Raw genomic sequence first — 55552 nt, forward strand, 5'->3', positions numbered from 1 at the left:
CACAACGCCCGGCTCAACTCGTTCGACCTGGTCACCCCCGACGGCCAGCCGGTGCGCTGGGCGCTGAACCTGCTGCACGGCGCCGGCCTGCCCGACCGGGTGTACGGGCCCACGCTCACTCTCAAGGTGCTCGAGCGCTGCGCCGCCGAGGGCCTGCCCGTCTACCTGTACGGCTCCACCGAAGACACGCTGAGCCGGCTGGTGCCAGCGCTGGAGCGGTCGTTTCCCGGTCTGAAGATCGCGGGTGTCGAGGCGTCGAAGTTCCGCCAGGTCGAGCCCGGCGAAGACGTGCGGATCGCCGACCGCATCCGGGCCTCCGGGGCACGGCTCGTGCTGGTCGGGCTGGGCTGCCCGCGCCAGGAGGTGTTCGCGTACGCCATGCGGCCCCTGCTGGACATGCCGCTGATGGCGGTGGGCGCCGCGTTCGACTACCACGCCGGGCTGCTGCGCCAGCCGCCGCCGTGGATGCAGCGGGTCGGGCTGGAGTGGCTGTGGCGGCTCGGCCTGGAGCCCAAGCGGCTGTGGCGCCGGTACGTGGTGCTGAACCCGGCCTATCTGGCGCGCCTGGGCGCCCAGAAGGCCAAACTCTGGGACGCCACCCCGCCGGCCCCCGCCCCCCAGGACGAACGCCCCCCGACGTTCTCTGTCTGACCCACTCTTCCCTGCGGGAATGCGCTTTCCTATGCTGGGCGCATGATGCGGATCGACGACGGGCTGACCCCCACGGCCCTGCTACCCAAGATCGAGCGGCTGTGGGACGCCTCGGCGCAAAAGATCGACTCGATCGAGAAGACCTGCCCGCCGGGCTCGCCGTCACCGGTCTTCACCGTGGAGGGGCAGTACACAGCTCGGGGCTGGACCGAGTGGACCCAGGGCTTCCAGTACGGCTCAGCCGTGCTGCAGTTCGACGCTACCGACGAGCGGCGCTTCCTCGACCTGGCTCGCGACCTCACCATCCGGCTCATGGCGAGCCACGTCAGCCACATCGGCGTGCACGACCACGGGTTCAACAACGTCAGCACGTACGGGAACCTGTGGCGGCTCGCCCTGGAAGGGCGCAACGACGACGGTCACCTGGACTTCTACGAGCTGGCCCTGAAGATCACGGGAGCCGTGCAGGCGGCCCGCTGGCGCGACACGGCGGACGGCAGCGGCTACATCTACTCCTTCAACGGGCCGCAGTCGCTCTTCGTCGACACCATCCGCTCGTGCCGGGCCCTCGCCGTCTCGCATCAGCTCGGCCACGTACTCATGGGCGAGCGCGACGAGCGGATCTCGCTGCTAGACCGGATCGTGGAGCACGCCGCGAACACCGCGAAGTGGAACATCTTCTACGGCGAGGGGCGCGACAGCTACGACATCCGCGGCCGCACGGCCCACGAGTCGATCTTCAACGTCAACGACGGCAGCTACCGGTGCCCGAGCACCCAGCAGGGGTACTCGCCCTTCAGCACCTGGACGCGCGGCCTCGCCTGGGCGATGGTCGGCTTCCCCGAGCAGCTGGAGTTCCTCGCCAGCCGCCCCGAGGAGACCAAGCCCGAGGTCGTGGCCATGATGCTCAAGGCGGCCACCGCCACCTGTGACTTCTACATCGAGCACACTCCGACCGACGGCGTGCCCTACTGGGACACCGGCGCGCCAGGGCTCGCCAAGCTCGGCGACTACCTGGACCGTCCGGCCGACCCGTACAACGAGCACGAGCCGGTCGACTCGTCTGCGGCGGCGATCGCCGCTCAGGGCCTGTTGCGCCTCGGCTGGTACCTGAGCGCCAACGGCCAGCAGGAGCAGGGCCAGCGGTACTGGCAGGCGGGTCTGACCGTATGCGACACGATCTTCGACGAGCCGTACCTCAGCACCGATCCCCGCCACCAGGGCCTGATCCTGCACTCGGTCTACCACCGTCCGAACGGCTGGGACCACGTGCCGGCCGGGCAGAAGGTGCCGAACGGCGAGTCGAGCATGTGGGGCGACTACCACGCCCGCGAGCTCGCCCTCTACGTCCAGCGCGTCGCCCGCGACGAGCCCTACTACACGTTCTTCGGGGGAACCCGATGAGCCGCGCCGCGATCGTCACCGGTGGTTCCCGGGGCATCGGCCGGGGCATCGTGCTGGCGCTGGCCGGGGCCGGGTACGACGTCGTGGTCAACTACGCCAGTAACGCGGACGCCGCGCGCGAGGTCGGCAAGCAGGTCGAGGCCGCGGGCCAGCGAGCCCACCTGGTACAGGCCGACATCTCCAGCGCGGCCGACCGGAAACGGCTGGTCGACGAGACGGTCGGCGCGTTCGGCCGGATCGACCTGCTCGTCAACAACGCCGGCGTGGCGCCGAACGTGCGCGCCGACCTGCTGGACGCGGGCGAGGAGTCGTTCGACCGGCTCATCAACATCAACCTCAAGGGCCCGTACTTCCTGACCCAGCTCGTCGCGCGCCGCATGATCGAGCAGGCCGAAACCGTCACGAACCCGAAGATCGTCACGATCTCCTCGATCAGCGCGTACACCGCCAGCCTCAACCGGGGCGACTACTGCGTGGCCAAGGCCGGCCTTGCGATGGCCACGCAGCTGTTCGCGGCGCGGCTGGCCGAGCACGGCATCAACGTGTACGAGATCCGTCCCGGGATCATCGAGACCGACATGACCGGCGCGGTCAAGGAGAAGTACGACAACCTGATCTTCAACGAGGGGATCACGCCGATCCGCCGCTGGGGCCAGCCCGAAGACGTGGGCAAGGCCGTCGTCGCGGTCGCGACCGACCTGCTGCCGTTCAGCACCGGCCAGGTCATCGACGTGGACGGCGGCTTCCACCTCCGGATCCTCTAACCCCCCGAGCGTGATCAGGGCGTCCCTCAAGCTGCTAGAACGACTTGAGGGACGCCCTGATCACGAGAGGGCGGGGATCACGAGAGGGCGGGGAAGCGGCGAGGGCCGGGGCCGTCGTCTGACAGCTCGTCGTCGGGGTTGCTCAGGCGGCACGCAATCAGGGACAGGCAGCCGCAGCCGATGCAGCCCGTCAGGTCGTCGCGCAGGCGCTCCAGAAACGCGATCCGGTCGTTCAGCTTGGTCTGCCAGCGCGACGACAGCCGCGCCCAGTCGGCCTTGGTCGGGGTACGCGACTCCGGCAGGCCGTCGAGCGCGTCCCGAATTTCGTCGAGTGAGACACCGACCTGCTGCGCGATCCGGATGAATGACACGCGGCGCAGCTCGGCACGATCGTATCGGCGCTGATTGCCGCCCGTCCGGCCGGCGCGGATGAGGCCGAGCCGCTCGTAGTAGCGCAAAGCGGACGGCGCCACACCGGACCGGTGGGCCAGCTCGCCGATGCTCAGTGTCTGCTGCACAACAGCGACTTTACTTAAAGCCGACTTCAACTTGCACGCTTGTGGGCATGACCGTGACGACCGCGACAGACCGGCTCGACGAGCTGCTGCGCCGCATCACCGGCGACGAGAAACACGCGCCCAGCGCCCACTCCACTCTCGACGTCATCTGGGTGCTCTACGACAGGGTGCTGCGGGTGGGGCCCGATCGCGTCGACGACCCCGACCGCGACCGCTTCCTGCTCTCCAAGGGCCACGGACCGGCCGCCTTCTACGCGGTACTCGCGGCCAAGGGTTTCATTCCCGAGGAGTGGCTGGACGACGTCGCCGGACCCACGAGCCGGCTTGGGCACCACCCGGACCGCCTGCTGGTGCCCGGCGTCGAGATCGGCTCCGGGTCGCTCGGCCACGGCCTAGGGCTCGGTGTGGGCACCGCGCTCGGGCTGCGGGCTCAGGGCCTCACGAACCCGAGGGTGTACGTCCTGGTGGGCGACGCCGAGCTCGATGAGGGCTCCAACCACGAGGCGATCGCGTACGCGGGCGCGACCGGGCTCGACACGATCACCGCGATCGTGATCGACAACCAGTCGACCACTCATGGCTGGCCGGGCGGGATCGCCAGCAGGTTCCACGGGTGGAGTTCCACCACTGTCGACGGTCGCGACCACGACGCCATCGAGCGGGCGGTCAGGAGCCACGAACCCGGACGTCCTCACGTCGTGGTCGCCGTCGTCCAGCCCAAAAACTGAACCCAAGGAGTGACCATGCGCGACACCTTCGTCGACACCGCCACCGCCCTGCTGGACGACGACCCGCGCACGGCGGTCGTACTGGCCGACATCTCCGCCTCTGCCTTCCAGCCAGCGGCGCACCGGCATCCTGACCGGGTGCTCAACGTGGGCATCCGCGAGCAACTCATGGTCGGGGTGGCGGGTGGGCTCGCGTTGACCGGGTTGCGGCCGATCGTGCACTCGTACGCGACGTTCGTGGTGGACCGGGCTTACGAGCAGATCAAGCTCGACATCGGGCACCAGGGCGTGGGCGCGATCCTCGTGAGCGTGGGCGCCTCGTACGACGGCTCCACCGCCGGCCGCACGCACATGTCACCGGGCGATGTCGCTCTCTTCGACACGGTTGACGGGTGGACCGTCCACGTACCCGGTCACGCTGGTGAGGTGGCGCCGCTGCTGCTCGCGGCGGCCGCGCACGACGAGCCCGTGTACATCCGGCTGTCCACCCAGCACAACGCGGCGCCCCGCCCCGGCACCGGCCTGCAGACGATCAAGCAGGGACAGCGCGCGGCCGTGATCGCGGTCGGTCCGATGCTCGACCCGGTACTGGCCGCGACCGAGGGGCTCGACGTCACGGTGGCCTACACGAACACACCGCGCCCGTTCGACGTGCGGGGACTGCGGGCGCTGGGCCACCACAACGTGGTGATGGTCGAGCCGTACCTGGCCGGGACGTCGAGCGCGGTACTGGCCGAGGCGCTACGAGACGTGCCGAGCCGCGTGCTCAACCTGGGTGTGTGCCGCACCGACCTGCACCGCTACGGCAGCCCGAAGGACCACGCGCGGTGGCATGGGCTGGACGCGGAAGGCTTGCGCCGGTCGATCAGCGAGTTTGTGAATTAGAGCGCCGGGCGCGCTCGCGACCCAGGATCCAGAGGGCCTCGACGCCGTCTTTCCACGTGATCTTCTTGCCCTCTTCGCGGTTACGCGCCCGGTAGCTGATCGGCACCTCGTAGGGGCGGATGCGCTTGCGCAGCAGCTTGCCGGTGACCTCCGCCTCCATGCCGAAGCCTCGGGAGCGCACGTCGAGCGAGCGGTACAGCGCCACCGGCATCAGCTTGAAGCAGGTCTCCAGGTCGCCAATGTACGAATTGAAGAGCACATTGGCGGCCGTGGTGACCGCCTTGTTGCCCATCACGTACCAGAAGCTGTAGGCGCTGTGGCTGCCGAACGTGCGATTGCCGTAGACGACCGTGGCGCGGCCGTCGAGCACCGGGGCGAGCAGCTTGGGAATGTCCTGCGGGTCGTACTCCAGGTCGGCGTCGAGGATGACCATGTATTCACCCTCGGCGCTGTTGACCGCGGTCTTGATGGCCGCGCCCTTGCCGGCGTTGCGACGATGCGTGATCACTCGGACCCGCGCGTCGTCGACGCCTGCGAGCGCATCCGCGGTGCCGTCCCGACTGCCGTCGTCGACGACCACCATCTCGATCTCGCACGGGTAGTCGACCGCGAGGGCCTGCTTCAGGGCGTCCGCGATGCGTTCTTCCTCGTTGTAGACCGGCATGAGGATCGAAAGCTTCACGGGGATCTCCACGGTGGCTGACGGCTGGACCGGACTCAGCCTAGCTTGACCGGCTGAGCGAGGCGCGCCTGCACGGCACTTTCGGTTCGCTCAGAGGACGCGTTTGGTTTACTTCCCGCCATGCCCGCAGCCTGGACCCCGTTCGTGCTGGCGCCACCGTTGGCGTTCGCAGCGCTCGTTTACGCGGTCCGCCCGCGCGCCGACATCGTGGCGCCGCGACGCCTGGCCGCCGTCTGGGCAGCGCTCGCTGTGGGGACATATGCCGTGGTCAGCGTGGAGGTCCTGGGAGCGCTGCACGCCCTGACCGCACCCGCCGTGGCGGCCGCCTGGACCCTGGGACTGGCCGCCGCGCTGGGGCTGGCGTGGCGGCGGCGCCGGCCCGTGACGGTGGAGCGCCCGTCGTGGTCGAGGCCCGAATGGCTTCTCGCCGGCGGCATCGGCGGCCTGGTGCTCGTCGAACTGGTGATCGCACTGCTCGCCGAGCCCAACAACTTCGACTCGCAGACGTACCACCTGCCCAAGGTCGAGCACTGGGCGGCGCAGGGCGACCTGGACTTCTGGCCGACCTCGATCCACCGGCAGGTCGACATCCCGCCGGGAGCGGAGTACCTCCTGCTGCACCTGCGGCTGCTGACCGGAGGTGACGCACTCCACAATCTCGTGCAGTGGACGGCCGCGGTGGGTTGCCTCGTCGTGGCCTCCCGGATCGTCGCTCAGCTTGGCGGCTCGCGGCGGGCCCAGCTCATCGCCGCGTTCGTCGCGGGTACCACGCCGATGGTGGCGCTGCAGGCGACAAGTACCCAGACGGACCTGGTCGTGGCCGCGTGGTGCGGCTGCGTCGCGACGCTCGCGCTCGACGGCGTGTCGCGCCGGACCACGCCCGGCGCGGTGCTCGCGCTCGGCGCGGCCACCGGCCTGACCGCGCTCACCAAGACCAGTGGCCTGATCGGCGCCGGCCCGATGCTGGTGGTCTGGGGAGTCGCTCAGCTGCGCCTCTTCGGCGGGAGAGGCGCGTGGAAGGCGGTCGCCGCCGGGCTCGGCGTGATCGCGGTCGCGGCGGCCATCTTCGCGCCTTTCATGCTGCGCGTGTACTCGGAGTTCGGTCACCCCTTGGGTCCGCCCCGGCTGCGGGACTCGATCCCGATGCAGCGCCACGATCCCGGCTCGATACTGGTCAACGGGCTACGAATCGGGCACACGGCCCTGGATACCCCGCTGTCGCCGCTGCGCACCGCCAGCGCCGACGCCATCATCGGGTTCGCCGACCTGATCGGGGTCGACCCGCAGGATCGGGCCACCACGTTCGGGCGCACCGAGTTCCCCGTCCGCGCCTGGTACCCCGACGAGGACCGGGTCGCGTTTCCGATCGCGGGGACGCTCGTGCTGATCGGTGGCGTGGTCGCGCTCGCCCGGCCGCGCCGCGGTGCCGTGCGCGCGTACGCGGTCGCCTGCGCCGCCACCGTGGTCCTGCACTCCGCCATGATCAAGTGGCAGCCATGGGGGAACCGGCTGCTCATGTACGCCCTCATGCTCGGGATACCGCTCGCGGGTCTGTGGCTCGACGCGGTGCTCGCCCGGGCCGGCAGGCGCACGGCCAGAGCCGCCGTCGCCGCCGTGCTCGCCGCCTCGGCGCTGGCCGGGCTGCTCGCCGTCTCGTACGGCTTCCCGCGCCGCCTGGTCGGCACCGGCTCGCTGCTCACCACCGACTCCTGGGACACCCGGTTCCTGCGCCGGCCCGCGTGGGCGGACGAGTTCCGCTGGGCGGCCGGCCGGGTCGAGGCGGCCGGCGCCCAGCGGGTGGGCCTCGTGCAGCAGAACGACAACTGGGAGTACCCGTGGTGGCTGCTCCTGCGCGGCCACGACGACCCCGATCGGGAGATCGTGGCTCTCCAGTCCGTGCTCCCGAAGCAGCCACCGGCAGACCCGCGCTCGGTCGACGTGATCGTCTGCACGGGCGACCGCCGCGCCTGCGAGCGGCTCGTACCGGACGGCTGGCGGCTGGAGTGGCGCGGCTACGTCGGGTACGCCGAGCCCGTCACTTCTTCCGGGGGATGACGACAAGCCGGGCGACCGTGCGGTCACCGTCTTTCGCGCCGGCGACGCCAACCTCGGTGCCGACCTTCACCGCGCTCGGCTGGACCGTGTCGCGGCGCTCGCGTACCCGCAGGTCGTCGCCGAACGCCCACTCGACGGTGTACCCGTCGCTCGACTTCACGGTCACCGAGTCGTCGTCGATCGCGGTCACCTCGCCACGCTGTACGACCACGGTCTTCGGGCCGTCCTTGGTCTCCACGACGATCTCGCCGTGCAGCGTGTTCTTCCGGAGGAGCTTTCGCAGGTGCGGGCGCTCCCCGCGTGGCTTGTCCGACGCAGTCGCACTCGGCGAGGGGTCAGCCGCCTCGAACCCGATCGCGGACAGCGCCACCTGCTCCACCTCGAGCGGCGCGGGCTTCGCTCCACCACACCCCGCCAGTCCCAGGGCCAGCACACCAGCCACCGCGACGAGAACCAGACGCTTCATCGGTCTCCCTTTCCGTACCGTTGGGAGCCCCCAGACTCGGCGAGCGGCACGAGCGCACCGTCAAGCCGATGTACGGGTTTCGTAAGAGGGCAGCGTGACCGTGAATCGGGCCCCACCTTCGGGCGCGTGCCCAGCCTCGATCGTGCCGCCCAGCCGGCGTACCAGTCCCGCCGCCAGCGCCAACCCGAGGCCGCTGCCCACCTTCCGTACCCCTTCGTAGCGTTGCCGCAGCGCGCCGCGCTCGAACGCGATCGCCAGATCCTCGTCGGTGAAGCCGGGACCGCCGTCGCGCACCTCCACCACCCCCGGCGCCCGCGCGGCCACCACGAGCGGGGCACCCGCGGGCAGTACGCGCAGGGCGTTCTCCAGCAGCCCGTCCACGACCTGCCGGATCCGCCCCGGATCGGTGTGCACCGGAACATCCCCGTCGAGAAGCTCCACCCTCAGATCGATGCCGGCGGCTTCGCATCGGGGGCGCCACGACTCGGCGGCGTCCCGTACCAGGGCTGCCAGGTCGACGGGGACCGGATGCAGGGGGAAGTCGGCCGCCTCCAGCCGGGCCAACGCCAGGAGGTCGCCGACGAGCCGGTCCAGGTGCCGCGCCTCGGCCAGCATGGTCTGCCCCGTCCGCTGTGCCCCATCGGCGCCCACCACACCGTCGGCCAGCGCCTCGGCGTACCCGCTGATCGCGGTCAGCGGCGTGCGCAGCTCGTGCGAGACGGACAGCAGGAACTCCCGCTGCCGCCCCTCGCTGGTGGCCAGCGCGGCGGCGAGATCGTTGAGCGCGTACGCCAGATCGGCCGCCTCCTGCGGGGGCTCGACCGGTACCCGGACACCCCGGTCGCCCGCGCGCAGCCGGGCCGCCGCGGCGGCGGCGTTGCGGATCGGGCGCGCCAGCCGGCGGGCGAGGAGCGCGCCGGCGACAGCCCCCGCCATGAGGCCGGCGAGCAGTGGCAGCCACAGGCCGCGCAGTACCCGGAACCAGATCCCCTTGGCCGCCGGCTGAGCCAGCACCACGCCGTTTCCGCCCGGCAGCGCTCGACCGACCACAATGGACCTCTCACCGGCGACGACCCGCCGTCCGTTGAAGTTCCGGCCGGCGGCCACGCGGTCGACCACCTGTGACGGCAGGCCGGGCCGGTCGGCCACTCCGGCACGGATCAGGTACGCGTCGATGCCCTGGTTGCGCAGTTGGCGGATGACCCGTTCCTCGTCGGCGGTGCGGCCCCGGTCGAGCCGCGGGCGGAGCACCTCGGCGGTGAGCCGTGCCTGCGCCACCAGCGCTTGGCGGGCGTCGCGGTCCACCGAGCGCACCGTGACGGGTACCGAGATCAGCACGGTCACCAACACGGACACGACCGCCACCGCGCAGCCGGAGAGGATCGCGCGAGCGGTGAGCGTGCCTGTCCTACGCATCGGCCGCGTACCCGACGCCCCGGTGCGTGCGGAGTACGGCCGCACCGTCGCCGAGCTTGGCCCGCACCTGCGCCACGTGTACGTCGACCGTGCGGGTACCGGCCTGCGCGCCGTATCCCCATACGCTCGCCAGCAACTCCTCGCGCGTGAACACCCGACCGGGTCGCCCCATCAAGCGCGCCAGCAGGTCGAACTCGGTCGACGTCAGCCGCACCGGCGCACCGTCCACTGTGACCGTTCGACGGCCGGGGTCGAGCGTGACCGGACCGACGGTGTGCGGCCGCTCCTCGGGAGTACCGGCTGTACGGCGCAGCACGGCGCGGATGCGGGCAACCAGTTCTCGCGGGCTGAACGGCTTGGTGACGTAGTCGTCGGCGCCCAGTTCGAGGCCGACGATCCGGTCCACCTCGTCGTCGCGGGCGGTCAGGAAGATGACGGGTGTCCAGTCGCCACCTTCGCGCAACCGCCGGCAGATCTCCGTGCCGTCGATTCCCGGCAGGGCGATGTCGAGTACGCACGCGACGGGCCGGAGCCGCCGCGCGGCCGCGAGACCGGCCTCACCGTCCCGCTCCACGTGCACGCCGAAGCCCTCGCGGACCAGGTACATGCGGACCAGATCGGCGATCGACCGCTCGTCCTCGACCACGAGGACCAGGCCCTTCGCGGGGTTCACGGGCACCATGATGCCCGCATGACGGCGCTTCCGATGTTCGGATCAGGTTTGGGTTTTCGCGTCGGGGAGCGTCCTTGCGGCAGGACGCTCCCCGACCGCGTCAGGCGGCAGCCGGCACGGGCGGCGCCATCGGCGCCTGGACTCGCGGTGCCTCGTGAACGCGCTGCGCCATCGACCGGGGACGGAAGGCGTGGCTGAGCAGTGCGTCCAGGTGCCAGACCTGCTTCGGGTGACCAGTCTTGATCCAGAACCGCTCGCGTACGCCGTCGACGGCGGTGGCGGCGAGCTCGACCGCGGAGAGGCGCGGGTCCGGGTTCCAGGTGACGTTGCTGAGGTGTCGCAGTTCGGTGTTCAGGTGCAGCCGCAAGCGGTGCAGCATGCGAGTTTCCTGCGTTACCACCAGGCGGCGGTAGGTCAACAGCAGCAGGAACTCGCCGTGCATCGGACGGTCAGGCCGTAGGCAACGGCTGACGAGTACGGTCGCGTCGTCGGCTTCCACACAGCGGCGAAAAACCGGCATGTGACGGCTCACGGTCGGGATGGCGACCCCGGCCTCGGCGGCTGCAGGCAAGAACGTTCGTGAGAAGACGTCCATGCCGCGTTTAACGACGTGCTAACGGGATATGTCGCGGGTTACCGCAGAAGTTCCACGATCGTCGCGTTTGCCATGCCGCCGCCCTCGCACATCGTCTGCAAGCCGTAACGGATGTCGTTGTCACGCATGTGTTGCAGCATCGTCGTCATGATGCGGGCGCCGGAGCCGCCGAGCGGATGCCCCAACGCGATCGCGCCGCCGCGAGGGTTGAGGCGATCGGGATCCGCCTCGGTTTCGGCCAGCCACGCCAGCGGTACAGGTGCGAATGCCTCATTCACCTCGTACACGCCGATTTCCTCGATGCCCAGCCCCGCGCGGCGCAATGCCTTTGCCGTGGCCGGAATCGGTGCCGTCAGCATGATGACCGGGTCGTCGGCCGCGACGACCGCGGTGTGAATGCGGGCCAGTGGCCGCAGGCCGCGCCCGCGCGCCCACTCCGACGTGGTGACCGCGAGGGCGGCGGCGCCGTCGGAGATCTGCGACGCGGAGCCGGCCGTCACCACGCCGTCCGGCTTGAACGGCGTCGCCAGCTCGCCCAGCTTCGCCAACGAGGTGTCGCGACGCACGCCCTCATCGGCGTCGACCCCGCCGATCGGCGCGATCTCCTCCTTGAACGCGCCCGCGTCCTGCGCGGCCGCCGCCTTCTCGTGGCTGGCGAGCGAGTACTCGTCGAGCCGAGCCCGCGAAAAGCCCCACCGCTCCGCGATCATCTCCGCGCCGACGCCCTGGCTGAACCCCTGATCGCCGTACCGCTCCCGGATCCCCTCACCGAACGGCCACGCCCCGGCCGCGCTCGACCCCATTGGCACCCGTGTCATCGACTCCACGCCACCGGCCACGACCAGATCAGCCTGGCCAGCGAGCACGGTAGCGGCCGCGAAGTGCAGGGCCTGCTGGCTGGAGCCGCACTGGCGATCGAGCGTGGTGCCCGGCACCGACTCGGGCCAGCCCGCGCCGAGCACGGCGTTGCGCCCGACGTTCCACGACTGCTCGCCCACCTGCGAGACGCAGCCCCACACGACGTCGTCCACGTCGGCCGGGTCGAGCCCACTGCGCTCGGCGAGCGCGCGCAGCACATGTGCCGACAGGTCGACGGGATGGATGCCGGCCAGGCCGCCCTTGCGCCGGCCGACCGGGGTGCGCACGGCGCCGACGATGACCGCGTCTCTCATATTCACCGACACTACTCTGGAGTAGGTGGATGCCTGTAGCTGGCGCGTGCCCCCCAAAATCCCGATCGTGAAGCTCACCGCCGCGGTCGGTGTGCTGGCCGTCGGGCTGCTCTTCGATGACGGCGACGTGGTGCGACTGGTGCTGGCCGCGGTGGTCGCCGCCGGGCTCGCCGGCTGGGCGGCGCGCGACCTGATCGCGAAGGTGCGGGTCGCCGCCGACCCTGAGGGCGTAACGGTGGTCACGGGTCTCGCCGGCCGTCGCCGGCTGGCCTGGTCGCAGATCGAGGGGGTACGCGTCGACACCCGGCCGCGTCTCGGAATGCGCTCGGAGACCCTGGAGATCGACGCCGGCGACCAGATCCTCGTGTTCTCCGAGTCCGACCTGGGCACCCCACCGTCCGAGGTGGCAGCGACGCTGTCCCGCCTCTTAGAGGAGGGCGGCTGTGCGGACCAGAGCGGCCACCGCTAGCAGGACCACTACCGCGGCGCAGCCGCCGACCTGTACAGCCGTGCGGGCGGTGCGCGGGGCGTAGGCGAGGATCACGGCCACGATGCCGCCGAAGACCATGCCGCCGAGGTGGCCGGCGATCGAGATGCCGGGCACGGTGAAGGTGAAGACCAGGTTGATCACCAGGATGGGGATCACGGCGGACGTGTCGCGGCCCAGCTTTCGCATGATCACGAACAGCGCCGCGAACAGCCCGAAGATCGCGCCCGAGGCGCCCGCCGTCTCCTGGTTGGGCGCGGAGAAGATGTAGACCGCGACGTTGCCGCCCAGCCCGGCGATCAGGTACAGCGCGGCGAAGCGCACCGGCCCGAGCACCGCCTCCAGCGGGCGCCCCAGGATCCACAGCGCCCACATGTTCATCAACAGGTGCGCGATGCCGTACTGGATGAACATCGCCGTGAACAGGCGGTACACCTCGCCGGCAGCGATACCGTGCCACGTCGGGTCGAACGCGGTGTACGGGGCGTATCCGATGACCGAGCCCCACCGGGTCAGCGCGTTGCTGCTACCCATGAGACCACCGATGCCGCCCCCGACCAGTGCCTGGATACCACCGATGGCGGTGGAGATCAGCATCACGATCACGTTGATGCCGAGGAGCGCCTTGGTGACGTACCCCTCGCGGCCGGCGGCACCGCCACCGAAGGCGGTGCGCGCCGACCGCTGGGTCCGGCGTCCCTCCGCTACGCACTCCGGGCACTGATGGCCGACGGAGGCTGCGCGCATGCAGTCCGGGCAGATGGGTCGGTCACATCGCACACACCGGACATACGTCTCCCGGGACGGGTGGCGGTAGCAGACCGGCACAGTCACGGGAGTATCACTCATGGAGCAAAGGTACCTGTCAGGCGCCGGTGCGCTGGATCTCCACGCGCTCGATGATGACGTCCTGGATGGGCCGGTCACCGGGCGCGGTGCGGGTGTTGGCGATGGAGTCGACGACCTTGGCGGATGCCTCGTCGGCCACCTGGCCGAAGATCGTGTGCCGCCGGTTCAGGTGCGGGGTCGGGCCCACCGTGATGAAGAACTGCGAGCCGTTGGTGCCGGGCCCGGCGTTCGCCATCGCGAGCAGGTACGGCCGGTCGAAGCTGAGCTCCGGGTGGAACTCGTCTTCGAACGTGAACCCGGGTCCACCGCGACCGGTGCCGGTCGGGTCGCCCATCTGGACCATGAAGCCACTGATCACCCGGTGCGAGAGCGTGCCGTCGTAGTACGGCCCACTGCCCGGCTGGCCGGTGCGCGGGTCGGTGTACGGCTTGGTGCCCTCGGCCAGTTCCACGAAGTTGCGGACGGTCTTCGGCGCGTGGTTCGGGAAAAGCTCCAGCCGGATGTCACCGTGATTGGTGTGCAGAGTGGCGTATAGAGCGTCAGCCACGGGTACTCCTCGGTCGTTGGTCAGTATCTGGCGATCCTCCCATGTGCCCAGTTCCGACACTTCGGAGGTATCCGAAGGTGCAGGATGGCGGAGGAGCCACACCGAAGGAGGGGACGCGGTGTTCAGCTTGGGACTACGGCGCAGGACACACGGTCAGATCGCACGGGCCGAGCTGGGTGAAAGCTTTGATCACTTCCGGCAGGCTGCCACGCACGCCGCCACCGGGATGGGCGAGACCCTCGGGCCGCTGGCGGCCGCCGCGGCGGCGAACGCCCGGCAAGCCGGTGACGCGGCCCGCCGTGCGAAGGCGAAGAATCTCACAGCGATAAACAAGAAAAAGGAGTCGCGAATGTCGCGTAAGCGTTGGCCGATGCTCGCCGGGCTGCTCGCAGCCGGTGCCGCTGTCGGCGCGGTGGGCGCACTGGTGAAGCGCCGTCGCCGGCAGCACGAGTGGGAGGAGTACGACCCCACTCAGGCGCTCGAGTCGCCGGCTGACGCGCCGGACGACGTGCTGTACTCGGCGACCGACGCCACGACGTCGCCGACACCCGCCGACACCGCGGTGGAGACGTCGCGCAACAGCCGCCCGTAGGTAGGGGCGGGCGCCGCTGCGGCTGGTCTAGAGCCAGCCGCGGCGGCGGAAGAAGCGGTACAGGACGAGGGAGATGCCGAGCATCACGGCCAGTACGACCGGGTACCCGTACGTCCAGTTCAGCTCCGGCATGTGCGTGAAGTTCATGCCGTAAATACCCGCGATGGCGGTCCAGACGGCCGCGATACCGGCCCAGGCCGCGATCTTCCGCATGTCGTTGTTCTGGTCGACGGTCACCTGGGCCAGCCGCGCCTGGAGTACCGAGTTGAGCAGGTCGTCATACGAGTTGATCTGCTCGACGGTGCGGGTGAGGTGGTCCTGGACGTCCCGGAAGTACCGCCGGATCTCCTTGGGCACCTCCCGGTTGACCTGGGCGGTGAGCGTGAGCAGCGGCCGCTGGAGCGGCACGACCGCCCGCTTGAACTCCACGAGCTCCCGCTTCATCTGGTAGATCCGCTGGATGCGGCTGTGTGAGCTGCGCGAGAACACCTCGGCCTCAAGAGCGTCGAGGTCGACCTCGACCTGGTCGGCGACCTCGACGTACAGGTCGACCACCCGGTCGGTGACCGCGTACGCCACCGACCACGGCCCTTGAGCCAGCAGATCCTGCTTCTTCTCCAGGTCGGCCCGCACCGGCGAGAGCCGGCAGGCGTCGCCGTGCCGCACGGAGATCACGAATCCGGGCCCGATCAACAGCATCACCTGGCCGGTCTCGACGACCTCGGAGGTCTCGGTGACCTCGCCCTTCCCGACGTACCGGGCGGTACGCAGGACCAGCGAGCTGACGTCTCCGAACCGCTCCAGCTTGGGCCGCTGCTCGGCCTTGACCGCGTCTTCGACGACCAGTTCGTGCAGGCCGTAGGTCTCGGCGATGCCGGCCATCTCGGCCTGGGTGGGCTCGTGCAGACCCAGCCAGACGAACGCGTTGCGCTGCCGCTGCTGGCGTGCCTCGGTCAGGGCGTCGGCGTACTGCCACTCGCCGGACTGGCGCTCACCGTCGACGTACAGGGCGCAGTCGACGATCGCGCTGCGTTCGGGCGACTCCGGATGTGCCGGACGCCGGCCGTTGTCGGTGGGGCTGAGCATGCGGGTCATGGCGCGCCGCATGGGCGCCGTCCACGTGCGAGCGATGGGACGCTGGTCCGCCATGTGCATAAGCCTAAGCGGGCTGGCGCCGGGCGGACCGGCCGCAGTCGGGGGGTGGGGTGCGAGCGGCCCACCCGGCGCCAAGGGGGCGGGGGATTGCTGGCTGCATTGTGATCCGGACGCCAGCCGCAGGGGAACCCGTGACCCCTGAGGCTGGCGCATTGTCGGAAATCCGACACAAGATCTCAGCCGCGCACCGCCTCGACAGCTGCGGCGAGCCTGCGTACACCCTCTTCGATCTGGTCGACCGTCACCGCGGAGAAGGCCAGGCGCAGCGCGCCCTCGCCGCCTTCGAGCACGAAATCGCTGCCCTTGACCACGGCCACGCCACGCTCGGCGGCCGCCGCGAAGACCTTGTCGGCCGAGATGCCTTCGGGCAGCTCGATCCACAGGAAGTAGCCGCCGTCGGGCTCGGTGAAGCGAACGCCGGGGATGTGCTGGCGCAGCGCGGTCGCCAGCAGGCTGGCCCGCTCGCCCAACGCGGCGCTCACGGTCTGGATCGAGCGGTCGATGTCGCCGGAGACGCAGAACTGGTGCACGATCGCCTGGGCGACCATGCCGGGCGAGATGTAGAGGTTGGTCGCCCGCTTCGCGATGTCGGCGATCAGCGCGGCGGGGCCGACCAGGTATCCGACCCGGACACCGGGGCAGACCGTCTTGGTGAAGCTGGAGGCGTGCACCACGACGCCCTTGTCGTCCATGGAGAGCATCGAGGGCAGCGCCTCGCCACGGAAGCGGATGTCCGCGTACGGGTCGTCTTCGAAGATCGTGAAGCCGTACTCAGCTGCCAGGTCGAGCAGCGCCCGCCGCTTCTCCAGGGAGAGCGTGACGCCGGCCGGATTCTGGTAGTTCGGGATGATGTGCGCCAGCTTGGGGCGGACTCCCGATTCGAGCAGCTTGCGCAGCTCATCGGTGTCGACGCCGTCCGGCTGGATGGTCACCTGGTGAACCTGGCCACCCTTGTTCCGCAGGTTGAGCAGCGTCCGGTCGTACGTCGGGCGCTCGACGACCACCGCGTCGCCACTCTGTACCAGGTAGTCGAACAGGAACGCGTCGGCCTGGAGCGAGCCGTTGGTGACGAGTACCTGGTCGGCCGAGACGCCGTGCTTGTCAGCGATCCACTTTCGGAGGGGCGGGTAGCCGACGGACGTCCCGTAGGCGGTGATGCCGGCGGGGTCGGCGTCGAAGGCGCGGACGGCCGCGGCCTTGAGGCCCTCGACATCCACGATGTCCAGCGAAGGCGCGCCACGGGCGAAAGAGATCAACTGCTCGGTGGTCATGGTTGTCCAGCGTACGGTGTCCCTTGCACAGGCAGGTGACTAGATTCAACGGGTGGCCACAGAACCCCTGCGCTGCGCGGGAGCCTTGATCGTCGATGACGACGGTCGAATTTTCATCCAGCGCCGGTCACCCGATCGGCGGCTGTTCCCCGATACGTGGGACATCGTGGGCGGTCACGTCGAATCAGGCGAGACGCTCGAAGAAGCCCTGTATCGGGAAGTTCAGGAGGAAACCGGCTGGCGCGTGTCCGTCGTCATCGGTCTCATCGGCGAGTACACCTACACCGGCAACGACGGCATCCAGCGCGTGGAGACCGACTACCTCGTACGCGTCGACGGCGATCTGGCCAGGCCCCAACTGGAGGCCGGCAAGCACACCGAGTTCCGCTGGCTCACGGAGAGTGAGATCGAGGTACTCGACGAGCACCGAGACGTCAACGACGGCCTGATCAGGACCATCGCGGAAGACGGCTTCGCGGCGCTCCATGCCATCGGGCTGTGACGCACGGCTATCCTCACCCCGACCCCTCGGTATAAGGACCCCTCGAAAGGATCGGCACATGATCGGCTTGGTACTGGCCGCCGGCGCCGGGCGGAGACTGCGCCCGTACACGGACACGCTCCCCAAGGCCCTGGTGCCGGTCGACGGTGAGACCACGATCTTCGACATCGCGCTGCGCAACCTCGCCGAGGTGGGACTCAGGGACGTCACCGTGGTTGTCGGGTACCGCGCCGAGGCGGTCGAGTCCCGCCAGGCGGCCCTGCAGGACAAGTACGGCGTACGGCTCACCCTCGTGCACAACGACAAGGCCGAGGAGTGGAACAACGCGTACTCGCTGTGGCTGGCCCGCGAGCACTTCGCCCAGGGGGCGCTGCTCGTCAACGGCGACACCGTGCACCCGTCCAGCATCGAGAAGACGCTGCTCGCCCAGCGTGGCCCGAGCGTCCTGCTGGCCATCGACAACGTCAAGAAGCTGGCCGACGAGGAGATGAAGACCGTCTTCGACGACAGTGGCCAGCTCACGAAGATCACCAAGCTGATGGATCCGGCCGAGGCGTTCGGCGAGTACATCGGTGCCACGCTGATCGAGCCGCACGCCGCCGCCGGGCTCGCCGACGCGCTCGAAGCCACCTGGCAGCGCGACCCCAACCTCTACTACGAGGATGGGTACCAGGAGTACGCCAGCCGTGGCGGTGAGGTACGTGCCGCCACCATCGGCTCGGTCGATTGGGTCGAGGTGGACAACCACGACGACCTCGCCCGGGCACGGGAGATCGCATGCCGCTACTAGCCCGTACCGTCAACACTCCGCTCGCCATCGAGGTACGCCGGGGCGCCGTCGCCGAGCTCGGTGCGCTGCTCGCCGACCGGCGCATCTCCGGTGGCGGTGACGTGGCGGTGGTGATCGGCCCCGGCCAGGGCGAGAAGATCGCTGAGCTGATCCGCCCCGGGCTCGGCCGCGCCGACCTGTTCACGGTCAGCGGCGGCACCCTCGACTCAGCCCTGGAGCTAGGCAACAAGCTGCGCCAGCGCTCGTACGACGCGGTCGTCGGCATCGGCGGCGGTAAGACCATCGACACCGCCAAGTACGCGGCCTCCCGGTACGCCATCCCGATGGTGACCGTGGCGACAAGCCTCGCGAACGACGGCATCGCGTCACCGGTCGCCTCGCTCGATCACGACGGCGGGCGCGGCTCCTATGGCGTGCACATCCCGATCGCGGTGGTCGTCGACCTCGACTTCGTCGAAAACGGTCCCGACCGGCAGACCCAGGCCGGCATCGGTGACGCGCTCAGCAACATCAACGCGGTCGCCGACTGGGAGCTCGCCCACCAGGTGCGCGGCGAGCCGATCGACGGGCTCTCCGTGGCGCTCGCCCGCACCAGCGCGGAGGCCCTGCTCAACCACCCCGGCACGATCACCGACGACGGCTTCCTGACCACGCTGGCCGAGACGCTGATCATGGGTGGCCTGGCGATGTCGATCTGCGGGTCGAGCCGTCCCGCCAGCGGCAGCTGCCACGAGATCTCGCACGCCATCGACCTGCTGCTGCCCTGCACGGCGTCGCACGGCGAGCAGGTCGGGCTCGGCGCGCTCTTCTGCACGTTCCTGCGCGGCGACACGGCCGGCTTCACCAGCCTCAGGGCCGCCCTGCTCCGGCACGGGCTGGCCACGGCGCCGGCCGACCTGGGCATCTCCGACGACGACTTCGTGGATGTTGTCGCGCACGCGCCGTCCACCCGGCCCGACCGGTACACGATCTTGGAACACCTGGCGATGGAGAAGGACGAGATCCGCGCCCGGCTGGCAGACTACGTCGATGCAGTCGGCGACCGTCACTAGGCCCGGCGCGGGCGATTTCTACCGGGTCAACCGCGGCGGCGGCCTCTTCAGCGAGGCCATCAGCCAGCGGATCGGCGCGCGGTTCGCGGTGGCGGCGGAGCGGCTCGGGGTCGCGCCCACGGCGCTCACCCTCGCCAACCTGGTGCTCGGGCTCGGCACCTCGATCGCGGTGGTCGCTCTGGCCGAGCCGGTCGCGGATGATCGGGTACCGGCCTGGCTCGTCGGCCTGATCGCACTGGTGGGCTGGCAGGTGGCGTACGCGTTGGACTGCGCCGACGGCCAGCTGGCCCGGGTCACCGGGCGCACCAGCTCGGCGGGCGCCCGGGTCGACGTACTGTGCGACGTGGCGGCCCAGATCGCCCTGGTCACCGCGCTGTCGGCGACCGCCGTGGCGCAGCGGCCGTCGACGCCGGCGTGGCTGGTGTCCGCGTTCGCCGGCACCTGGATGGTCAACCTGGTCACCTCGGTCATGCAGTCCGGCCCGAACGCCGAGAGCATGGTGCCGTCGCGCTCGCTGCCCGTACGGCTAGTGAAGCTGATCCGCGACTATGGAGCGGTGATCTTCGTGGCGGCCCTCGTGCTGCTGGTGGCGCCGGCCTTGTCGGTGTGGCTGATCGCCGCGTTCACCCTCGTCAACGGAGGGTTCCTGCTGGCGAGCATCGGGTTCTCGGCTCGGAAGGCCCTGCGCTAACGGATCTCCGCTCGGGCGGGGCGCATGTCGGCGTACACCTCGATCAGACGGCGGACGAGCACGTCGGGGTGGAACGTGCGCTCGTAGCGCGACCTCGCCATCGGCGCCAGCGTGGCGGCGCCGTCGCGCGCTGCTGGCAGCGCGGAGGCCAGCGCGCCCGCCTCGGCGGGCACCACCCAACCGGCGTCGCCGACCAGATAAGGAATGCCGCCGAGCGCGGTGCCAAGCACCGGCCGCCCTGACGACAGCGCCTCGAGCACCACCGTGGGCAGCACGTCGTGCCAGGTCGAGGTGGCCATCACGACGGCCGTGGAGCGAAGTGCCGCGCGGACGCCGTCACGATCGAGAGGGCCGAGAAACTCCACGTCGGTGCGCGCGGCGGCAGCGGCCTCGACCAGCGGGCGCAGCTCGCCGTCGCCCGCGATCCGCAGCGTGCCCAGCGAGCCGTCGGTGTGCCGCTGCCAGGCGTCGAGCAGCAGGCCGACGCCCTTTTCCGGCGAGAGGCGGCCGAGGAAGAGGAACCCGTCACCGAGCGGCGCGGGGGCACCCGGATCGGGTATCCCGTTGGGCTTGACCACGATCCGATCGGCCGGGATGCCGTAGTCGTGCAGGTGCTCGGCGATGCCCTCGGTCAACGCGATGTACCGGTCGACGGAGCGCCACGTGGGCCGATGCACGGCGAGCGTGGTCGCCATCAGGGCGCTCTGCACCCGTGACCCGCGGTAGCACTTGTGCACCACGGCCGGGACGCCGACGAAGCGGCCCCGGCAGTCCTTGCAGATGCCGCCATCCCGGAAGTACAGGCCGGACGAGCACACCTGGCGGTAGTTGTGGACGGTCTGCACCACCGGCACGCCGAACTTGTGTGCGGTGCGCACCACCCAGGGCGACAGCAGCGGGTACGGGTTGTGCAGGTGCAGCACGTCGGGCCGCTCCAGCCGGAGCAGCTCGGCCAGGTCGCGCTGGGCGCTCGGCGCGTAGATCGGCGAGATCGGCAGCAGCGCCTTGCCGGCCAGCGGCAGGTTGGCGATCGCGTCGGAGCTGCGCAGGAACGGCACCACCGTCACGCCCGCCGCGGCGAGCTGGCCGATCTCCTGATCGACGATGATGTTTTCCCCCGAGGGCTGAGCCTCGCGGTAGCGGTTGTGCGCGACCACCACTTTCACGGTGTACGACGCTACCGTTAACGGCGTGCCCGAGTTGCCCGAGGTGGAGGCGCTCGCCGCGTACCTTCGCGAGCGGGCCGCTGGCCGGCGTGTCGACCGCATGGAGATCTCCGCGATCAGCGCGCTGAAGACGTACGACCCACCGCCGACCGCCGCAGCCGGCCTGCAGGTCACCGGCGCCGGACGGCACGGCAAGTTCCTCGACGTCGTGCTGGGCGGCGACCTGCACCTCGTCGTGCACCTGGCCCGGGCGGGCTGGCTGCACTACCGCGACGCGTTTCCCGGAACGGCGCCGCTGAAGCCGGGCAAGGGCCCGATCGCGCTGCGCCTCCGGCTCGACGACGGCTCCGGCTTCGACCTGACCGAGGCGGGTACCCAGAAGAGCCTCGCCGCCTACCTCGTAAGGGATCCGGTCCAGGTGCCCGGCGTGTCGAGGCTCGGGCCGGACGCGCTCGCGGTCGACCTGGCCGGCTTCGACGAGCGCATGCGCAGCCGGCGGGGCCAGGTCAAGGGCGTGCTGACCGATCAGGAGGTGCTGGCCGGGGTCGGCAACGCGTACTCGGACGAGATCCTCCACGTGGCCAAGCTGTCACCGTTCGCGATCACCAGCCGGCTGACCGAGGAGCAGATGGAGCGGCTCTACGCGGCCACCCGGGAGGTACTGACCGACGCGGTGACCCGCTCGGTCGGGCAGCGAGCCGCCGAGTTGAAGGGCGAGAAGCGCTCGGGTCTGCGCGTACACGCCCGGACCGGGTTGCCGTGCCCGGTGTGCGGCGACACCGTCCGAGAGGTGTCGTTCGCCGACTCCAGCCTCCAGTACTGCCCCACCTGCCAGACCGGTGGCAAGCCGCTTGCTGACCGCCGGCTGTCGCGACTTGTGCGCTGAGTTACCTCGGGTGAACTCTCGTCTTCGGGCACATGAACCCGTCGCGTCACAGAGCTTCCTCGCACACCATTCGTCGGTATAGTGACTCGGTCGCCGATCCTGCTCGATCCATGCGGGGCGTATTGTCCCTTGCGTCGCCGATCTGGCGAGGCGGCCGTGGGAGACTTATGCGGTGGTCAGTCCAGAGCCTGACGGCAGATGGGCGGCGCGTGGAAAGCGGGAGGACGTAGGTGAGGTGACGACAAGCCTCCAGCGCCCGGTAACCAACACAAGCCGGAGCAGCACCGTGCGCCACGTCGACAGTTTCGAGATCCAGGCGCCGACGCCGCCGTCACACAACGGCGTGCCGCGGTCCGCGTGGACTCGCGCCAGCCGCCGGGCTTCGCGCTGGCACCGGCCGTACACGGTCGTGCTGTTGCTGCTCGACTACGGCGCGGCAGCGCTCGCGAGCTGGATCGCGATCTCGCTCTTCGAGCAGGCGACGGCCGGCTTCCAGGACGCCAACCAGGCGTGGTTCCGCACCGTGGCGTACCTCCTCCTTCCGATCGGCTGGATCACCATCCTCTGGGGCAACGGCGCGTACGACCGCCGCTACCTCGGTCTCGGCACCGATGAGTTCAAACGCGTGACGCGGGCGTCGGTGACGGTCGCCGCGAGCGTGTCGTTCCTGGCGTTCGCCACCAAGACCGACCTTTCCCGACTCACCGTGGCCACCGAGCTGGTCGGCGCGACGCTGCTGATCCTGTTCGCGCGGTACCTCGCCCGGTTCGTGCTGCACGTCATGCGCAAGCGGGCCGGGCAGGCGGCACACCGGATGGTGCTGATCGGCACGCTGCCGGAGGCGCTCGAGGTGCACACCGCCGTCACCCGCAGCCCGGCCGCCGGGCTGATCCCGGTCGCCATCCACATCACCGACGGATACGCGGCGGCGCGCGGCATCGAGACGCCGGTGCCGGTGTACGCGGGCCGCGACGTGCTGTCCCTCGTACGCGAGGTGGGCGCCGACACGATCGCCGTGTGCGGCTCGGCCAGCGCGGAGCCCGGTGAGCTGCGCCGGCTCGCCTGGCAGCTCGAAGGCACCGGCATCGATCTTGTCGTGGCGCCCCAGCTCACCGACATCGCCGGCCCGCGGGTGCACATCCGGCCCATCGAGGGCCTGCCGCTGCTGCACGTCGAAGAGCCGACGCTCTCCGGCCTCGGCTGGCTGGCCAAGAACCTCATGGACCGGGTCTTCGCGTTCTTCGGCCTGCTGCTGCTGACGCCGGTGTTCGCCGCGATCGCGCTCGCCATCAAGCTCTCCGACCGGGGGCCGGTGTTCTTCCGGCAGCCGCGGGTGGGCCACGAGGGCCGCACGTTCCGGGTGTGGAAGTTCCGGACGATGTACGTGGACGCCGAAGACCGGCTCGCCTCGCTCGTCGACCAGAACGAGTCCGACGGCATGCTCTTCAAGATCAAGGAAGACCCGCGTGTCTTCCCGGTGGGCCGGTTCCTGCGGGGCACGTCGCTCGACGAGCTGCCCCAGCTGATCAACGTGCTCAGGGGCGAGATGTCGCTGGTCGGGCCGCGCCCGCTGCCCGCCGACGACGGCGACTTCCTCGGCGACGTCCGGCGCCGGCTGCTGGTCCGCCCCGGCATCACGGGGCTCTGGCAGGTGTCCGGCCGCTCCGACCTGTCCTGGGACGAGGCGGTCCGGCTCGACCTGTACTACGTGGACAACTGGTCGCTGGCGTATGACCTGAGCATCCTGTGGCGCACGGTCGGTGTCGTGCTGGCCCGGAAGGGCGCTTACTGAGCCTCCTCTGAGGGCCCGGCCGCGCTACCGGTACGTGCGATGATCTGGGCGTGGGGACGGCACTCGCGGTGCTCGCGCTCATCACCGCGCTCACCGCGGCGGTCTGGGCGGTGTACCGGCTGCGCGCCCGCCGCAGCATCGCCACCGCCACCCAGCGCGCGACGTATGACGTCCTGCACACCGCCGGCCTCGCCGCCGACCCGCTGCGCACGGGGCTGAGCCGCACCAGCGCCGCGAAGGCGATCCGCCACTTGCGGGGCCTGGTGGGCGCGCAAGGTCTCGCGCTCACCGACCCCGACGAGATCCTGGCGCTCGATGGCCGCGGCAACCACCACTCGGCCCAGGTACTGGCCGCCGCCCGCCGCGCCATCGCACAGAACCGCTCCACCGTGCTCGGCAGCGCCGAACTGCCGTGCGACCGGGTCGACTGCCCGGTCCGAGGTGCCGTGGTGGCGCCGCTGACCGGTCCGGACGGCACCGTGCCGGGCGCGCTCGTGGCCATAGCGGACGACGAGCCGGCCCCGGGACTCGTACAGGCGACCCTGGAGACCGCCCGGTGGGCGGGTGCGCAGCTCGCCCTGGCCGAGCTAGACTCCTCGCGAGAGCAGCTCGCCCGCGCCGAGGTACGCGCACTACGGGCCCAGATCAGCCCGCACTTCGTCTACAACGCGCTGTCCGCTATCGCGTCGTTCGTCCGCACCGACCCGGAGCGCGCCCGCGAGCTGATCCTGGAGTTCGCCGAGTTCACCCGGTACTCGTTCCGGGCGCACGGCGAGTTCACCACGCTGGCCGAGGAGCTGCGGTCCATCGACCGGTACCTGACAATCGAGCGGGCCCGGTTCGGCGACCGCCTCCAGGTGCGACTCCAGATCGCCCCGGAGGTACTGCCGGTCGGGCTGCCCTTCCTGTGCCTGCAGCCGCTCGTGGAGAACGCGGTCCGGCACGGACTGTCACGGAAGCCGGGCGTCGGTATGGTGAGCATCGAGGCCCGGGACGCCGGTGCGGAATGCCACATCACGGTCGAAGACGATGGTGTCGGGATGGATCCGGCCGTGCTTGTGGCGGGTGTCGGCGACGCGGCCTCCGACAACGGAGACGACTCCGGCCAGCACGTGGGGCTGTCCAACGTCGACGAACGGTTACGGTCGGTGTTCGGCGACCAGTTCGGCCTGGTAGTTGAGACGGGCCTGGGAGCGGGTACGAGGGTGAGCATGCGGGTGCCGAAGTTCCACCCGGCGGTCAGGGCACGCCTGTGACCGCTTTCCTGCGTGTGCTCGCGGTGGATGACGAGCCACCGGCACTCGACGAGCTTGCCTACCTGCTGCGCGCGGACCCACGCGTGGGCAAGTTGCACACCGCCTCCGATGCCACCGATGCCCTCCGGGTGCTCCGCGACACCGACGTCGACGTGGTCTTCCTCGACATCCGCATGCCCGGTCTCGACGGGATGGAGCTGGCCCGGGTGCTGCGGCGCTTCGCCCGGCCCCCCGCGATCGTCTTCGTCACCGCCTACGACGACGCCGCCGTCGACGCGTTCGACCTGGGCGTCACCGACTACGTGCGCAAGCCCGTGCAGGCCGAGCGGATCGGCGAGTCGCTGCGCCGTGTCGTCAGCTCCCGCGTGGTGGCGACCCATCCCGCCGCGGCCGCCCGCGCCGAGTCAGACCCGACCATCCCGGTCGAGCTGGCCGGCACCACCCGGATGCTGCCCCGCTCGGCGGTGCGGTGGGTGGAAGCGCAGGGAGACTACGCACGGCTGCACACCGCTGACGGCTCCCACCTGGTGAGGGTGCCGCTCGCGACGCTTGCCGAGCGCTGGGCCGATGCCGGATTTGTCCGCATCCACCGGTCGTACCTGGTGCAGTTGCGGCTGATCGCCGAGCTGCGGCTCGCCAACTCCGGGTACGTCGTCGTGGTCGATGGCACCGAACTGCCCGTGTCGCGCCGCCACACGCGAGAGCTGAAAGACAAGCTCGTCCGCGCCGCCAAACAAGACTGGAACCGTTAGAAGATCTCCGCCAGGTCAAAGGCGAGCGGTTTTCCACAGGTCACCCTGATTATCCACAGGTGCTTGACATCGCGCTGTCCTCGGCGAGACTGCCCCGCATGGAGCAATCCACGGCGCCAGCTACGCCGCCCGAGCGCACCCGCATCGTGCTCGCCGAGGTCGCGCGCCGAAGCGGCGACCACGACCGGGCCCGTGCCGACCTCGCCGAGCAGACCCGGGTCGGTGACGCGCTCCTGCGCGGGCTCATGCGGGCGCAGCTGGCCCTCGCGCTGCGGCTCGCCGTGGTCGTCGGGATCGGGCTGGGCGCGCTGCCGCTGCTCTTCGCCGTCGCCCCCACGACCGGCTCGGTCAAGTTCCTCGGCGTCAACCTGCCGTGGCTGCTGCTCGGCGTGGCGGCGTTCCCGTTCCTGGTCGCGGTGGGCTTCACCTACGTCTACCTCGCCGAGCGCAACGAGCAGGACTTCATCGCCGTGGTCCGGCGGCCGGAGCGCTGATGGACAACCCGTACGTGGTACCGGCCATCGTCGCGGTCACGCTGGCAACCGTCGCGATCGGCTTCTACGGACTGCGGCTGGCCCGCACGACCTCCGACTTCCTGGTCGCCTCGCGCACGGTCAGCCCGACCTGGAACGCGGCCGCGATCGGCGGTGAATATCTGTCGGCCGCGTCCTTTCTCGGCATCGCCGGGCTCATCCTCAAGTACGGCGTCGACGTGCTCTGGTACCCGGTGGGCTTCGCCGCGGGCTACCTGGCGCTGCTGCTCTTCGTGGCCGCCCCGCTTCGCCGGTCCGGCGCGTTCACGCTGCCCGACTTCTGCGAGGTACGGCTGCACTCCCGCCGGCTGCGCAAGCTCGCCACGGCGTTCGTGGTCTTCATCGGCTGGCTGTACCTCGTTCCACAGCTCCAAGGCGCCGGCCTGACGTTGAGCACGGTCACCGGCGCGCCGTACTTCCTGGGTGCGCTGCTGGTCGGTGCCGTGGTCACCGCCAACGTCGCCCTCGGCGGCATGCGGGCGATCACCTTCGTGCAGGCGTTCCAGTACTGGCTAAAGCTCACCGCCCTCGCCGTGCCCGCGATGTTCCTGATCCTGCACTGGCAGGCCGACGGCAGGCCGCAGGTCGCCGCAGCCGACGGTCTCACCTTCCCGCGCGACACCGTCGTCGTGGTCGAAGACCGCGCGGTCCTCACACTGCCCGACGGCTCCAGCCGCGAAGTCACGCCGGGCGAGGAGCTGTCCTTCAGCGCGGGTGACCAGGTGCCCAAGGTGTCCAGTGTGGACGCGTCGAACGGGCTCGACTGGCTGCTTCCCGGCGACGAGAGCGGCGACCGCGGCCTGTTCGCCACGTACAGCCTGATCCTGGCTACCTTCCTGGGCACGATGGGGCTGCCGCACGTGCTCGTGCGCTTCTACACCAACCCCGACGGCAGCGCCGCACGCCGCACGACACTTGTCGTACTGGCACTGGTCGGCCTCTTCTACCTGTTACCCACGCTGTACGGCGTGCTCGGCCGCGTCTACACACCACAGTTGCTGCTCACCGGGCGCACCGACGCGGTGGTACTGCTCCTGCCCGGCGAGGCCGTGGGCAGCGGCGTACTCGGCCAACTGCTCGCCGCGCTGGTGGCCGCGGGCGCGTTCGCGGCGTTCCTGTCATCCAGTTCCGGGCTGCTCACCAGCGTCGCCGGCGTCATCTCCACCGACGTGCTCGCACACGCCAGCGACCGCGGGCCGGGCCAGCGCGGCTCGGTACGCGACTTCCGGGTCGCCGCGATGGTCGCCGGGATCGTGCCGGTCGCCTTGGCGCTCAACGTCGCCAGCCTCGACGTGTCGCAGGTCGTCGGGCTCGCGTTCGCGGTCGCGGCGTCGAGCTTCTGCCCGCTGCTCGTGCTCGGCATCTGGTGGCGCGGCCTCACCGACGCGGGCGCGGCCGCCGGCGTGCTCGCGGGCGGCGGCGCGGCCGTGGGCGCGGTCCTGATCACCGTCGTCGGGCCGCCGTTGTCGGGCTGGCCCGCGACGCTCGTCGCCCAGCCGGCCGCGTGGACGGTGCCGCTCGCGTTCGCCGTGATGGTCGCGGTATCGATGGCCACCCGCCGCCGCACCCCCGCCGACGTCAGCACCACCATGCTCCGCCTACACGCCCCCGAAAGCCTCCGCCTCTGAATTTGTGGGGCAGCGGAGGGGTGTGGGCTTGGGTATTCTCGAATCATGGCGTACACCACTGGGCTGACCGCCGCGTTGGGCGGGGTAACGGCGGCACAGCTCGTGCATTGGCGACGTCAACCAAATCCACTTCTCGTGCCGGAGCTCACCAAATCCGGGCGAGTGCGCTACAGTTTTCGCGATTTGCTTGCGGTTCGCATTGTCGCAAATCTGCGCACCGAGATATCACTGCAAAAGATCCGCAAAGCGATCACCAATCTCAAGCATCTCGACGACTTCCAACATCTGTCCAGCTATCGGCTGGTGGCCGACAACGACACGATCGTTTGGATCGGTGACCAGCCGATCGATATCCTGAAGCGGCCCGGCCAGCACATGCTCGTCACCATGCGCGACGTGCTGGGTGAGTTCATCGGCTGGGCTGGTGCGACGGTCGTGCCGCTGGCACGGCCCAAGCCCGGTGTCTCGATAAATCCGGGCGTCCTGCGTGGATATCCGGTGGCCGAGAACACTCGAGTGCCTTACGACACGGTCGCCTCTCTAGTCGCCGATGGGTTCGACGCCGATGCGATCCGAGGTCTCTACCCGTCCGTCGACGCGATCGGCGTGACGGGCGCGGTCGCGTTTGACGAATACGTTCGCGCGTACGGCCAAGCCGCCTAGAAACTCATGAACATACTGCTGGACGAGCAGGTGCCCGAGCACGCTCTTGGGCCGCTTCGCGCTCTTCTTCCTCGTCACCGGATCGACCACGTGCAGCAAATCACTGACCCGGAAAAGGATCCGCCGCTCTACTGGCCGGGCCGCAACACCGCACAGCGGCGCCGGGCACCACGCCAGCGTGAGGGCACATAGCCCTCTACGGTCGAGGGGTGGAGAGTGCGCTTGCGGCTCGGGGGTTGGTCAAGCGGTTCGAGACGGTCGTGGCGGTCGCTGGGATCGATCTGGACGTGCCGGCGGGATCGTTTTACGGGCTGCTTGGCCCGAACGGCGCGGGTAAGACGACCACGCTGTCGATGGCGGTCGGGCTGCTGCGGCCGGACGCCGGCCGGGTGTGGGTGCTGGGCCACGACGTCTGGTCCGATCCCAGCGAGGCCAAGGCGCTGCTCGGGGTGCTGCCCGACGGGGTACGCCTCTTCGACCGGCTGACCGGTGCCGAGTTGCTGGCCTACCACGGGCTGCTGCGGGGCATGGACCCCGCGGTGATCGACCAGCGCGCCCGGGAACTGCTCGACGTGCTCGCGCTGGCCAGCGCCGGCCGCACCCTCGTGGTCGACTACTCGGCCGGTATGAAGAAGAAGATCGGTTTGGCGTGCGCGCTGCTGCACGCGCCGCGGCTGCTGGTACTGGACGAACCGTTCGAGGCGGTCGATCCGGTTTCGGCGGCGCTGATCCGCGACATCCTTCAGCGTTACGTGGCCGGCGGCGGCACGGTGATCTTCTCCAGCCACGTGATGGAGGTGGTCGAGCGGCTGTGCAGCCACGTCGCGATCCTCGCCGACGGGGCGATCAAGCGGGTGGGCACGCTCGACGAGGTACGCGGCGGCCGGTCTCTCGAGGACGTGTTCGTCGAGGTGGTCGGTGGGCGTACGGCGACGGGCGAGGAACTCGCGTGGTTGTGATGTTCGTCCGGCTGAAGCTCCGGATGACAGCCAACAACTTCCGCGGCCAGCCGTGGCGGGTCGCGCTCTTCATGATGGGCGTCTTCTTCGGGCTCTGGTGGGCGGCGGGCGGCTTCCTGCTCTTCGCGGTGCCCGGCTTGGCGGGTAGCGAGAAGGCGGCTCTGCTGGCGGCCGGGTTCGGCGGCGGGGCGCTCACGCTCGGCTGGGTACTGTTTCCGCTCGTCTTCTTCGGCGTCGACGAGACACTCGACCCGGCCCGTTTCGCCCTGCTACCGCTGCGCCGCCGCACGCTCGTCGCCGGGATGCTCGCGGCCGCGCTGCTGGGGATACCGGCGCTGGCCACGCTCGCGTCGACCGCGGGGCTGGTGCTGTCGGCGGGCGCGCTCGGCGGGTGGACCGCGGCGGTCACGCAGGCGGTGGGCGTCGCGGCCGGCTTGCTTCTGTGCGTCGCGGCGAGCCGCGCGTTGACCAGTGCGTTCGCGACGATGCTGCGGTCCCGCCGGATGCGCGACCTGGCGGCGATCGCGCTCGCGGTCCTCGCCGCACTGCTCGGTCCGCTCCAGATCGGGCTGATCACGGCGGCGGAGACCGCTGACTGGGACCGGCTGGTCGGGCCGGCTCGGGTGGTCGGCTGGACACCGCTCGCCGCCGCGTACACGCTCGGCTTCGACCTGGCGGCGGGGCGCGGCTGGGCGGTACCGCTGAAGCTTGCGATCACGCTGGCGGCGACCGCGGCGCTGCTGTGGTGGTGGTCGTGGTCGCTGGAGTCGGCGATGGTCGGCGGGACGCCGACCGCGGCGGGGCCGAGGAAGGCGGCGCGCGGTGGCGCCGTCGACCAGCTCGTCCCGCGCGGGATGCGGTGGATGGCGAGGAACCGCTACGCCGCGCTGGTGGCACGGGAGACCCGGTACTGGTGGCGGGACGTGCGGCGGCGGGCGGGGCTGATCACGGTACTGGTGGTCGGCGTGTTCCTGCCGGTGATGATCAACATTGCTGGCAACGCGCGCTCGCCAGGCACGGTGAGCATCTCGATGATCTTCGTGGGGACGCTCGCGGCGGTCACGCTGGCCAACCAGTTCGGGTATGACGGGACGGCGTACGGGGCGAACGTGGTCGCCGGGGTGCCGGGGCGACTCGAGCTGCGGGCGCGGGTGGCGGCGTTCACCGTGTACGCCGGCCCGCTGCTGGTGATCGTCGCGGTGGCGATGAGCCTGCTGCTGGGCGAGCCGACCTGGGTGGGCCTGCTGCTCGGCACGCTGGCCGCGGCGTACGGCGCTGGGCTGGCCGCCAACCTGTTCGTGTCGATCCTCGCCGCCTACGCCCTGCCCGAGACGTCCAACCCGTTCACGATCAACACCGGCGCCGGCGTCGTGAGGAGCCTGCTCAGCCTCGTGTCGATGCTCGGCTCGGCGGCCGCGGCGGTGCCGATGCTGGTGGCCGCCGCCCTGCTCGGCGACGCGCCGGCCTGGCTGTGGCTGGCCGGGCCGATCGGCGCCGGGTACGGGCTCGGCGCCACCGCGCTCGGCGTCTACCTGGCCGGTGACCTGCTCGATCGCCGGATGCCCGAGCTGTTGGCGTCGGTTACGCCCCGCCGGTGACGCACAATGTTTCACGTGGATCATCCGATGGACCACGTGAATCATCCGCCTGAGCCGGGCGCCAAGATCCACGGCACCGACCCTTTCGCGGTACCCGATGAAGCGCGATCGCCCGCGCGGAGGCTGCGTGGGCGACTCGCGTCGGCCGTGACCCTGTGGACGGCACCCGGGCCCGCGGGCCTCACGGTGTCCACGACGCTCGTCGTGGACGGCGATCCAGCACGCCTGCTCGGCGTCGTCGACGACGAGTCAGACCTGTGGACGGCCGCGCGCGACGCGGGCCGCTTCGCGGTCGCGCCACTGGCGAGCGCCCACCGCCAGCTCGCCGATCGCTTCGCGGGCCTGATGCCCGCGCCGGGCGGGCTCTTCAAGGGGTACGACTTCCGCGACACGCCCTACGGCCCGGTGCCGGCGGACGTCGCGACCTGGGTGGGCTGCCGCCTCGACGACGCCCGTGAGCTGGGCTGGGGCCTGCTGATCGAGGCCACCGTCGAGGCCGTGGAACTGGGCGCGGACGACGATCCGCTGGTGCATTTCCGGGGCCGGTACCGGCAGCTCAACCATTGACATTCGTCGAACTGTCGCACCGGTGAGCGGCGTGATCCACGTCACTCGGCGCAGCCAGGTAACCGTTCGGCGCAATCGACGACCACCATCACCCAGGCCACCTCACGGGATTCTTACGGTGCGGGCCGAAACCCTCTGAACATGAACACCCACGCCCCGTGAAGGTGGTGAACCCGCATGACGACCGATGCACCCGCCCCGGCCTCCACGAGCCCGGAGCGGTACGTCGAGGTCCAGCGGTCGGACGAGTTTGCCGGGCTGCGCAAGGCCTTGCGCGGCTTCGTCTTCCCGATGACCGCGGCCTTCTTTCTCTGGTACGCGCTCTACGTGATCCTGTCCGCGTACGCACGCGGCTTCATGGACACCAAGGTGGTCGGCCACATCAACGTGGCGCTGGTCTTCGGCCTGCTGCAGTTCGTGTCGACGTTCCTGATCGCCTGGTACTACTCCCGGTTCGCCGGCGCCAAGATCGACCCGACCGCTGACAAGATCCGCGGCGAGCTCGAGAACGGGGACAAGGAATGAGCGCGATTCTTGCCGCCGAGGCCGGTGACACCACCGCACGGAACATCACCATCGTCCTGTTCCTCGTCTTCGTGGCGGTCACGCTCGCCATCACGGTGTGGGCCAGCCGCCAGACCAAGACGGCCACCGACTTCTACGCCGGTGGCCGCGCATTCTCCGGCTTCCAGAACGGCATGGCGATCGGCGGCGACTACATGTCCGCCGCGTCGTTCCTCGGCATCGCCGGCCTCATCGCGCTGTACGGGTACGACGGCTTCCTGTACTCGATCGGCTTCCTGGTGGCCTGGCTGGTGGCCCTGCTCCTGGTCGCCGAACTGCTCCGCAACTCGGGCAAGTACACGATGGCTGACGTGCTGGCCTTCCGGATGCGGCAGCGTCCGGTGCGCACCGCCGCCTCCGTCTCCACGGTGACGGTGTCGATCTTCTACCTGATCGCTCAGATGGTCGGCGCGGGCGCGCTGGTCGCGCTGCTGCTCGGCATCCGGCCCGGCACCACCTTCCTGGGCATGGACGCCGACGCCGCGAAGATCGCCACGATCATCCTGGTCGGCGCCCTGATGATCGTGTACGTGACGGTCGGCGGCATGAAGGGCACCACGTACGTCCAGATCGTCAAGGCGTTCCTGCTGATGAGCGGCGCGGCGATCATGACCGTGCTGGTACTGGCCAAGTTCAACTTCAACCTGTCGTCGCTGCTCGGCGCCGCCGCTGACCAGTCCGGCAAGGGCGAGGCGTTCCTGGAGCCGGGCCTGCGGTACGGCGTCGAGGTGGCCGGCAACGCGAAGCAGACCTTCTACAACAAGATGGACCTGCTCTCGCTCGGCATCGCCCTGGTACTCGGCACGGCCGGCCTGCCGCACATCCTGATCCGCTTCTACACCGTCCCCACCGCCCGCGCGGCCCGCAAGAGCGTGCTCTGGGCGATCGGCATCATCGGCACCTTCTACCTCTTCACCCTGGCGCTCGGCTTCGGCGCGGCGGCGCTGGTCGGCGGCGAGGCGATCCGGGCACAGGACGCGGCCGGCAACACGGCCGCGCCGCAGCTCGCCGAGGCGCTCGGCATCGACTTCCTCGGTGGCGACACCGGTGGGGCGGTGATGCTGGCGGTCATCGCGGCGGTCGCCTTCGCGACGATCCTCGCCGTGGTCGCCGGGCTCACGCTGGCGTCGTCGTCGAGCATCGCGCACGACTTCTACGCCAACGTGATCAAGAAAGGCCAGACGTCGGAGGGCCAGGAGGTCAAGGTCGCCCGGATCGCGGCGTTCGCGATCGGCGCGGTGTCGATCGTACTGGCGCTCTTCGCGCAGAAACTCAACGTGGCGTTCCTGGTCGCGCTCGCCTTCGCGGTCGCGGCGTCCGGCAACCTGCCGGCCATCCTGTACAGCCTCTTCTGGAAGCGGTTCAACACGTCCGGCGCGGTCTGGGCCATCTACGGCGGTCTCCTGGCAGCCGTGGTACTGGTCTTCTTCTCGCCGGTCGTGTCCGGGGCGCCGACGTCGATGTTCAAGAACTCGGACTGGCAGTGGTTCCCGCTGTCCAACCCGGGCATCATCTCCATCCCGTTCGGCTTCCTCTGTGGCTGGATCGGCACGTTGCTCTCCAAGGAGAGTGACGAGCAGAAATACGCCGAGCTGGAGGTCCGTTCCCTCACTGGCGCGGGAGCGCACTGACCAGACGGTATGAACGACGGACCCGTGCGGTTGTGGCTGGCCGCACGGGTTCGTCCCGTTCCGGACCGGGTACGTGACAGGGCACCAATCCGGCTGGCCGGGAGATCGGTAGGCTTGCCTCATGGTCATAGCGCCGCGTTTTGGAGCAGGTCACCGCGTTCTCGTCACCGGAGGCGCGGGGTTCGTGCCATCGCACCTGGTCGACGCCCTGCTCGCACGCGGTTGCACGGTCGTGGCCGTCGACAACTTCGTCACCGGCTCCAAAGACAACGTGAGCCACCTCCAGGACCACCCGCGGTTCGCGCTGGTCGAGGCCGACGTCTCCGACGGGCTGCCCCACCACCACCCGGCGATCACCGAGCGCTTCGACGCGATCATGCACATGGCGTCGCCGGCGAGCCCCAAAGACTTCGCCACCCTGCCGATCGAGATCCTCCGGGTCGGTTCGGTCGCCACGATGCACCTGCTCGACCGGGCGGTCGCCGACGGTGCCCGGTTCCTGCTGGCGTCCACCTCCGAGGCGTACGGCGACCCGCAGGTGCACCCCCAGCCCGAGACGTACTGGGGCAACGTCAACCCCATCGGCATCCGCAGCGTGTACGACGAGTCCAAGCGGTTCGCCGAGGCGGCCACGATGGCGTACCACCGCCACCACGGCGTCGATGTCGCGATCGTGCGGATCTTCAACACGTACGGGCCACGGATGCGACCCGACGACGGGCGCGCGGTGCCGACGTTCATCACCCAGGCGCTGCGGGGTGAGCCGATCACGCTGCACGGCACCGGCACCCAGACGCGTTCGGTCTGCTACGTCGACGACCTGGTACGCGGCATCCTGCTGCTGCTCGACTCCGGGGAGACCGGACCGATCAACTGCGGCACCGAGCACGAGTTCTCGATGCGCGAGCTGGCCGAGCTGATCGTGCGCCTGACCGGCAGCTCGTCGGAGATCGCCTACCTGCCGCGTACGGCCGACGACCCGGAGATGCGGCGGCCCGACCTGACGCTGGCACGTACCCGGCTGGGCTTCGAGCCCGAGATCGGCGTCGAAGACGGCCTGAGCCGCACGATCGCCCACTTCACCCAGCGCTTAGCCCACTAGGTTCCACTCCCCTGTTTGTGCCAGTGCGGCGGCGCTGAAAGGCGTCCGCCGATTTCCGACATACCCTGAGTTACATGTCACCGACCAGGTCTCCCTACGGCAGCAGCGCCGGACGAGCCTCCGTGCCGGGTGCGAATTCCCCCAACTCGGGACGTATCTCCGGCCGCGCCCGCATTCCGGGTGCTGACGCCGACGACTACGGGCGGCTCGGGTCGCCTTCACGGTCTGTATCCGGTGGCGGACGTGGGCCGGTGGGACCGTACGGGCCTGGCGGACCGCGGGGACCTGTCGGCCCGGGCGGTGGACGTGGGCGGCTGCGGCCGAAGTGGGGCAGGATCGCCCTGCTGGCGGGCGTGGTCGTGGTGGTGCTCGGCCTGCTCGGCGCGGGCGGGCTGTGGGCGTACGTCAACGGCCTCGACGACGATATCGCCCGCACCGACCCGTTTTCGGAGATCACCGGTGGCCGGCCGGCGAAGACGGTCGACGGCTCGCTCAACATTCTCATGGTCGGCAGCGACTCCCGTGACCCGGACACCCCGGTCGACAAGTCCAGCCAGTGGCGCGCCGACACGATCATCGTGATGCACATCCCGGCGAGCCACGACGAGGCGTACCTGGTGTCGATCCCTCGTGATCTTTACGTGCCGATCCCGGAGAGCGCGAAGGCGGACTGCGGCGGGCAGCGCGGCAAGATCAATGCGGCGTTCGCGTTCGGTGGGCTGCCGCTGGCCGTACGCACCGTGGAGTGCTTCACGGACGTGCGCATCGATCACGTCATGGCGATCGACTTCGGCGGGTTCAAGGAGGTCACCGACGCGCTCGGTGGCGTCGACCTCAACGTCGAGCGCACGACCAAGTCGATCCACAAGCCGTACCGGACGTTCAAGAAGGGCGTCAACCACATGGACGGCGCCGAGGCGCTCGACTGGATCCGCCAGCGCAAGCAGTTCCCGGACGGTGACTTCGCCCGGATGCGCCACCAGCAGGAGTTCCTGAAGGCGCTGATGGACAAGGCTGCGAGCACCGGCACGCTGACCAACCCCAAGAAGCTGAACTCGTTCCTCCAGGCGGTGACCGACGCGGTGACCGTGGACGACGGCTTCTCGCTGGTCGACATGGCGGTCCAGTTCCGCAGCCTGCGGGGCGAGAACCTCAAGTTCATCACCAGCCCGCACAACGGCAGCCAGACGATCAACGGTGAGTCGGTGGTCGTGTCCAACAAGGAGAAGGCGCTGGCGATGTACGAGGCGATGGCCAACGACACGATGAAGGAGTGGGTGACAGCCAATGCCTCGCCCACCCCGAAGGCGGGGAGCTGACGCCGGTTCGCCGGTGCGTCACCTGGGCTTCATGATCCGTATCCCGTACGACCGTAGCCTCCGCGCTGGACTCTGTCGTCGGCGATCGGACCCGGGATGCAGGTGGAGCGCGGCCAGCGCCCTGGAAAGGCAGCCAGAAACAAGCGGCGTGATCCGCTCTGGGCCAGGCTGACCGTCATCGGCGGAGCGGTACTGATGATGACGAGCGGCACCGCGATCGTCGGAGCCCACGCGATCATCGGCAACGCCACCTCGAACATCGAGACGACGAGCCTGCTCGGCGGTGACGCTTCCGCCGCCGAGCAGCCCGGCGGCAACGACATCGACGGCCCGGTCAACATGCTGCTGGTCGGCATCGACGCCCGACCGCCGGGCAGTTCGGAGACCAGCGTCCTGGCGGACACGATCGTCGTACTGCACATCCCGGCCACCCACGACCAGGCGTACCTGGTGTCGCTTCCCCGGGACTGGCGAGTGGACATCCCCGCATACGCGAAGACCGGCGCGGGCGCGAGCGTCGGCAAGATCAACGGAGCGTTCAGCAAGGGGTACCAGGGGGCGGGCACCGAGCTGGAAAAGCGCGCCCGCGGGGTCGACTCGCTGGCCCGGACGATCAACCGGGCGACGGGCATCAAGTTCAACGGTGCCGCGATCATCGACTTCTCCGGTTTCGAGGCGGTGGTCAAGGAACTCGGCGGCGTCCAGATGTGCGTCGACCAGCGGGCCGAGTCGATCCACCTGGGCGTCGACAAGAACGGGAAGATCCTCAAGCTCTGGTACAAGGAGGGTGCGGGCATCCAGGACCTGCCACCGGGTGGCCACGCGCTGGTACACGAGGTGGGCTGCCGCCGGATGTCCGCTCAGCTCGCCCTCGACTACGCCCGCATCCGCAAGAGCCTGCCCAACGGCGACTACGACCGGCAGCGCCACCAGCAGCAGCTCATCAAGGCGATCGCCAAGGAGGCGACGAGCAAGGGCGTGATCACGAACCCGGTCAAGCTGAACAATGTGATCAAGGCGGCCGGCAAGGCGTTCGTACTCGACACCCAGGGCATCCCGGTGGCCGACTTCGTCTTCACGCTCCGCCGGGTCGCCGCGAACGACCTCGTACTGATCAAGACCAACGGCGGCCGGGTGCAGCCGTTGATGATCGACGGGCAGAGCTTCGAGCAATTGAGTGATCGTTCGATGGCGATGCTCGCGGCGGTACGGGATGGCACGCTCGTGAATTTCCTTGTCAGCAATCCGCAGTTCATCGCAAAGACGTGAGCCAGTACGCCCCTATTTGCGGTAGTGCATCCAGTCGACGACACGTACCTGAAACGCAGGGGAACTCGCGGAGTCGGGAAGGTGTCCGTAAAGTGGGCTAGCCCCCTTGTCCCCGACCTGGAGAGCAGGATGCCGGTTCAGACGCCCCGACGCCCCGCGTCGCTGGAGCGACCCGCCGCCTCCTCCCCCGTCAAGCCCCCAGTCCGCACCAACACCAAGTCGACGAAGACCAAGCGCCGGAAGGACCCCATGTGGGCCCGGCTGACGGTCGTGTTCGGCGCGGTGCTGATGATGGTCAGCGGTGGCGCGATCGTGGGAAGTAAGGCACTGCTCAACCAGGCGACGGGCGACATCGAGACGACCAACCTGCTGGGCACCGCCAGCAAGACCGACGCGGAGGGCGGCAAGAGCCTCGACGGTCCGATCGACCTTCTCCTGCTCGGCGTCGACGCGCGCGCCCGGTGGGATGTCAACGACACCCGGGCCGACACGATCATCATCCTGCACATCCCGGCCACCCACGACCAGGCATACCTGATCTCGATCCCGCGTGACACGCAGGTGCAGGTGCCGTCGTTCAAGAAGAACGGGTACCCGGGCGGCACGGCCAAGGCGACCGAGGCGTTCTTCCACGGCGCCCAGAACGGCGGCGGCTGGGCCGGCGGCGCCCAGCTGATGGCGCAGACGATCAAGAACCTGACCGGCATCAGCTTCGACGGCGCGGCGATCATCGACTTCAACGGTTTCAAGGGCGTCATCGACGCGCTGGGCACCATCCGGATGTGCGTCGACCAGGAGGTCAGGTCGCACCACATGACGATGGTCGACGGCAAGCCCACGTGGAACGCCCAGGCGAAGAAGATGGGCGGCAAGAAGGAGCCGGTCATCCACAAGGTCGGCTGCCGCAACATGGAGGGCTGGGAGGCGCTCGACTACTCCCGCCAGCGATACGGGCTCAAGAACGGCGACTACGACCGCCAGCGCCACCAGCAGCAGCTCATCAAGGCCATGGCGAAGAAGGCCGTCGACACCGGGATGAACAACCCGCTCAAGCTCAACGGGCTGATCAAGGCCGCTGGCAAGGCGTTCGTGCTCGACACCGGCAGCGCCAACACCGCCGACTTCCTCTTCACGATGCGCGGCGTGGCCGCCAACGACCTCGTGCTGCTGCGCACCAACAACGGCACGTTCAGCGGCAACAACGAGGGTCGCGAGGTGCTCAACCCGCTCAGCCAGGACATGTTCCAGGCGGTCAAGAACGACAAGCTCGGCCAGTTCATCCTGGAGAATCCGACAACCCTCGCTAAAGAGAAATAAGCTCGGCCATGTGGCACCGAGATGGGCGAAGATCTTTCTCGGCGCCGGCCTGGTGCTACTGCTGGCAGCCGGTCTAGGCGCGGTCGGCCTGCGGGTACTGGTCTGGCGATACGAGCGCGCCGTCGACCAGCAGCGCCTGCTCGACGCCACGGCGAGGCAGCGCACCAGCACCACCGTCGAGGGTCCGCTCAACTACCTGATCATCGGCTCTGACCTGCGGGTCTCGAATCCGGCCGGCGGTCAGCGCGCCGACACCATCGTGCTCGCGCACATCCCGGCGGGGCTGGGGCACGCGTACCTCATCTCGGTGCCGCGTGACCTGCGGGTGCCGATACCAGCCGACGCGGCCAGCGGCTACGGCGGCGGCACCGACAAGATCAATGCGGCGTACCAGTACGGGCGGGTGGGGTTGGTCTCGGCGGCCCTCACCCAGCTGACCGGCGTCCGCTTCGACGGCGCCGCGATCATCGACTTCAGCGGGTTCCGGCGCGTGATCGACCTCCTCGGCGGCGTGACGATCTGCGTCGACACCGAGACCCGCTCGATACACACCGGTCACGTCTTCACCGCCGGCTGCCACGAGATGAGCGGCGCGCAGGCGCTGGACTACGCGCGGCAGCGCTACGACCTGCCGAACGGAGACTTCGACCGGCAACGCCACCACCAGCAGATCCTCAAGGCGATCCTGGCCGAAATGTCCGATGCTGGAGATCTTGCCAACCCGGTCAAGCTGGACCAGTTGTTCCGCGCCGTCGGATCATCGCTAACCGTCGACACCAACGGCGTACAGCTGCCAGACCTTGCCCTGGCACTGCGTGGAATCCGCGCCGACGACCTGGTGGGGGTCCAGGTCCCCGCGCATTCGGAAATGCTTGGGGGCGTCTCATACGCGCTGCTGGACCCGCCTGCGGACGCCCTCTTCGCGGCGCTGGCGCGAGCGGACCTTGCCACCTGGCTGACCGCGAACCCCCGCTGGGTGAACAAACTGTAGCTACGCTTAGGACCCGTGTTCGGACCTCACATTCCCACGGTGACCGCGGCCGAGATTCCCGCCGGGGCATTCCTGCTAGATGTTCGCGAGCCCGACGAGTGGACCGCTGGCCACGCGCCAGGCGCTGTGCACATGCCAATGATGGAGATCCCCGTGCGCATCGCCGAGGTGCCCACGGAGGGCGACGTTGTCGTGGTCTGCCGCTCCGGCGGCCGCTCCGGCCAGGTGGTCGCGTACCTGCTCGGCAACGGGTGGGACAACGTGAGCAACCTCGACGGCGGCATGCAGGACTGGGCGGCGACCGGCCGCGCGCTGGTCAGCGAAGACGGGCAGCCGGCAAGAGTGCTTTAAGTGGCGGCACCCCTCGTATTCGCCCATCGCGGCTCCTCGGCCGCGCTGCCTGAGCACACCCTCGCCGCGTACCTGCGCGCGCTCGACGAGGGTGCGGACGGCTTGGAGTGCGACGTCCGGCTGACCCGCGACGGTCACCTGGTGTGCGTCCACGACCGGCGCCTCGACCGCACGAGCAACGGCCGTGGCCGGGTCAGCGCGCACACGCTGGCCGAACTGGAGCAGCTCGACTTCGGGTCCTGGCACGGTGTCGAGACGGATGACCCGGTCGACCCGGACCGCACCCGGCTGCTGACGCTCGACCGGCTGCTCTCGGCCGTGCGCGCGGCTGGACGCGACATCCAGGTGCTGATCGAGACAAAACACCCGTCAAGGTACGGCGGAGACGTCGAGCGCCGGCTGGCCGCCCTGCTGCGCGAGCACGACCTGCCGGATGGCCAGGTGGGCATCACGGTGATGTCGTTCTCCCCGCTGTCCGTCCGGCGCGTCCGCGAGCTGATGCCCGATCTGCCGACCGCCCTGCTACTGCAGGTGCTGCCGCCCCGCCTGCCGCTGCGCAAGCTGCCCTTCGGTGCCCGGATCGCGGGACCGGGCATCGGGCTGATCCGCGCCCGCCCGCAACTCGTACCACTGCTACAGAAAGGCGGACACCCGGTCTACGCCTGGACCGTGAACGAGAGGGACGATCTGGACCTCGCCCTGCGTCATGGGGTGGACGGGATCATTACGGACCGGCCACGGTTCGTGCTGGACCAGCTGGGGAGGTAGGACCCTGCACAAAATCGACGAGACAGGGCAGACTCAGGTCATGCCGGAGCGTCCCGACTACGCCGCTCTCATCGCCGGGCAGGCCATCGTCATCGAGATGACCAACTCGGGAGACTCCGGCCTCCCCGTCCTGGGGCACCAGCTCAAACTCTTCGAACGGGCGTTGGGCGCCGCCGGCATGTCGTTCGCCGAGTACGGGCCGACCGGCGGCCGGGTCGTCGCGGCCACCGGCGCCGCGGAGTGGACGCTGGGCCGGCCGGTCGACACCTCCGATCCGGCCACCGCGCGCCTGCTCGCCGGCCCGCGCACGGCCTGCCTGCCCGTGCGCGCCCTCGACCGCGCGCTCGCCGACCAGATGATCGGCCGCGGCCTCCAGCGGATGCTCTACGCGCGCACGGAGCTGCGCGGCATGGTGATCGGCGGGCTGCACGCCTACTTCACCGATGCCGATGGCGAGGCCGGCACCGAGCACCACACCCTCATGTCCTACCTCGCCACCTGCGTCGCGCACATGTACGGCGACCTGGCGGGCCTGCCGGTGCACGGTGACGGGCCGGCGGTGGCCGCGCTCGCCGACGGCTTGGCGATCATCGACCGCGAGGGGACGGTCCGGCTGTGGAACCCGGCCGCCGAGCAGGTCACCGGCATGCCCGCGACGAAGATGATCAACCAGAAGCTGCCCTTCTCGATCCCGCCGTCCGGCCAGGTGCTCGACCACCGGATGCCAGACGGCCGCTGGCTCAAGATCACGTCCGGCGAGCTGCCGGGCACGTTCGAGTCCCGGGTGGTCACCTTCCGCGACACCACCGACCAGTACCGCCACGACCACGACCGCGACCTCTTCGTCGCGGTCACCAGCCATGAGCTCCGCACGCCGGTCACGGTCATCAAGGGGTACGCGGACACGCTGTGCAACCACTGGGACTCGCTCCCCGAGCCGGACCGCCGCGAAGCCGCCCGGGTCATCGGGCTGCGCGCGGGCGAGTTGGCGCGGCTGGTCGACCGGCTGCTGTCCGCCGCCAACGACGGGGTACAGGTGGGCGGTGCCGCCCCGGTGCCGTTCGACCTCGTCGACGCGTTGCGCTCGGCCGCCAACACGCTCCCCGCCGACCTGCGCCGCCGGTTGGCCGTCAACCTGCCCGACGATCTGCCCAAGGCGCTCGGCGACCGCACCAGCATGGCGACCGTCCTCACCGAACTGGCCACCAACGCGGAGAAATATTCAAATCCGGGTACCCCTGTCGAGGTGACCGCCGAAGCAGACGAGCGCACGGTGGCCTTCCGGGTTTCCGATCGGGGCATCGGGGTACGGCCGGATCATGTGGAGCGCGCCTTCGACCGGTTCTGGCAAGGAGAACAAGGTGATCGTCGAAGGTATCCAGGCACCGGTCTCGGCCTCTTTCTCGTTAGAAGGATCGTTGAACGACAAAACGGATGGGTGTCCCTTCGTCCACGCGACGGAGGCGGTACGGTCGCAGAGGTGCGACTCCCCCGCGGATAGGTGACGGCAGGAGGCACACGTGTCGATGGCGCTGGCTGAGCGAGCCTGGTGCGTTGTCGTGCCACACCACCCCCGCGGTGCCCGCATGGCCCGGCAGCGCCTGGTCACGGAGCTGCGCGATTCGCTGCCTCCCACGCTGCTGGCCGACGCGGTCGCCGTCCTGGCTGAGCTGGTCGGCAACGCGGTGATGCACGCCGATCCCCTGCCTGGCGGCGTGATCCGGGTGGCGTGGCGGCTACGGCCGGGTGGCGGCGACGAGACACCGGTGCTGCAGGTGCGGGTCACCGACGGCGGCGCCCTCGAACCGCCCCACATCCGCACGGTGGCCGTGGACGCCATCGACGGGCGCGGGCTGGGCATCGTGGACGCCCTCTCCGCTCGCTGGGGCGTCGAACGCGACGGCCTCGGGCAGAGCGTGTGGGCGGAAGTCTCGGTCCCTTTGCAGGGATAGCCGCGCCATTGACCACACACCCCCCACACAGAGCCTAGGCTGGTCTGCCGTGAGCAAGCGCCTCAGGGCGTCGCGGAGCGAGCGCACCAGGAGAATGAGTGAGCAAGCGTCGAAAGAACACCCGGTCCGCCGCCGACGCGGCGCCCAAGCGCCAGAAGGTGCGCGACATCTTCGTACCCCGGCCGTTCGAGGGCCTGGTCGACGAGCCTGAGTGGATCGCGCTGCGCGAGTTGGTGCCGGCGGCGTCCGCGCCGTTGCGCCTGCGGCCCGAGCTGGTCGAGCAGTACGGCGACCGCCCGGTCACCCTCGCCACGGTACTGCCGATGGCGTGGCCCGCGATGACCAAGCCGGACGGCCGTATCTTCGTCGGCCTCCAGCGGCACGTGCAATCCGGCGACGTCTCGCGCGACCTCGCTGTGGCGATCCTCTGCGCCCTGCAGACCAAGCCGGGCGGCACGGTGGCGGTGCCCGCCCTGCCCGGTGAGGGGCAGCGCCTCCAGGACATCCTGGTCGACGAGCCACTCGAGATCACGATGCACGAGACCTTCGAGTTCTGGCTAGACGACGACGCGGCCGAAGACCCGAACGTGAAGTCTTCGCTGGAGCGCGCGAACGCCTCGATCTACCCGACCGTCAAGCTGGCCGCCGCGCACGCCGCGTACTGGTGCCGGGTCCCCGAGAAGGGACACGTGCGCTGGGTACTGCCGGACGACGAGGACGCCGCCCTCAACGCGCTGGCCCGCCTGGCCGGCGCCGGTGAGCTGCTGCTCGGCGAGGGCACGAAGTTCGCCGGCATGTTCCGGGCGCACGGGCGGCTGGTGCCGGTGTGGGACATCCCCGGTGGCCCTGAGGCCGCCGAGTGGGAGGCACCGCTGGCCGACTTCGCGAAGCGATACGGCGACGCCCTCGGCGACACGACCCCGCTGGATACCGCCGCCCGCCGTGCCAAGCAGGGCCTGCTGGGACGCCAGCTCACGTTGCGCTGAAGCGTGAAGGGCGTCCCTCAAGTCGTTCCAGCAGCTTGAGGGACGCCCTGATCACGCCGAAGGGGCGCTCACGCCGCGGTGAGCGGGGCGCGGACCAGCGGGCACGACATGCAGCGCGGACCACCACGGCCGGAGCCCAGCTCCGACCCGGGGATCCGGATCACCTCGATCCCCGCGCGTTCGAGCTACGCGTTGGTCTCCACGTTGCGCTCGTACGCGACACACAGCCGCGGCCCGATCGCGAGCGTGTTGTTGCCGTCGTCCCACTGCTCGCGCTCGGCGGTGACCGGGTCGAGACCGGTGTCGATCACCCGCAAAGCGTCGATGTCCATGGCGTCGGCCGCCGCGCGCAGAAACGGCGCCGGCCCGTCCACCCGCGGGTCACCGGCACCGTCCCCCGCGATCACCGTGTACGCGACCAGGGCGTCGGCGATGTTCGGGTACATCAGCACCGCGTCGACGTCGACCATCGTGACGATCGTGTCGAGGTGCATGGTGGCGCGTTTCTGTGCGATCGGCACGGCCAGGATGGTGTGCGCGAGCCCGGCGCCGAAGACCCGGCGGGCCAGCCGCTCGGCGCCGGCCGGCGTGGTGCGCTCGCCGACACCAACGGCGATCACCCCGGGCGCCAGCAGCAGCACGTCACCACCCTCCACATGCTCCAGTGCCGGCTCGTACGCCAGATCCGTGCCCGCGAACCGGGGATGGTGCTGGTAGATCGCGTGGGTGAGGGTGGTTTCGCGTTGCCGGGCGGGCATCGCGAGGCTGGTGACCGCCGCCCGGTCCCTGATCCACACCGACGAGTCGCGCGTGAAGAGCAGGTTGGGCAGCGGATCGATGACGAACTCGTACCGGTCCATCAGGGCGTAGACAAGTCCACCGCCGGTGCGCAGTTCCTCGTGCGCCAGGCCGGCGGTGAGCACCGCGGCGAGCGCGGTCGGATCGAGGTACGCCAGATGGTCGGCCACCCGGCGGCGAAGCGTGTCACCCAGTCGGGGGTCGGCCAGTACCTGTGCGGTCAGTTCGGCACGCGCCTCGTCGATCGCCAGTGTTTCGGCGAGCAGGTGGCCGAGGTACAGGACCTCAACCCCGTGAGCGCGCAGAGCGCCGGCGAACGCGTCGTGCTCCTCCTGGGCACGTCCCACCCATGGAATCGCGTCGAAGAGCAGGGAATCATTGTTGCGAGGGGTCAGCCGGGCCAGCTCCGGACCCGGTCTGTGCAGGAGGACGGTGCCGAGCCGGCCTACTTCGCTGTCCACGTAATGGGCCACAACGGGCAGCCTAAGTCAGTCGGGTAGCACCATCTGACAAAAGAGGCGGGTCGTGAATGCGGCATTCATCCCCAGTCACTCGCCCTCAACACCTTCTTGCGTAGGCATCTAGCCACGTACGGTAGTGGAACCATAACTTCGAGAGACCTTTTGCCGGAGGTCCGCGATGACTGTCTTCCCTGCGCGTCGTGCCGTGCCCCCACAGCGGGCACTTCCCCCCGCCAGCGAAAAGCCACCGTCCCAGGGCAACACGCCGGCGGTTCTCGAAGCGGTTCGCCCGACGCCCCTCGACTGGGCCCGCCGTCGCCTCGCCGAGCGCGAGACCCGCCGCGTCGAGGCCGCTGGCAACCGCGCACTCACCCGCCTGGACCAACTCGGCCCCGCGTGGCACGTGGTCGACTGGCCCCGCACCGACGCGCCGGCCCTGCCCGGGCTCGACTCACGCGGGCGCGACGAGCGCGCCGGGTTCCTCGCAATCGGGCCGAGCGGCCTGTTCGCGGTGACGGTCGCCGACCACGGCCGGGCTCGCGTGATGATCGCCGGCGATGTCGTACAGATCAACGGCAAGCGCCCCGAATACTTCTCCGAGACCCGCCGCGACGCCAAGCGAGCCAGCAAGGCGCTGTCCGCCGCGGTGGGCATCACCGTCCCGGTCACCCCCGTGCTCACCTTCGTCGGGTCGGGCGTGATCAGCGTGTACGGCCTGCCGCGAGACTGCCTCGTCGCGACCCACCGCGAGCTCGACCGCCTGCTCGTAGCCGGCGGCCAGCGCATCTCTCCCGCGACGGCGGAAAAGCTCTCTCAGGTTGCACGCCACCCGGCCACTTGGCTCAACGCACCGTACCGGTCGGCGGCCGACTACCGGTGGTACGAGGACGGCCGAACGGCCGCTGACAAGAAGGGGGCGCGCCGGTAGCGTGACCCGCCGGACACTGCCGGGGTCGGCGATTGGCGCCAAAACCCGCTAGCGTAGCGGTGGGCCGACCTAGCGTTGCGGTGAGCAGCGGAGCGTATTGGAGGCGCGGGTGGCGCACGTCGAACTCTCGCTCTCGGAAGCGTACGTGCCGCATGCGTCCACGACCATCGAGCCGGAGTACGGCGGCAGCGTGGCACTGTGGACGCCCACTGTCGCGGCCGCCGCCGAGCCCTGCCTCCTCATCGACGCCCAGATGTTGATCGTCGCGGTCTCAGAGGAGTGCTGCCGGCTGCTCCGCCTCGGCACGCCCGACGACGCCACCGGCCGCTCTCTGACCGACGGCGTGCTCCGGCTCGTCGACTTCACGCAGGCCCGCAGCGAGCTCACCGAGGCCGAGATCGAAAAGATCCCGCCACGGCTGGCGCTGAAGTCGGGGCGGCTCGCGCGCGGGCTGCTGCGGATCGTCGCCGAGGGCGGCACCGACGAGGTCGTCACGGTCGACGCGATCGCCTCGCCGTTGCTCGACGGCGGCTCGGTAGCCGGATCGCTCACGTTTTTCTGCGAGGTCTGAGTCCCGCTCGCCCGCCAGCGGCGCCTACGATGTGGCGCGTGCTCTCCCCCCTGCGCACATTGGCGGCCATCGTCGCCTGCGCTGCCCTGACCAGTGCGTGCGGGGTGCCGCCGGAACTCCGGGACCCGCCGGGTGACGTGGTGCCGTCACCGAAGACCGAGGCTCCGGTCACCCCGTTGCCCAGTCACAGCAGCCAGGCCACGCCCACGCCGTCACCGACCAGGTCCGGGTTTCCCGAGGAGGCAGCGGTGAGCTGCGGTGGCCGGCCCACCGGCGCGCAGGTGATCGCGGCGCTTCGGCGCTCCTCCGGCCTGCTGCCTTCCGGGGTCAACGCGACCGTCCGCGCCGGCGACCCGCAGTGCGCCGGCACCTGGCAGTACGCGGTGGTCCTGATCCCCAACAGCGACCCGCTGATCGTGGTGACCCGCGGTCAATCCGGCTCGCTGACCGTCGTCACCGCTGGCACCGACGTGTGCAGCATCCCGGTACGCACGGAGGCGCCAGCCGGTATCCGCACCCTGGCGTGTGATGCCGCAGGGCCTGTCTAGGCTTACAGGCATGCGCTTCGTCTACCTCGGGCCGGAGGCCACGTTCACCGAGCAGGCGCTCCACACGCTGCCCGAGGCCGAGCGCGGCACGCGTACCCCCATGCGCAGCGTCCCGGAAGCGCTCGACGCGGTCCGGGCGGGCGAGGCCGACGCGGCGCTCGTGCCGCTGGAAAACTCGATCGGCGGGTCGGTGGCGATCACGCTCGACGAGATCGTCGACGGCACGCCCCTGATGATCACCCAGGAAGTGGTGATTCCGGTCGAGTTCGTGCTGACCGCCCGCACGGCGGTCCCGCTCGACCAGATCCAAAGCCTCGCCGCCCACCCGCAGGCGTCCGCTCAGTGCCGGGGCTGGCTCAGGTCGCACCTGCCGGACGCCACGGTCGTCGACATGCTGTCGAACTCGGCCGCCGCCATCGCCGCCGCTCAGGGCGAGTACGACGCGGCCATCTGCGCGCCGATCGCCGCAGGCCGGTTCGGGCTGACGGTGCTCGCCGAAAAGATCGCTGACCATCCCGACGCCGTGACAAGGTTCGTCCTGGTGACCCGGCCCGCGTCACCGCCGCCACCGACCGGTGACGACCTGACCTCGCTGGCCGTCTACATCGCGCACGACCGGGTCGGTGCGCTGCTCGCGGTGCTGATGGAGCTGGCCGTCCGCGGGGTCAACCTCACCCGCATCGAGTCCCGCCCGACCGGCGAGCGCCTCGGCCGGTACGTCTTCTTCCTGGACTGCACCGGGCACGTCGCCGATGGTCGCGTCGGCGAGGCGTTGCAGGGGCTCCGGCGGATCTGCGCGGACGTCCGCTTCCTCGGCTCGTACCCGAGGCACCGGTGGGTATCGGAGAGCGACCGACCGGTCCCCGCGCCGGCCGGACTCTCCGATGTGGACTACGCGGACGCCGCGGACTGGCTGGCGCGCATCCGCGGCGGCGACCTCCCGTGATCATTGCGTCATTCAAGTCGCTCTTACGCCTTGAATGACGCAATGATCACGCGGGACGGTCAGCCGCCGAAGAGCCCGCCCAGCCCGCCGCCCTGCTGTTGCTGGCCCATGCCCTGCACCGGCGGCTCTTCCGACGGCTGCACGACCACGAAGCCCTGGCCCGCGAAGCTCATCGTGAACGCCTCACCCGTACGCCGGCCGAGCAGCGTGCCCAAGCCGAGCTGCTCCGCCCGGTGGTACCCGGTCTGGAGGTTGGCCGACCAGCAGACCGCCGCCTGCGGGTCGACGTACGTCGGCTGGTCGACGTTGAGGACGACCGGGGTGCCCTTCGTGGTCACCGCGATCCGCCCGTATCCGCTGAAGACGCAGTTGAACATGCCCGCCGACGACAGCATGCCCATGCCCTGCACCATCTGGATGTCGTACTGGAGCGTCGAGTCGAACGCCAGCACGCTCGACCCGTTGATCGACAGGGCGTCGCCCTGCTCCAGGTCGATCAGGTGCACGTCGGAGGCCAGGTCGGCGAGGAAGACGTCACCCCGACCCGTCATCTTCATCAACGGCACGCCCTCGCCGGTCAGCTTCTGCTTGAGGAACTTGCCGAGACCACCCGAGCCAAGCGCCTGGAACTGCACCTGCCCCTGGTAGGCGACCATGGCACCGGTGCGGGCCATGCACTCGCCGTTGAGCTCTATCTTCAACATCTTGGAGTTCTGGAGTCGCAGGCCCGGCTGGGCCGACTCCTTTTCGAGGTTCTCTGCCGAAAAGAGCGCGCTACGCATGTCTGGAGCGTAGGACCGCCCGGCAACCAGCGAAACTAATCCCAGCCCAGCTCGTGCAGCCGGTCATCATCGATGCCGAAGTGGTGGGCGATCTCGTGTACGACGGTCACCGCCACCTCCTCCACTACGTCATCCTCGTTCTCGCAGATGCGCAGCGTCGGGTTGCGGTAAATGGTGATCCGGTCGGGCAGTACGCCGGCGTAGTCCCAGCCCCGGTTGGTCAGCGCATACCCCTCGTACAGTCCGAGCAGGTGCGGGTCGCCGGTGGGCGGGTCGTCCTCAACCAAGATCACGACGTTGCTCATGAGCCCGAGCAGCTCTTCAGGCACCTCGTCGAGGGCCTCGCTGACCAGCTCTTCGAACCGCTCACGGGTCATGTCGACGGGCACGCGCCAATTGTGCCCGACGGCAGGAGCACCGCCGGGCACAGGAGCGGATCGGATCAGGCGAGCCGTGCGGAGAGGTTGATCTCCGCGCCGGGAGCCAGCAGGCGGGAGATCGGGCAGTTCGCCTTGGCGTTCTCCGCGCTCTTCTGGAACTCCGCCTCGTCGATGCCCGGCACCTCGCCGACCGTCTCCAGATCGATCCGGGTCACCGTCATGCCGGCGTCGGTCTTCTCCAGGTGCACGTTGGCCGTCGTGTTCACCGAGTCGGGCGTGTAGCCGGCGTCGGCGAGAACCTTCGAGAGGAACATCGAGAAGCAGCCGGCATGCGCGGCACCGATCAGCTCCTCTGGATTTGTGCCCTCGCCCTCTTCGAATCGGGACTTGAAGGAGTAGTTCCCCTCGTACCCGCCCTTACCAGTGCGGACCGTGCCGGAACCCTCGGTGAGATTGCCCTGCCAAAGGGCGGATGCGGTGCGGATAGCCATGCACCCGACGCTAGCCCAAAGCACACCGTGATGCGACGATGCGGCGCATGAGCCGGAAGGTGGCCACGGTGGGCGGCGGGCTGGTCGCGGGAGTCGGATTCGTGCTGGCGTTGCTCGCTCTGGCGTTGCCGTGGGCGACATACCGGCTCGCGGTCGACGTGCCCGTCGGCGACGCCGGCCTCGACCACAAGGGCAAGCTCGCCGTGTTCCAGGTCGACCTCGGCTGGTGGTACGTGGTCATGCTCTTCGCGCTGCTCGGCCTGGTCGCCTGGACTGCCGTGGCCAAGGGCGCGGCCGCGCGGTGGGCGGCACTCGCCGGGCTCGCCTTCGGCGTCGCGGGCATGGCACTCGCCAGCGCGCTCGCCGGGCGTCTCGCCAGCACGTCGGTGGACACCGTGGTCAGCGGGATCGCGATGATCGACGTCCGCGCCGCGCGAGCGTCCGGCGTCGGGTACGGGGTCGCGGCTCCACTGGTACTGGCGTTGGGCGGCGCCCTTTTGTCAGTCCGCACCCAGCGGGAATGACTCCTATCCTGGGTGAGGAGCAGCCCAGGAGGTGTACGCCATGCGGACAATCGAGCTGCCGGTGACCAACGAATGGACACCGGAACTGCTGGAAGGGCTTCCTCCCGACTACCGCTACGAGGTAAGCGAGGGAAGGCTGACCCTCTCCGCACGGGCAATGCGGCCCTGGCAGGCAGATGGGATCGCGCGGGTATGCCGTTTGTTACGCGCCCAGGGCAGACTGGCCTACCACAACCAGGGCGTCGTGGTCGGCCCAGGCGAGATCGGGTGCTGTGACGTCGGAGTGTTCCACGGCCCGCCGAAGGACGCTGCCTACCATCCTGCGCGCGCATTCGAACTGGTCGTCGATGCGGTCTCTCCTGCTCCCGCACGCTACGCCGCTGGGAGGATCCCGGAATACTGGCGCGTGGACGAGATCGACGGAGACACGGTCATTTATCAGCATCGCCTTGTTCGGGACGAATACGTCGAGAGCAGGGTTGTGTTGCTGAGTGCGCTTGAGGCGGAGAGTGTCTGAGCATGACTGACGACGACGCGGCGGTTGTGGAGTTCGGCGGGCAGGAGCCGCGTAGCCGCCGCGCGGCGCTCAACGACGTGCTGGGCAAGCTGCGCCACGACCGCCGGGTCGTACCGGTCGTCGCCGGGCTCGCAGCCCTCGCGCTCTTCGCGTCGCTGGCCGGCGAGTGGCAGGTCACCACGATCAACGAGCCGGACTTCTTCGGGCAGGGCCTGTCGCCAGCGCCCGTACCGGCCGGTCTGGGCGAGTTGGGTGGCTGGGCGGCCGCGTACCTGATCGGCGTCTTCGCGCTGGTCGCCTGCGTGGCGCTGGTGCTCTTCGCCCAACCCGCGGTGCGCGACCTCGCCCGCGTGATCGGCCTCGCGATGGCGGGCACGTTGGGCGCGGTCGTCGTCGCGATCGCGTTCGACCTGAACGACCGGAGCGTCGCGGTCGCCTCACTCGGCATCTACAACGGGCCGGACGCGCCGCAGTACGAGCTCACGTACGGCCGCGGGCTGACGATGGCGTTCCTCGGGGTCGGCGGGCTCGCGTTGGCGCTCTACCTCGCGGGCCGGCTCATGCCGACGGCCGCCGGATCCATCGCGACCGGCGCCGCCTCGGCGGAGAGCGACGATCTGGCGCCGGCCGAATCCGACTGGCCCTGGCGCCGCCCGGCCGCGAAGGAGACTCAGGCTGAGGAGATAGCGCAGCCGATCGACCTCACGGTCTCACCCGCCGCCCCCTTCGTCCCCCTCACCGACCAGCCCGACCGCGAGTAAAACCCTCTACTACAGGAGATTTCGAGCTACCGCGATACCCGCCGCGGTCCGGGCGCGTTGCTCCCGCGGCCTCACCCTCCGCGGCTACACAACCCACCCGGGACGTGGCGGCAACCCCGCCCGGACGTGGCAGCAGAAACGCTGATACTGCGGCTTCCGAGCGCGTTCGAGGCGACAAAAACCAGGATTCTGCGGGGACCGCAGAGGCGCGGCGGCATGGGGTGAGCGCGACCGCACGCGGAGGGTGAGGCCGCGGGAGCGACGGTCTCAGCCGCGACGGGCATCGCGGTAGCTCAGATCCCGGTTCCGCGCCCGCCGATCAAGGGCAATCGCACGGATCAAGGGCGAATGCACGCGGATTTGAGATCGAATCACGTGCGTTCGCCCTTGATCGGCGGAAGAGGGGCGGCGGGCGCGGCCGCGGGCCCGGCGGGGCCCAGCGAGCCGCGGGCGGCGGGGCGCGGGGGTGGGGTTAAACCCGGCGGCGGGAGGGTGGGGGCGGCCGGTAGGCTGGTTTGTCGTGATTGACCTCCGCCTGCTTCGCGAAGATCCGGATGCCGTACGCGCGAGCCAGCGAGCCCGAAACGAGTCCGAGTCGCGCGTCGATGACCTGCTCCGCGCCGACGAGGAGCGGCGGGCGGCCGTGCAGCGCTTCGAGGCGGTGCGCGGCGAGCAGAAGTTGCTCGGCAAGCAGGTGTCTTCGGCCAAGGGTGACGAGCGAGCCGCCCTGCTGGCGCGCACCAAGGAGCTGTCGGCCGAGGTGAAGGCGGCCGAGGCGGCCGCCAACGAGGCCGAGCAGGCACTGCGTAAGGCGCACATGGCCGTGTCCAACCTCGTCGAAGAGGGCGCTCCGCCCGGGGGCGAAGACGACTACGTCGTGCTGCGCGAGGTCGGCACCAAGCCCGACCTGGCCAACCCGCGCGACCACCTGGAGATCAGCGAGGCGCTGCGCGCGGTCGACATGGAGCGCGGCGCGAAGGTGTCAGGCAGCCGGTTCTACTTCCTGATCGGCGTGGGCGCCCTGCTGGAAAACGCCTTGCTGCAGCTCGCGATCGCGCAGGCGGTCGAGTACGACTTCACGCCGGTCATCCCGCCCGTGCTGGTCAAGCCGGAGTCGATGGAGGGCACCGGCTACCTGGGCGCACACGCCAGCGAGGTCTACCGGCTGGAGGCCGACGACCTCTTCCTGGTCGGCACGAGCGAGGTGGCTCTGGCGGCGTTCCACACGGGCGAGATCCTCGACCTCGACGGGCCGATCCGGTACGCCGGGTCGTCGTCGTGCTTCCGGCGGGAGGCCGGCTCGCACGGCAAGGACGTGCGGGGCATCATGCGCGTGCACCAGTTCAACAAGGTGGAGATGTTCTCGTTCTGCCGGCCCGAAGAGGCGCGCGACGAGCACCGGCGCCTGCTGGCCTGGGAGGAGGAGATGCTCGCCAAGGTCGAGATCCCCTACCGGGTGATCGACACGGCCGCGGGCGACCTGGGTTCGAGCGCGGCGCGCAAGTTCGACTGCGAGGCGTGGGTGCCGTCGCAGGGGCGGTACCGCGAGGTCACCTCCACGTCGAACTGCACGACCTTCCAAGCCCGCCGGCTCAACATCCGGTACCGGGACGCGGATGGCCGCACGCAGACGGTCGCGACCCTCAACGGCACCCTGGCGACCACCCGCTGGCTGATCCCGATCCTGGAAAACCACCAGCAGGCAGACGGCTCGGTGCGGGTGCCCAAGGCGCTCCAGCCGTACCTGGGCGGGCGGGACGTGTTAGAGCCCGCGTGACGCGGACGTCGCACAAAAGTCATGGATGAGTAGCAATCGGCGAGGTACGTTTGCTCCCCCGCCGTCACCGGGGCGGATTCGCCGTCCCCGGCGCCGGCCGGGTGAGGAGGAACCATGCCGCGCCCGGGATTGCCCAAACTCATCGCCACCGACCTCGACGGCACGCTCGTGCGCAGCGACGACACGGTGTCGGAATTCACCCATGAGGTGCTGGACCGGGTACGGGCGGCGGGCATCCCGATCGTGGGCGCGACCGGGCGCGGGCCGCGGCTGGCCGAGCTGACGCGCAACGACATCCGCGCCGCCGACTTCCTCGTGATGGCCGGCGGTGGACGGGTCGTCGACCAGAGCGACCCGGCCGGCCCTGCGGTACTGCGCGACGAGCGGCTGCCGGGTGAGGTGCTCGCGGGCGTCATCGCCGACCTGGAGGCGCAGGTCGGGCCGCTCACGGTCATGGTGGAGGCGCTGGACAGCCCGGACTCGCCGCTGTGGGGCGACTACGACCCCGCGTGGCGGTACCCGGACAGGTTCGAGCAGCGGGCACGCGCCGAATGCCTCCAGGGCGAGGTGATCAAGGCGTTCGCCCGCACCGTCGACCACGACGTCGACGCGCTCCTCGCCGCGGCGCGCCAGATCGTCTCGCCGGAACGGGCGTCGATCACGCAGGCGGGGCTCGGGTTCGTCGAGATCTGCCCGCCCGGCGTCGACAAGGCGACCGGCCTGATGGTGGTCGCCGAGGCGCTGGGTGTCGACCGGGCCGAGGTACTGGTCTTCGGTGACATGCCCAACGACATCCCGATGTTCGAGTGGGCGGGCTGGGGACGGGTCGCGGTCTCCAACGCCCACCCGTCGGTGCGGCGCCTCGCCGACGAGGTGACCTTGCGCAACGACGACGACGGCGTGGCGGTCTACCTCGATCGACTACTGTCCCGTTGATGGACTCCCCGCCGCGCCTGGTCGCCACGGATCTCGACGGGACGCTGGTGCGGCAGGACCGAGCGGTCAGCGCGCGCACCGCCGACGTACTGGCCCAGATCACCGCCGAGGGCACGCCGGTCGTGCTGGTGACGGGCCGCCCGGTGCGGTGGCTCGCCCAGGTGTACGACCAACTGCACGCGCCTCTCCCGGCGATCTGCGCGAACGGGGCGGTGGTCTACGACCCGGACACAGACCAGGTGCTGCGCGCCGATCCGCTGGCTCCGGACCTGCTCACCGAGGTGGCGCGGCGACTGCGGGCGGCGGTACCCGATGCGGTCTTCGCAGTCGAGGTCGACGACGGCCGGCGGCTGCGGCACGACGCGGGGTGGCCGGTCCGGTGGGATGCGGCCGACCCGACGATCCGGGTCTTCGACTCCCCCGACGACCTGGCCGCGCTGCCGGCGGTGAAGCTGCTGGTGCGGGCGAGCGAGCGCGATCCGGACGCGTTCCTGGCGATCGTGTCCGAGGCGCTGGGCGATGTGGCGGAGGCCACTCACTCGTCGTACTCGGGGCTGGCCGAGATCTCCGCCGCGGGCGTCACCAAGGCCGCTGGCCTGGCGTGGTTCTGCGAGCGGCACGGCATCGACCCGCGCGAGGTACTGGCCTTCGGCGACATGCCCAACGACGTACCGATGCTGACCTGGGCGGGTCGGGCGGTGGCGGTCGCCAACGCGCACCCTGCGGTGCGGGAGATCGCCGACGACGTCACGCTCTCGAACGACGACGACGGTGTGGCGGCCTACCTGGAGAAGCTCTTCGTGTCGCACTGACACCGGCGAGCGGCGCGGGCCCGCGCTGCGCGAAGATGGGCGTATGACCGAAGCACCCCGCAACCCGGAAGAGGCCGCCGCCCACCAGAACACCGTGGTGGTGGTCGGTCCGGACGGACGTCCGGTCGGCACCGTCGACACCGACCCGGAGAGCGAAGGCGAAGACCCATCGCGCCTGGTCGAGCAGCCGGCCAAGGTGATGCGGATCGGCAGCATGATCAAGCAGCTGCTGGAGGAGGTCCGTGCCGCACCGCTCGACGAGGCGAGCCGGCACCGGCTCCGCGAGATCCACCAGCGGTCGATCACCGAGCTGGAAGACGGGCTC

At 69.9% G+C, this 55552-nt stretch carries 60 protein-coding genes and 1 pseudogene (2 of these 61 cut by a window edge); 45 read left to right on the top strand and 16 right to left on the bottom strand.

Annotated elements, in window-relative coordinates; all coding sequences use genetic code 11:
* The 3 genes in view from QMG73_RS01895 to QMG73_RS01905 are tightly spaced (at most 42 nt apart) and all read left to right on the top strand, a layout consistent with a single transcriptional unit that may run on beyond the window.
* Positions 1 to 651, top strand: partial view of a WecB/TagA/CpsF family glycosyltransferase gene (locus QMG73_RS01895; RefSeq protein ID WP_281891965.1) — the 3' portion only. The gene continues 162 nt to the left of window position 1, outside the view; only the last 651 of its 813 coding nucleotides appear in the window; the start codon falls outside the window, past its left edge; the stop codon is at positions 649 to 651.
* 42 nt (positions 652 to 693) lie between these two features.
* Positions 694 to 2055, top strand: coding sequence for a hypothetical protein (locus QMG73_RS01900; protein ID WP_281891966.1), 1362 nt, complete (start codon positions 694 to 696; stop codon positions 2053 to 2055).
* A complete protein-coding gene (locus QMG73_RS01905) occupies positions 2052 to 2819 on the top strand; it encodes a 3-ketoacyl-ACP reductase (protein WP_281891967.1) in 768 nt (255 codons plus the stop codon). The genes QMG73_RS01900 and QMG73_RS01905 overlap by 4 nt, the downstream gene beginning before the upstream one ends.
* 77 nt (positions 2820 to 2896) lie before the next feature.
* Here the strand turns inward: QMG73_RS01905 and soxR are convergent, their stop codons facing one another.
* A complete protein-coding gene (soxR, locus tag QMG73_RS01910) occupies positions 2897 to 3337 on the bottom strand; it encodes a redox-sensitive transcriptional activator SoxR (protein ID WP_281891969.1) in 441 nt (146 codons plus the stop codon).
* Between the two features lie 47 nt (positions 3338 to 3384).
* Here soxR and QMG73_RS01915 point away from each other — a divergent pair, with 47 nt between their 5' ends.
* Together QMG73_RS01915 and QMG73_RS01920 are read left to right on the top strand one after the other, a co-directional pair.
* Positions 3385 to 4065: a transketolase gene (locus QMG73_RS01915; RefSeq protein WP_281891970.1), complete on the top strand. Its 681-nt coding sequence runs from the start codon at positions 3385 to 3387 to the stop codon at positions 4063 to 4065.
* Between the two features lie 15 nt (positions 4066 to 4080).
* Positions 4081 to 4950 carry a transketolase family protein gene (locus tag QMG73_RS01920; protein WP_281891972.1) on the top strand — a complete coding sequence of 290 codons (870 nt, stop codon included), beginning with the start codon at positions 4081 to 4083 and terminating at the stop codon, positions 4948 to 4950.
* On the opposite strand, the gene QMG73_RS01925 is transcribed toward QMG73_RS01920, so the two are convergent.
* Positions 4931 to 5632, bottom strand: coding sequence for a glycosyltransferase family 2 protein (locus QMG73_RS01925; RefSeq protein WP_281891974.1), 702 nt, complete (start codon positions 5630 to 5632; stop codon positions 4931 to 4933). The two genes, QMG73_RS01920 and QMG73_RS01925, sit on opposite strands and share 20 nt — an antisense overlap.
* A 120-nt stretch (positions 5633 to 5752) precedes the next feature.
* On the opposite strand from QMG73_RS01925, the gene QMG73_RS01930 reads away from it, so the two are divergent.
* Entirely contained in the window at positions 5753 to 7687 is a 1935-nt protein-coding gene (locus QMG73_RS01930; RefSeq protein ID WP_281891975.1) for a hypothetical protein, read from the top strand.
* Here QMG73_RS01930 and QMG73_RS01935 read toward each other — a convergent pair.
* The 5 genes from QMG73_RS01935 to QMG73_RS01955 all read right to left on the bottom strand — a co-directional run bounded on the left by QMG73_RS01935 (position 7668) and on the right by QMG73_RS01955 (position 12009).
* Entirely contained in the window at positions 7668 to 8153 is a 486-nt protein-coding gene (locus QMG73_RS01935) for an LPS-assembly lipoprotein LptE (RefSeq protein WP_281891977.1), read from the bottom strand. The genes QMG73_RS01930 and QMG73_RS01935 overlap by 20 nt on opposite strands.
* Positions 8154 to 8213: 60 nt before the next feature.
* On the bottom strand, positions 8214 to 9569 hold the full coding sequence (locus tag QMG73_RS01940; RefSeq protein WP_309299417.1) for a sensor histidine kinase: 1356 nt from the start codon (positions 9567 to 9569) through the stop codon (positions 8214 to 8216).
* Positions 9562 to 10242, bottom strand: a complete 681-nt coding sequence (locus QMG73_RS01945; protein WP_281891979.1) for a response regulator transcription factor — start codon at positions 10240 to 10242, stop codon at positions 9562 to 9564. The genes QMG73_RS01940 and QMG73_RS01945 overlap by 8 nt, the downstream gene beginning before the upstream one ends.
* A 100-nt stretch (positions 10243 to 10342) precedes the next feature.
* Entirely contained in the window at positions 10343 to 10837 is a 495-nt protein-coding gene (locus tag QMG73_RS01950) for a hypothetical protein (RefSeq protein ID WP_281891980.1), read from the bottom strand.
* A 38-nt stretch (positions 10838 to 10875) separates the two neighbouring features.
* Positions 10876 to 12009: an acetyl-CoA C-acyltransferase gene (locus QMG73_RS01955; protein WP_281891981.1), complete on the bottom strand. Its 1134-nt coding sequence runs from the start codon at positions 12007 to 12009 to the stop codon at positions 10876 to 10878.
* Between the two features lie 67 nt (positions 12010 to 12076).
* On the opposite strand from QMG73_RS01955, the gene QMG73_RS01960 reads away from it, so the two are divergent.
* A complete protein-coding gene (locus QMG73_RS01960) occupies positions 12077 to 12478 on the top strand; it encodes a PH domain-containing protein (RefSeq protein WP_281891983.1) in 402 nt (133 codons plus the stop codon).
* Here QMG73_RS01960 and QMG73_RS01965 read toward each other — a convergent pair.
* Positions 12437 to 13345 (bottom strand): rhomboid family intramembrane serine protease, encoded by a 909-nt coding sequence (locus QMG73_RS01965; protein ID WP_281891984.1) that lies wholly within the window; start codon positions 13343 to 13345, stop codon positions 12437 to 12439. The two genes, QMG73_RS01960 and QMG73_RS01965, sit on opposite strands and share 42 nt — an antisense overlap.
* 16 nt (positions 13346 to 13361) lie before the next feature.
* Positions 13362 to 13892 (bottom strand): peptidylprolyl isomerase, encoded by a 531-nt coding sequence (locus QMG73_RS01970; protein WP_281891985.1) that lies wholly within the window; start codon positions 13890 to 13892, stop codon positions 13362 to 13364.
* 349 nt (positions 13893 to 14241) lie between these two features.
* Here QMG73_RS01970 and QMG73_RS01975 point away from each other — a divergent pair, with 349 nt between their 5' ends.
* Positions 14242 to 14484: a hypothetical protein gene (locus QMG73_RS01975; RefSeq protein WP_281891986.1), complete on the top strand. Its 243-nt coding sequence runs from the start codon at positions 14242 to 14244 to the stop codon at positions 14482 to 14484.
* A gap of 27 nt (positions 14485 to 14511) precedes the next feature.
* Here QMG73_RS01975 and corA read toward each other — a convergent pair whose 3' ends face one another.
* Both corA and QMG73_RS01985 read right to left on the bottom strand, forming a co-directional pair.
* A complete protein-coding gene (gene corA / locus QMG73_RS01980) occupies positions 14512 to 15633 on the bottom strand; it encodes a magnesium/cobalt transporter CorA (RefSeq protein ID WP_281891988.1) in 1122 nt (373 codons plus the stop codon).
* Between the two features lie 182 nt (positions 15634 to 15815).
* Complete coding sequence (locus tag QMG73_RS01985; RefSeq protein ID WP_281891989.1) at positions 15816 to 16910, bottom strand: aminotransferase-like domain-containing protein; 1095 nt, start codon at positions 16908 to 16910, stop codon at positions 15816 to 15818.
* Between the two features lie 52 nt (positions 16911 to 16962).
* Between QMG73_RS01985 and QMG73_RS01990 the strand changes: the two genes are divergently transcribed.
* From QMG73_RS01990 to QMG73_RS02005, 4 genes are read left to right on the top strand one after another with little or no spacing between them, the layout of a single operon-like run.
* On the top strand, positions 16963 to 17412 hold the full coding sequence (locus tag QMG73_RS01990; protein ID WP_281891990.1) for an NUDIX hydrolase: 450 nt from the start codon (positions 16963 to 16965) through the stop codon (positions 17410 to 17412).
* 58 nt (positions 17413 to 17470) lie between these two features.
* Entirely contained in the window at positions 17471 to 18202 is a 732-nt protein-coding gene (locus tag QMG73_RS01995; protein ID WP_281891992.1) for a phosphocholine cytidylyltransferase family protein, read from the top strand.
* Positions 18190 to 19254 carry an iron-containing alcohol dehydrogenase family protein gene (locus QMG73_RS02000; protein WP_281891994.1) on the top strand — a complete coding sequence of 355 codons (1065 nt, stop codon included), beginning with the start codon at positions 18190 to 18192 and terminating at the stop codon, positions 19252 to 19254. Before QMG73_RS01995 ends, QMG73_RS02000 begins: the two co-directional genes overlap by 13 nt.
* The gene (locus QMG73_RS02005) at positions 19232 to 19945 is read left to right on the top strand and encodes a CDP-alcohol phosphatidyltransferase family protein (RefSeq protein ID WP_281891995.1); all 714 of its coding nucleotides are present in this window, start codon (positions 19232 to 19234) and stop codon (positions 19943 to 19945) included. The genes QMG73_RS02000 and QMG73_RS02005 overlap by 23 nt, the downstream gene beginning before the upstream one ends.
* Here QMG73_RS02005 and QMG73_RS02010 read toward each other — a convergent pair.
* A complete protein-coding gene (locus QMG73_RS02010) occupies positions 19942 to 21111 on the bottom strand; it encodes a glycosyltransferase family 4 protein (protein WP_281891996.1) in 1170 nt (389 codons plus the stop codon). The two genes, QMG73_RS02005 and QMG73_RS02010, sit on opposite strands and share 4 nt — an antisense overlap.
* A 25-nt stretch (positions 21112 to 21136) precedes the next feature.
* Between QMG73_RS02010 and QMG73_RS02015 the strand changes: the two genes are divergently transcribed.
* From QMG73_RS02015 to QMG73_RS02120, 22 genes are all read left to right on the top strand, one after another.
* Positions 21137 to 21997: an Fpg/Nei family DNA glycosylase gene (locus tag QMG73_RS02015; RefSeq protein ID WP_281891997.1), complete on the top strand. Its 861-nt coding sequence runs from the start codon at positions 21137 to 21139 to the stop codon at positions 21995 to 21997.
* A 286-nt stretch (positions 21998 to 22283) separates the two neighbouring features.
* Positions 22284 to 23789 (top strand): sugar transferase, encoded by a 1506-nt coding sequence (locus QMG73_RS02020; protein WP_281892208.1) that lies wholly within the window; start codon positions 22284 to 22286, stop codon positions 23787 to 23789.
* Between the two features lie 50 nt (positions 23790 to 23839).
* Positions 23840 to 25045 (top strand): sensor histidine kinase, encoded by a 1206-nt coding sequence (locus QMG73_RS02025; RefSeq protein ID WP_407676725.1) that lies wholly within the window; start codon positions 23840 to 23842, stop codon positions 25043 to 25045.
* Positions 25042 to 25797, top strand: a complete 756-nt coding sequence (locus QMG73_RS02030) for a LytR/AlgR family response regulator transcription factor (RefSeq protein ID WP_281891998.1) — start codon at positions 25042 to 25044, stop codon at positions 25795 to 25797. The genes QMG73_RS02025 and QMG73_RS02030 overlap by 4 nt, the downstream gene beginning before the upstream one ends.
* A gap of 98 nt (positions 25798 to 25895) precedes the next feature.
* Positions 25896 to 26291 (top strand): hypothetical protein, encoded by a 396-nt coding sequence (locus QMG73_RS02035; protein WP_281891999.1) that lies wholly within the window; start codon positions 25896 to 25898, stop codon positions 26289 to 26291.
* A complete protein-coding gene (locus QMG73_RS02040; protein ID WP_281892000.1) occupies positions 26291 to 27958 on the top strand; it encodes a sodium/solute symporter in 1668 nt (555 codons plus the stop codon). Before QMG73_RS02035 ends, QMG73_RS02040 begins: the two co-directional genes overlap by 1 nt.
* 45 nt (positions 27959 to 28003) lie before the next feature.
* Positions 28004 to 28621: a DUF433 domain-containing protein gene (locus tag QMG73_RS02045; protein WP_281892001.1), complete on the top strand. Its 618-nt coding sequence runs from the start codon at positions 28004 to 28006 to the stop codon at positions 28619 to 28621.
* A 209-nt stretch (positions 28622 to 28830) separates the two neighbouring features.
* The gene (locus QMG73_RS02050; protein ID WP_281892003.1) at positions 28831 to 29580 is read left to right on the top strand and encodes an ABC transporter ATP-binding protein; all 750 of its coding nucleotides are present in this window, start codon (positions 28831 to 28833) and stop codon (positions 29578 to 29580) included.
* Positions 29580 to 31178, top strand: coding sequence for an ABC transporter permease (locus tag QMG73_RS02055; protein WP_281892212.1), 1599 nt, complete (start codon positions 29580 to 29582; stop codon positions 31176 to 31178). The genes QMG73_RS02050 and QMG73_RS02055 overlap by 1 nt, the downstream gene beginning before the upstream one ends.
* A 6-nt stretch (positions 31179 to 31184) precedes the next feature.
* Positions 31185 to 31745, top strand: a complete 561-nt coding sequence (locus QMG73_RS02060) for a flavin reductase family protein (RefSeq protein ID WP_407676726.1) — start codon at positions 31185 to 31187, stop codon at positions 31743 to 31745.
* Positions 31746 to 31922: 177 nt separating this feature from the next.
* The gene (locus QMG73_RS02065; RefSeq protein WP_281892004.1) at positions 31923 to 32270 is read left to right on the top strand and encodes a DUF485 domain-containing protein; all 348 of its coding nucleotides are present in this window, start codon (positions 31923 to 31925) and stop codon (positions 32268 to 32270) included.
* A complete protein-coding gene (locus QMG73_RS02070; protein WP_281892005.1) occupies positions 32267 to 33940 on the top strand; it encodes a solute symporter family protein in 1674 nt (557 codons plus the stop codon). The genes QMG73_RS02065 and QMG73_RS02070 overlap by 4 nt, the downstream gene beginning before the upstream one ends.
* 121 nt (positions 33941 to 34061) lie before the next feature.
* Entirely contained in the window at positions 34062 to 35042 is a 981-nt protein-coding gene (locus QMG73_RS02075; RefSeq protein ID WP_281892006.1) for a UDP-glucuronic acid decarboxylase family protein, read from the top strand.
* A gap of 74 nt (positions 35043 to 35116) precedes the next feature.
* Entirely contained in the window at positions 35117 to 36361 is a 1245-nt protein-coding gene (locus QMG73_RS02080) for an LCP family protein (RefSeq protein WP_281892007.1), read from the top strand.
* Positions 36362 to 36457: 96 nt separating this feature from the next.
* Positions 36458 to 37630 carry an LCP family protein gene (locus tag QMG73_RS02085; RefSeq protein ID WP_281892009.1) on the top strand — a complete coding sequence of 391 codons (1173 nt, stop codon included), beginning with the start codon at positions 36458 to 36460 and terminating at the stop codon, positions 37628 to 37630.
* Positions 37631 to 37759: 129 nt separating this feature from the next.
* A complete protein-coding gene (locus tag QMG73_RS02090; RefSeq protein WP_281892011.1) occupies positions 37760 to 38947 on the top strand; it encodes an LCP family protein in 1188 nt (395 codons plus the stop codon).
* Between the two features lie 10 nt (positions 38948 to 38957).
* On the top strand, positions 38958 to 39938 hold the full coding sequence (locus QMG73_RS02095) for an LCP family protein (protein WP_281892013.1): 981 nt from the start codon (positions 38958 to 38960) through the stop codon (positions 39936 to 39938).
* Positions 39939 to 39953: 15 nt separating this feature from the next.
* Positions 39954 to 40289: a rhodanese-like domain-containing protein gene (locus QMG73_RS02100; protein WP_281892014.1), complete on the top strand. Its 336-nt coding sequence runs from the start codon at positions 39954 to 39956 to the stop codon at positions 40287 to 40289.
* A complete protein-coding gene (locus tag QMG73_RS02105) occupies positions 40290 to 41057 on the top strand; it encodes a glycerophosphodiester phosphodiesterase (RefSeq protein ID WP_281892015.1) in 768 nt (255 codons plus the stop codon).
* Between the two features lie 40 nt (positions 41058 to 41097).
* Complete coding sequence (locus QMG73_RS02110; protein ID WP_281892017.1) at positions 41098 to 42558, top strand: PAS domain-containing sensor histidine kinase; 1461 nt, start codon at positions 41098 to 41100, stop codon at positions 42556 to 42558.
* A gap of 25 nt (positions 42559 to 42583) precedes the next feature.
* Complete coding sequence (locus QMG73_RS02115) at positions 42584 to 43009, top strand: ATP-binding protein (RefSeq protein WP_281892215.1); 426 nt, start codon at positions 42584 to 42586, stop codon at positions 43007 to 43009.
* A gap of 98 nt (positions 43010 to 43107) precedes the next feature.
* Complete coding sequence (locus QMG73_RS02120) at positions 43108 to 43995, top strand: DUF5926 family protein (RefSeq protein WP_281892019.1); 888 nt, start codon at positions 43108 to 43110, stop codon at positions 43993 to 43995.
* Between the two features lie 68 nt (positions 43996 to 44063).
* Here QMG73_RS02120 and QMG73_RS02125 read toward each other — a convergent pair.
* Positions 44064 to 45266: pseudogene (locus tag QMG73_RS02125) on the bottom strand (arginine deiminase).
* A gap of 166 nt (positions 45267 to 45432) precedes the next feature.
* On the opposite strand from QMG73_RS02125, the gene QMG73_RS02130 reads away from it, so the two are divergent.
* The 4 genes from QMG73_RS02130 (at position 45433) to pheA (ending at position 48247) form a co-directional block, all read left to right on the top strand.
* A complete protein-coding gene (locus tag QMG73_RS02130) occupies positions 45433 to 46182 on the top strand; it encodes a hypothetical protein (RefSeq protein ID WP_281892020.1) in 750 nt (249 codons plus the stop codon).
* A 109-nt stretch (positions 46183 to 46291) separates the two neighbouring features.
* A complete protein-coding gene (locus tag QMG73_RS02135; protein ID WP_281892021.1) occupies positions 46292 to 46753 on the top strand; it encodes a hypothetical protein in 462 nt (153 codons plus the stop codon).
* Between the two features lie 29 nt (positions 46754 to 46782).
* A complete protein-coding gene (locus QMG73_RS02140) occupies positions 46783 to 47301 on the top strand; it encodes a hypothetical protein (protein WP_407676727.1) in 519 nt (172 codons plus the stop codon).
* A 10-nt stretch (positions 47302 to 47311) separates the two neighbouring features.
* Entirely contained in the window at positions 47312 to 48247 is a 936-nt protein-coding gene (gene pheA, locus QMG73_RS02145; RefSeq protein ID WP_281892024.1) for a prephenate dehydratase, read from the top strand.
* 59 nt (positions 48248 to 48306) lie between these two features.
* Here pheA and QMG73_RS02150 read toward each other — a convergent pair whose 3' ends face one another.
* From QMG73_RS02150 to QMG73_RS02160, 3 genes are all read right to left on the bottom strand, one after another.
* Complete coding sequence (locus QMG73_RS02150) at positions 48307 to 49029, bottom strand: AIM24 family protein (RefSeq protein WP_281892025.1); 723 nt, start codon at positions 49027 to 49029, stop codon at positions 48307 to 48309.
* Positions 49030 to 49064: 35 nt separating this feature from the next.
* On the bottom strand, positions 49065 to 49406 hold the full coding sequence (locus tag QMG73_RS02155) for a metallopeptidase family protein (RefSeq protein ID WP_281892216.1): 342 nt from the start codon (positions 49404 to 49406) through the stop codon (positions 49065 to 49067).
* A gap of 65 nt (positions 49407 to 49471) precedes the next feature.
* Positions 49472 to 49900: an OsmC family protein gene (locus tag QMG73_RS02160; RefSeq protein WP_281892026.1), complete on the bottom strand. Its 429-nt coding sequence runs from the start codon at positions 49898 to 49900 to the stop codon at positions 49472 to 49474.
* Between the two features lie 47 nt (positions 49901 to 49947).
* Here QMG73_RS02160 and QMG73_RS02165 point away from each other — a divergent pair, with 47 nt between their 5' ends.
* From QMG73_RS02165 to QMG73_RS02195, 7 genes are all read left to right on the top strand, one after another.
* Positions 49948 to 50424, top strand: a complete 477-nt coding sequence (locus tag QMG73_RS02165) for a hypothetical protein (RefSeq protein ID WP_281892027.1) — start codon at positions 49948 to 49950, stop codon at positions 50422 to 50424.
* Between the two features lie 40 nt (positions 50425 to 50464).
* Positions 50465 to 50941, top strand: coding sequence for a hypothetical protein (locus QMG73_RS02170; RefSeq protein WP_281892029.1), 477 nt, complete (start codon positions 50465 to 50467; stop codon positions 50939 to 50941).
* Positions 50942 to 50943: 2 nt separating this feature from the next.
* Positions 50944 to 51702, top strand: a complete 759-nt coding sequence (locus QMG73_RS02175) for a hypothetical protein (protein ID WP_281892030.1) — start codon at positions 50944 to 50946, stop codon at positions 51700 to 51702.
* A 520-nt stretch (positions 51703 to 52222) separates the two neighbouring features.
* The gene (serS, locus tag QMG73_RS02180) at positions 52223 to 53479 is read left to right on the top strand and encodes a serine--tRNA ligase (RefSeq protein ID WP_281892031.1); all 1257 of its coding nucleotides are present in this window, start codon (positions 52223 to 52225) and stop codon (positions 53477 to 53479) included.
* Positions 53480 to 53593: 114 nt separating this feature from the next.
* A complete protein-coding gene (locus QMG73_RS02185) occupies positions 53594 to 54415 on the top strand; it encodes an HAD family hydrolase (protein WP_281892032.1) in 822 nt (273 codons plus the stop codon).
* Positions 54415 to 55227, top strand: coding sequence for an HAD family hydrolase (locus tag QMG73_RS02190; protein WP_281892033.1), 813 nt, complete (start codon positions 54415 to 54417; stop codon positions 55225 to 55227). Before QMG73_RS02185 ends, QMG73_RS02190 begins: the two co-directional genes overlap by 1 nt.
* A gap of 43 nt (positions 55228 to 55270) precedes the next feature.
* A protein-coding gene (locus tag QMG73_RS02195) for a bacterial proteasome activator family protein (RefSeq protein WP_281892034.1) crosses the window boundary here: on the top strand, positions 55271 to 55552 show its beginning. It continues 306 nt past the right edge of the window; 282 of the gene's 588 nt are visible here — the first part of the coding sequence; it begins with the start codon at positions 55271 to 55273; its stop codon lies off the right edge, out of view.

This window comes from Phytohabitans aurantiacus, assembly GCF_027923225.1.
GTDB classification, from domain to species: domain Bacteria; phylum Actinomycetota; class Actinomycetes; order Mycobacteriales; family Micromonosporaceae; genus Phytohabitans; species Phytohabitans aurantiacus.

What these genes read in the sequence shown, in the direction of transcription:
- QMG73_RS01900 (WP_281891966.1), top strand. Translation starts at nt 694, where the DNA reads ATGATGCGGATCGACGACGGGCTGACCCCCACGGCCCTGCTACCCAAG.
- QMG73_RS01905 (WP_281891967.1), top strand. Translation starts at nt 2,052, where the DNA reads ATGAGCCGCGCCGCGATCGTCACCGGTGGTTCCCGGGGCATCGGCCGG.
- QMG73_RS01915 (WP_281891970.1), top strand. Translation starts at nt 3,385, where the DNA reads ATGACCGTGACGACCGCGACAGACCGGCTCGACGAGCTGCTGCGCCGC.
- QMG73_RS01920 (WP_281891972.1), top strand. Translation starts at nt 4,081, where the DNA reads ATGCGCGACACCTTCGTCGACACCGCCACCGCCCTGCTGGACGACGAC.
- QMG73_RS01930 (WP_281891975.1), top strand. Translation starts at nt 5,753, where the DNA reads ATGCCCGCAGCCTGGACCCCGTTCGTGCTGGCGCCACCGTTGGCGTTC.
- QMG73_RS01935 (WP_281891977.1), bottom strand. Translation starts at nt 8,153, where the DNA reads ATGAAGCGTCTGGTTCTCGTCGCGGTGGCTGGTGTGCTGGCCCTGGGA.
- QMG73_RS01940 (WP_309299417.1), bottom strand. Translation starts at nt 9,569, where the DNA reads ATGCGTAGGACAGGCACGCTCACCGCTCGCGCGATCCTCTCCGGCTGC.
- QMG73_RS01950 (WP_281891980.1), bottom strand. Translation starts at nt 10,837, where the DNA reads ATGGACGTCTTCTCACGAACGTTCTTGCCTGCAGCCGCCGAGGCCGGG.
- QMG73_RS01955 (WP_281891981.1), bottom strand. Translation starts at nt 12,009, where the DNA reads ATGAGAGACGCGGTCATCGTCGGCGCCGTGCGCACCCCGGTCGGCCGG.
- QMG73_RS01965 (WP_281891984.1), bottom strand. Translation starts at nt 13,345, where the DNA reads ATGAGTGATACTCCCGTGACTGTGCCGGTCTGCTACCGCCACCCGTCC.
- QMG73_RS01975 (WP_281891986.1), top strand. Translation starts at nt 14,242, where the DNA reads ATGTCGCGTAAGCGTTGGCCGATGCTCGCCGGGCTGCTCGCAGCCGGT.
- corA (WP_281891988.1), bottom strand. Translation starts at nt 15,633, where the DNA reads ATGGCGGACCAGCGTCCCATCGCTCGCACGTGGACGGCGCCCATGCGG.
- QMG73_RS01985 (WP_281891989.1), bottom strand. Translation starts at nt 16,910, where the DNA reads ATGACCACCGAGCAGTTGATCTCTTTCGCCCGTGGCGCGCCTTCGCTG.
- QMG73_RS01995 (WP_281891992.1), top strand. Translation starts at nt 17,471, where the DNA reads ATGATCGGCTTGGTACTGGCCGCCGGCGCCGGGCGGAGACTGCGCCCG.
- QMG73_RS02000 (WP_281891994.1), top strand. Translation starts at nt 18,190, where the DNA reads ATGCCGCTACTAGCCCGTACCGTCAACACTCCGCTCGCCATCGAGGTA.
- QMG73_RS02005 (WP_281891995.1), top strand. Translation starts at nt 19,232, where the DNA reads ATGCAGTCGGCGACCGTCACTAGGCCCGGCGCGGGCGATTTCTACCGG.
- QMG73_RS02035 (WP_281891999.1), top strand. Translation starts at nt 25,896, where the DNA reads ATGGAGCAATCCACGGCGCCAGCTACGCCGCCCGAGCGCACCCGCATC.
- QMG73_RS02040 (WP_281892000.1), top strand. Translation starts at nt 26,291, where the DNA reads ATGGACAACCCGTACGTGGTACCGGCCATCGTCGCGGTCACGCTGGCA.
- QMG73_RS02045 (WP_281892001.1), top strand. Translation starts at nt 28,004, where the DNA reads ATGGCGTACACCACTGGGCTGACCGCCGCGTTGGGCGGGGTAACGGCG.
- QMG73_RS02055 (WP_281892212.1), top strand. Translation starts at nt 29,580, where the DNA reads ATGTTCGTCCGGCTGAAGCTCCGGATGACAGCCAACAACTTCCGCGGC.
- QMG73_RS02060 (WP_407676726.1), top strand. Translation starts at nt 31,185, where the DNA reads ATGTTTCACGTGGATCATCCGATGGACCACGTGAATCATCCGCCTGAG.
- QMG73_RS02065 (WP_281892004.1), top strand. Translation starts at nt 31,923, where the DNA reads ATGACGACCGATGCACCCGCCCCGGCCTCCACGAGCCCGGAGCGGTAC.
- QMG73_RS02070 (WP_281892005.1), top strand. Translation starts at nt 32,267, where the DNA reads ATGAGCGCGATTCTTGCCGCCGAGGCCGGTGACACCACCGCACGGAAC.
- QMG73_RS02075 (WP_281892006.1), top strand. Translation starts at nt 34,062, where the DNA reads ATGGTCATAGCGCCGCGTTTTGGAGCAGGTCACCGCGTTCTCGTCACC.
- QMG73_RS02080 (WP_281892007.1), top strand. Translation starts at nt 35,117, where the DNA reads ATGTCACCGACCAGGTCTCCCTACGGCAGCAGCGCCGGACGAGCCTCC.
- QMG73_RS02085 (WP_281892009.1), top strand. Translation starts at nt 36,458, where the DNA reads ATGCAGGTGGAGCGCGGCCAGCGCCCTGGAAAGGCAGCCAGAAACAAG.
- QMG73_RS02090 (WP_281892011.1), top strand. Translation starts at nt 37,760, where the DNA reads ATGCCGGTTCAGACGCCCCGACGCCCCGCGTCGCTGGAGCGACCCGCC.
- QMG73_RS02110 (WP_281892017.1), top strand. Translation starts at nt 41,098, where the DNA reads ATGCCGGAGCGTCCCGACTACGCCGCTCTCATCGCCGGGCAGGCCATC.
- QMG73_RS02115 (WP_281892215.1), top strand. Translation starts at nt 42,584, where the DNA reads ATGGCGCTGGCTGAGCGAGCCTGGTGCGTTGTCGTGCCACACCACCCC.
- QMG73_RS02130 (WP_281892020.1), top strand. Translation starts at nt 45,433, where the DNA reads ATGACTGTCTTCCCTGCGCGTCGTGCCGTGCCCCCACAGCGGGCACTT.
- QMG73_RS02140 (WP_407676727.1), top strand. Translation starts at nt 46,783, where the DNA reads ATGTGGCGCGTGCTCTCCCCCCTGCGCACATTGGCGGCCATCGTCGCC.
- pheA (WP_281892024.1), top strand. Translation starts at nt 47,312, where the DNA reads ATGCGCTTCGTCTACCTCGGGCCGGAGGCCACGTTCACCGAGCAGGCG.
- QMG73_RS02150 (WP_281892025.1), bottom strand. Translation starts at nt 49,029, where the DNA reads ATGCGTAGCGCGCTCTTTTCGGCAGAGAACCTCGAAAAGGAGTCGGCC.
- QMG73_RS02155 (WP_281892216.1), bottom strand. Translation starts at nt 49,406, where the DNA reads ATGACCCGTGAGCGGTTCGAAGAGCTGGTCAGCGAGGCCCTCGACGAG.
- QMG73_RS02160 (WP_281892026.1), bottom strand. Translation starts at nt 49,900, where the DNA reads ATGGCTATCCGCACCGCATCCGCCCTTTGGCAGGGCAATCTCACCGAG.
- QMG73_RS02165 (WP_281892027.1), top strand. Translation starts at nt 49,948, where the DNA reads ATGAGCCGGAAGGTGGCCACGGTGGGCGGCGGGCTGGTCGCGGGAGTC.
- QMG73_RS02170 (WP_281892029.1), top strand. Translation starts at nt 50,465, where the DNA reads ATGCGGACAATCGAGCTGCCGGTGACCAACGAATGGACACCGGAACTG.
- QMG73_RS02175 (WP_281892030.1), top strand. Translation starts at nt 50,944, where the DNA reads ATGACTGACGACGACGCGGCGGTTGTGGAGTTCGGCGGGCAGGAGCCG.
- QMG73_RS02185 (WP_281892032.1), top strand. Translation starts at nt 53,594, where the DNA reads ATGCCGCGCCCGGGATTGCCCAAACTCATCGCCACCGACCTCGACGGC.
- QMG73_RS02190 (WP_281892033.1), top strand. Translation starts at nt 54,415, where the DNA reads ATGGACTCCCCGCCGCGCCTGGTCGCCACGGATCTCGACGGGACGCTG.